This window comes from Paenibacillus tundrae (genome assembly GCF_030812775.1).
GTDB lineage: Bacteria > Bacillota > Bacilli > Paenibacillales > Paenibacillaceae > Paenibacillus > Paenibacillus tundrae_A.
The window spans coordinates 57,672-115,342 of the sequence record NZ_JAUSTI010000016.1 but is presented as its reverse complement, the minus strand read 5'-3'; the positions used below and the strand labels follow the sequence as shown (position 1 = coordinate 115,342).

The window sequence follows — 57,671 nt, the reverse complement described above, 5'->3', positions numbered from 1 at the left end:
TCAGCAACAAGCCAAATCTGTAATAGGCATTGATCTGTCTGAAAATATGTTGCAGCGTGCCGTACAGATGACGGACGATCCCAAAATTGAGTACCGCCTTCAGGCGATTGAAGACATCCATTTTGCACCAGAACAATTTGATGTGGTCATCAGTTCATTAGCTTTGCATTATCTCCAGCGACTCGATGAAGTTTATGCCAAAATCAATACTTGTCTGAAATCCGGTGGGACATTGGTTCTGTCCGTGGAACACCCGATCTTCACTGCTCGCGCTGAGCAGGATTGGCACTATGGGGCACAGGGTGAGATTCAGCACTGGCCAGTTGACCATTATCAGCAAGAGGGCAGACGCGTAGCGCGTTTTCTAGACCAGGATGTGGTGAAATATCACCGAACCGTAGCAACTCATCTGAATGAACTGATTAATGCTGGATTCGTCATTCAGCAGGTCGCTGAATCTAAACCTTCAAGCGATATGGTAGAGCAAGTTCCGGGTATGCGGGATGAGCTTCGTCGCCCGATGTTTCTCATGATTGCAGCAAGCAAGGTATAGCTGGCTTCTAAGGTGATTGGCATGCAGCATGTTCAGAATATCTGGGCATGCTATTTGGGTTTGTTTTGATATCGAAGGCAGCTTGAATGGATGGATTAAGGAAAAATTTAGGTTACTGGGAACCAAACTACATTGGGCTCAGTCTTATTAAGTGAGGTGAACAACAGTTGGACTATCAATTTCTGGCACATGCCCAGACGATCGACAATGACACGTTAAGTCACATGATGGATGACTATGGTAATGATGTGTGGAATTATGTGTACTTTCTGACCAAAAGCACGGAGCTGGCAGATGAAGTGTCACAGGAAGTATTTATAAGAGTGTACTCCGGGATTGCCCACTTTCGCGGGGAAAGCTCATTAAAGACATGGCTACTGACAATCACAAGAAATACGACATTTACATACCGCAAATCGAGATTTTTTCGCAGCAGTTTATGGGGAGAGACCTTATCGATTCAGACAGAACAAGAGTATTCAACAGGCCGGGAAATGATCCCTGATACGTATGCACATCCATCCGCTGAAGCCGAAGTGCTGAGCAAGGAGCATGTACATGAGATCTGGGATATCGTGATGGCTCTGTCGGATAAATTCAGGGAGATTCTGCTGCTGCATCTCAAGTATGAGCTTCATACCAATGAAATTGCAGAAATGCTGCGGATTAGCACAGGTACAGTGAAGTCTAGGTTGTCACGTGGGAAAGCCAAAGTACAAAAGCAATGGGAGGAGCGAAGCGAATCATGAAACATCCGAATGACGATTGGGAAAAAGAAATCCAAAAGGAGCCATTTGCGGAGTCTCCTTTTACAGAGAAACATAAACAGCATGTACTCCGACAGGTGTCTTGGAGTCAGACAACTCCGAAACAGACGGGTGCATTACACCCTCCTGAGCGTATATCACATGGTCGCATGAATCCACGTAAACGTCGTCTTCGTTCAGGTTCGGTTATCGGTGGAGTCGTGGTTGCCGCGTTAGCTGTTGCATTTATTCTCTGGAATGGGCAGATCGTTGAACCTGTGGTTGAGCGATTTTATCCTACAGCGTCGTTACAGTTGTCAGATGATCCTAGCATGAGCTTGCTAACGGACAAGATGAAAAGAACGGTTGCGATAACGATGAGAGACTACCTTGGCAAGCAAATCCAAGTGACTTTAGCGAAGAAGGGTCCAATTACTGGGTGGGTCTACGTCGAGGCAGGGCAGGAGCTAGAAACAGATTATGCTCAGATGTGGCTGGATGGAGAGACGGGAGACTTGGTTGAGCTGAATATGAGAGGTGAGATTCCGGGGGATCGGCTGGAGCATCGATTCGTACGCCAGATCCCAAGATTATTGGCGGATATCGGCAGTGACAGTAGTATGAAGCCTGTACGGGTGCTGCGGAGCGCGATAATGAAAAAAGGTGAAGAAATGCCCACAATGAATACATCGCTAACGTTGCAAAATGATCATTCCTATGGTTCGATCCGGTGGAAGCAGGATCAGGCTGTTTACGTTTCGGGGGATCTGAAGTTAGATACAGAACGAGTAACAACTGAGATGTTGCAGACTGCCCAAGAGGCCATCGAGGCCGTATCTGGTGAGTCAGCGTTATCACTTCAAGAAGTATCCTATTCGCGAGACGATGATCAGTCTGAAGAATCTATTAGTATGACATTTGGCGAGCATTATTTGGTACGAAGTACCCAAGGAAAATCAGGCACTCAGTATGCGGTAGTGGATTATGGTCAGTACATGCCTGAGCTGAAGACCATGGAAGATCACGAGAACTATATTGAGGAATTGTTGGGTGTAGAAGAAGAGATGATCAGACAACATGCAGCACCAATGGTCAAACAAATATTTAATATTGATCTCGATGACTACACATTTTATCGAGATTCTAGCAACCTGGGTATGGCCTCATTCAGATCAGAAGGTAATGGAGACCCAGAAGGTACTACAGATTCAGAAGGTACAACAGGTTCAGAAGCCACTACAGATTTAGAAGAACCATCGGGAACGAAGGATGAAATTCAGATTCGATACACTCACGATGCACGCATTACGATGATCGAGAGAATCCAGCATGAAGAGAACGGCTCAAGGTAATGGGATATGATACAATCTTCTTCATAGTTCATGGGACGAGAAGAAGGAGTTAAGAAGATGAGATATTTGGTGAGTTCATGTCTTGCTGGGGTAGCATGTCGATACAACGGTACAGCAAGTTTGGATGAGAGCATTCGGGAGCTTGTGGAGCAGGATCAAGCCAAAATGGTCTGTCCAGAACTACTGGGTGGTTTCGTTACACCACGAGAGGCCGCAGAGATTATCGGTGGAACAGGTAAGGATGTGCTGAATGGCACAGTTAAGGTTATCGAGAAAGGTGGCAGAGATGTAACGGATCTATACATTAAGGGCGCCTATGAGACGCTCGAGTGGGCGAGGAAACTGGCGGTAAGCTGTGTTGTGCTCAAGGAGTACAGTCCGTCATGTGGTACACAGATGATCTACGATGGTAGCTTTGACAATCACAAGGTAGCTGGAGGAGGGGTTACGTCGGCACTTCTCAGGCAAGAAGGATTCAAAGTAATTTCGGAAAATGAGTTTATGGCATTGCTGTAGTTAATGAAGCGTCTCAATCCAAGCAGCGAACCCATAACCATAACTATACTTACTTTTTATAACTAAGCAACAAGATTGTGCGTACTTTCTATTTTGGAACATTAACACTAGAATAGTACCTAGAGTTCCAAGTCCCAAGATTATAGCTATATCAATTGAACTAAACATTTACACGAAAACGGAGAGGACAGAAATAACATGGAGAAGCGAAGCTAAAAGCTTTCTGTAAGAAAGCTACTTCGAAAGCATACGCTTCGGCTGAAAGCTTTCTACAGAAAGCTACATCGGAAGCATATGCTATCCCCGGATTTTCCCTTTGGAAAAGGGAATCAGAAAAATCTGGGGGTAACAGTGATCGGAAGGTTGTTCTGTCATCGGAGTGGCAAGTGTAAATATTCTTTAGTTCAATATATATGGATTAGGGGATAATGAACAAAGTAGAGAAAAGGATGTGGATTGTTGTGGAACATTCAAACAAAGAAAACATGAAGGAAAACGTATTAAAGGCTTATCATTTTCGTCATGCAACAAAACAATTTGATGCTACACGTGCCATTCCAGCAGAGGATTTCGAATATATTCTAGAGACGGGGCGTTTATCTCCAAGCTCTATTGGATTTGAACCGTGGAAGTTCTTAATCGTGCAGAATCCAGCTCTGCGTCAGCGGTTATCCGAGGTGTCTTCCGGAGCTCAGAAGCAATTAGCTACAGCAAGCCACTTTATGGTTATTCTGGCTCGCACGGATGCAGGTTACAATTCCCCATATGCAGAATACATGCTGAAGGAGATCAAAGGCATGCCTGATGATGTATTCGAGCTAACCAGCGCAGCCTTTGGGAAATTCCAGAATAACCAACGGTTGTTCGAAACACCGCGCACATTGTTTGATTGGGCGTCCAAACAAACGTATATTGCACTTGGGAACATGATGACTGCTGCGGCACTGATTGGAATTGACTCATGTCCGATTGAAGGTTATGACTATGAGAAGGTGCACCAAATTCTGGCGGATGCAGGATTGTTGGAAAATGGAGCATGGAACATTTCGGTGATGGCTGCATTTGGCTATCGCAAGGAAGATCCAGCACGGGAGAAGACAAGAAAGTCATTGGATACCATTACACATTGGATTGAATAATGCTATAAAACGATCTTGATTTAGATAGACTGGATACATAGTCATGTCTGTATCTATGAATGATAACGTACCTATTTCTGCATCATATATGCGCTGTACATCGAGCTTCTGTAGGAACCTGCGAGGGGATACAGAAGCTCGTTTGTGTATAGTGCAAGAAATGTGCGGTTATTACCCAAATTAGCCCCATATCAAATATTCTATTTGCAAATACATAGACATCTATGTATAATAAGCTCATGCCAAAATATAATGCAATTGCAATGATCGCACGAATCAGGGATCACGTTAATAAACGAATCGTGCATGAATTAGAACAGCATGAGGTAACAGGCATTGTCCCTTCGCATGGTGATGTCTTGATGTTTCTCTACCGTGAAGATGCGCTATCCATTAAGATGCTGGCTGAGCGAGTTCAGCGCACACAACCCACGGTGACTGTGCTGGTGAACAAGCTAGAGAAGCTGGGATATGTCGAGCGGAGTAAGACTGCAGAGGATAGCCGTGTAACGATGATTCGCCTGACAGAGCAAGGACGGAAGCTTGAGCCAGTGTTCAACCAGGTGTCCAAACAGATCAATGAGATGATATACTCTGGTCTGTCGGATGAACAGGCAGAGCAATTGGAGCTCCTGTTGTCTAGCATCATCCGCAAGATGTAATCATTTGCGGATGGATGCAACCTATTTTTTTGCATACAAGCATAGATGTCTATGTATATGTGTCCATCCGTGCACGGAAGCTGTAGATGAACAGTGGTTACACGAGATTTCTTTAACTATATGAGTATTTAAGTATGTAAACTAATTTAAATTGGAGGAATTTTGAATGAAACATCTTATCGTATATGCACATCCACACGAAGGTAGTTTGAATAACGCGATCTTGAATACGGCTGTTGAGGCGCTTGAAGCACAAGGGCATGAGGTTGTGGTTCGAGACTTGTACAAACTGGGCTTCCAACCCGTACTTACTGAAGCAGACACGGCTTCAATGCGTGCAGGACAGACGCCAGAAGATATCGCAACAGAGCAGAAATATGTTGCTGATGCCGAAGCCATTACATTTATTTACCCGATCTGGTGGACAGGTCTTCCAGCCATCCTGAAAGGTTACGTTGACCGTGTATTCGCTTATGGATTCGCTTATGTCGCAGGTGAAGCAGGGATCGAGAAATTACTGACTGGCAAAAAAGGACTGATCATCAATACACACGGTACGCCAAGCGAGGTGTACGATCAGATTGGCATGACGGCTGGATTGAAGGTTACTTCTGATGTAGGGATTTTCGACTTTGTTGGCATCGAAGCTGTGGATCACCTGCTGTTCGGAAGCATTGGTTATCTGGAAACTGCAGCTTACGAGGCCATGTTGGAGCAAGTGAAACAGACCGTTAGCACTAAATTTTAATTGTTCGCCAAGCTCCTTATATATCAGGCTGATTCGTGATTAGACGAGTCGGTCTGTTTGTTCAATCATTTGCAAAACAGCAGAAAGGGGGTATAATCGTACCCATGGAACCTATACTCATATTTAAAGCTTTGTCCAACGAGACACGTAGACAAATTTTGTTGTGGCTCAAAAACCCGGAGCAACACTTTTCGCCGCTGGAATTATCCCAGCATCCGGATGGAGGGAAGAATGGCATCTGCGTCGGTACGATTCAGATGAAGGCTGGACTTGCTCAATCGGTCATATCCAGCTACTTACTGACCATGCTCAAAGCCGGATTGCTGCTCTCAGAGCGCAGGGGACAGTGGACATATTATCGCCGCAATGAAGAAATCATTCGTCAGTTTGCCGATTATGTGCAGCATGAGTTATAAGCCGTGCGCGAGGACGGAAGCAAGAATGCAACTGCAACGGGTATTCCGTCCGAAGTATACGGCTAATCAGGAGTGAACTAATCCATTTTTATCGTTTTATTAATCTATATATCTGGATATACAAAAATATAATTCAAAAGGAGTACATTCTCATCATGACTACTGAACACCAAGCATCATCTCATAAAGAACGGATTACAGACGTTAAGTTATCTATATTAGATTTGGCTCCAGTCGTGGTAGGGTCAACCCCTGCCGATGCTCTTCGTAACAGTTTGGATCTGGCGCAGCATGCTGAACGCTGGGGTTACCATCGGTACTGGGTAGCAGAGCATCATAATATGCCAGGCATCGCGTCTTCTGCGACCTCGGTCGTTATTGGATATCTGGCGAGTGGAACATCGACGATTCGCTTAGGTTCTGGTGGCATTATGCTCCCTAACCATGCTCCACTCGTGATTGCCGAGCAGTTTGGCACGTTGGAATCCCTTTATCCGGGGCGGATTGACTTAGGGTTAGGACGTGCACCAGGAAGTGATCGCCGCACATCGCTGGCTCTTCGCAAAGACCTGAACAGTGGGGAGGACTTCCCTGAATTGTTAGCAGAGCTTAGAGCTTACTTTGATGCTTCAGCTACTTCATATCATGCTCCGGTTCGTGCAGTGCCAGGGGAAGGGCTGAATATTCCGATTTACTTGCTTGGTTCCAGTGATTTCAGTGCCAGACTAGCAGGACAACTGGGGTTGCCGTTTGCTTTTGCCAGCCATTTCTCGCCGGATTACACACGAATTGCCCTTGAAACGTACCGGAACAACTTCCAACCATCCGATCTGCTACAAGAACCTCATGTCATTGTGGGTGTGAATGCGGTGGTTGCGGATACGGACGAAGAAGCCGCATGGTTAGGGACCACGATGCAACAGCAATTCCTGAACATTATCCGTGGCACGACTGGACTGGTACAGCCACCAGCTGATATGGAAGGCAAATGGACAGATCGTGAACGAGCGGGTGTAGAACAAACGTTAAAAGCAGCCGTTAATGGTTCTCCTGAAACAGTGCGTGGGCAACTGGAGTCATTTATCGCGCAGACCCAAGCAGATGAACTTATCATCACATCCATGATCTATGATCATCAAGCACGCTTGCATTCATATGAGTTGATCGCACAATTAGCTGGAAAAGCTTAAAGCCATCAATTATGGATATTAGATAAAACAAAGAACAACCTTAACGTTTAAGTTGAGGCGGTTCTGTTAACGTATACTTTAGTTTTTGATCAAAGGCTCGTCTCATCTGAGGCGAGTCTTTTTTGGGATTAATTGCAAAGCACGCTCTGGGGCAGAAGTCTATATTTCGGGTAAAATGAGAATACCGATCATTTATGAAACGACAGATTGGGTCGATACGTATAAATCGGGAGTGTCATACATAAGTTGGCTTGTACGGAGTTTAGCGTACATCAGCAATAGAAGAAAGGAAGACAAGTCTATGGAACAACCGGAACAACCCCGAATTTGGCCGGATCGATTCAAACGATTTTTCTTGAATAATAAGTTTGTCCTATTCCTATTGATTCTGTTACTGGTCGGATTGAACGTTATGGTGATGACGAAGATATCGTTTGTCTTTCATCCCATTGCAGTGTTGATCAAAACCATTGTATTACCTATCATTTTGTCTGGAGTATTGTACTATCTGCTGAATCCATTGGTCGATGTGATGGAAAGGTGGAAAATTAAGCGCGGCTGGTCAATATTGATTCTGTATCTCGCTATAGGTGGCATTCTGACCGTTGTAGTGCTTGCCGTTATTCCTGTATTGCGTAATCAGATTATGGGCTTAATTGCGAACTTCCCAGCATATAGCACAGCGGTGCAAGAGAAGTTTGTGCAGCTTACGGGAAGTGAAATGTTCAACCAGGTTCAAGAAACAATCAATTTTAATTTCGAAGATCTATGGGCTACACTCTCTGCGCGGGCTACGGAAATTCTGAATCACACGTGGACGGGAATTGGAGATTTCTTAGGGGTATTCACGGAGACTGTGCTGTCCATTGTGACAGTTCCGTTCATTCTGTTCTACCTGCTTAAGGACGGCAAGAAGCTTCCGGCGAAAATTCTGTCCTTCTTACCGATCAAGAGTCGTACTGGTGCGATGCATGTGCTTGAGGATATCAACCATCAGATCAGCTCGTTCATTCGTGGACAGATCATCGTCAGCTTCTGCATCGGTGTTCTGCTCTATATTGGTTACATGATCATTGGACTGGACTATGCATTGATTCTGGCTATTATTGCTTCATTCACCAGTGTTGTCCCGTACCTCGGTCCTGCTATCGCCATTACACCAGCGTTGATTGTAGCACTCGTTACCTCACCAATCATGCTACTCAAAATGATTGCTGTCTGGACGATCGTGCAACTGATCGAAGGCAAGTTCATCTCGCCACAGATCATGGGGAAAACACTGAAAATTCACCCAATCACCATTATCTTTGTTATCCTGACCTCAGGTAATCTCTTTGGCTTTTTGGGCATTCTGCTAGCTGTACCGGGTTACGCCGTCCTGAAAGTATGTATTTCCCACATCTTCAATTGGTTCAAGAGCAGTACAGGTCTATATGACCCGAACAAAAACAACCTATTGTAGAGGTAGTTCAAAAAGGACGCTTTTGATTACGAAGGATGACTGACGGCATCTCAGCGTCGAATATAGGATTCAGCTGAAATGTCCGTTGCTCACGTAGGTTTGCCTACGCTCCGCTACTCCATTTCTAACTTTATCCTATCTTCTTGGTACTGAAAACCGTCCTTTTTGAACATCTATTGTAGAGGTAGTTCAAAAAGTCCGCTTTTGATTACGAGGGGTGCCTATAAAACGTTGCCCTTATGAACAAGAACCCCCGCCTGTCGGCTTCCTGCCGATGGACGGGGGTTCTTGTTTGTTCAGCAGGCTAGCTATACCTAGCCATGCTTAATATGCTGGAGCGTTTGCAGGAAGATCTGCTCAATATGTGTATCATCCAGGGAATAATACACCGTCTTGCCCTCTTTGCGGCGCTTCACAATGCGCATATTACGTAGTGACCGCAACTGATGCGAGATGGCCGATTGTCCCATATCAAGCAACACCGTTAGATCATGCACACATAATTCCTTTTGCAACAGAGCATCAATAATACGTAGACGTGTTGGATCACTGAATGCCTTGAACCAATCTGCCATTTCGGAAGAAGTCTCCCGATCTATTAGAGATGTACGGATGGCCTGCACATCTGCCTCGGTACCTGAGCAGGCGACGTCGCATTCGGATACAGCTTTAACCGGTTGTTCCATTACCTATCACCGCCTATATTCAATCAACACTGGATAACTTGTTATACGATATACGCCTATTATATCCAAAAATCGTCTAAAGCGAAATGATTACTATTAGCATATTTTGTTTGGAAAATCAATAACGAATGTTGACACTTGTATTTAGGCATGCATATAATGAGGATAAATGAACATATGAATGATTACTCATACATTATATTAAAAGAATTATTTGAGCTATATAAGTTCAAACAAATTTTTTACACGAGAACGGAGAGGACAGAAATAACATGAAGAAGCGGAGCGTTCGGCTGAAAGCTTTCTGAAAGAAAGCTACGTCGGAAGCATAGGCTATCACCGGATTTTCCCTTTGAAGAAGGGAATCAAAAAAATCTGGGGATAACAGCGATCGGAAGGTTATTCTGACATCGGAGTGGTGAGTGTAAGCATGCTTTAATTGAACTGATATGGCTTCGCAACTGCAAAGGGGAGAATTCACATGGGAACTGGATCAGAACAGGTGAAGAGGGAACTGTTGCTAGATGGGTTAGATTGTGCGAACTGTGCGTTGAAGATTGAGAATGGTGTCAAAAAAATTAGTGGCATTACCGAATGCTCTGTTAATTTTGTAACCAAAACATTATCGTTGCACACAACATCAGATATAGATGACCAAATTGTGGAGGAAGCGAAACGTAAAGTCCTGCGATTAGAGCCGCATATTCGTATCTCGGAAAAAGGCAAACCGTCTATCTCTGGTCGATCTACAGCAGGCGCACTTCAACATCACGGTCATGGTCATGGGCACGATCATGACCATGGGCATTCAACTGCAGGCAGTGGTCACGTTCATGAGCATAGCCACCATAGTCATACTCATAACCACGATCATAACCACGATACCCACGCAGAGTACCAGCATGGTCACGAAGGTCATGCTCATGCAGGTCATTCTCATGAGCATGGAGCTGGGCAGACCAAAGTGCTACTCGCTAGGCTTGCAGCAGGTTCGGTTCTCATGGCGGCTGCAATCTGGTCTCCTTTAGAAGGGTGGGCGCAGCTTGCGTTATTCATCGTTGCGTATTTGATTGCAGGAGGAGATATCGTTCTCCAAGCAGGTAAGAATATTATACGTGGTCAGGTATTCGATGAATACTTCCTGATGTCCGTTGCGACAATTGGAGCTTTTGCCATTGGTGAATATCCAGAAGGGGTCGCAGTAATGCTCTTCTATCAGCTTGGTGAGCTGTTCCAGGGCATGGCGGTTAACCGTTCGCGGAAGTCAATTCAGTCACTGATGGACATTCGTCCAGATTATGCTCACATCCTTACTGGAACAGGGGATGAGACGAAGCGAGTATCTCCTGAAGAGGTTCGAATTGGAGATCGTATCCTTGTAAAAGCAGGAGAGAGAGTTCCGCTGGATGGCATCGTGAGGGCGGGGCATTCGATGGTGGATACGTCAGCTCTAACGGGTGAATCCGTACCGCGGGAATTGGAGCCTGGAAATGATGTACTCAGCGGGTTTGTGAACAAAAATGGATTGCTGACAATTGAAGTGACCAAAACATTTGGGGAATCGGCGGTTTCCAAAATTCTTGATCTTGTGCAGAATGCCAGCAGTCGCAAAGCCAAAACGGAACATTTTATAAGTAAATTCGCTCGGTATTATACACCGGTTGTTGTGATTTTGGCTGCGCTGATTGCATTCGTTCCGCCTCTGTTCCTTAGTGGTGCTACCTTTGCAGATTGGATCTACCGGGCATTGGTCTTCCTGGTGATCTCCTGTCCTTGTGCGCTTGTGGTGTCGATCCCGCTTGGATTCTTCGGCGGTATTGGAGCGGCTTCTCGTAATGGTATCCTGGTGAAAGGCAGCAACTATCTTGAAGCATTGAACGATGTAAAAGTTGTTGTTTTTGATAAAACGGGCACGCTAACCAAAGGTGTGTTTAAAGTCACAGCTATTCGTCCAGAGGATGGGCGTACGGAAGAGGAGCTTATGCGGCTAGCTGCTATTGCAGAAGCTCAGTCCAATCATCCCATTGCAGAATCGATTCGCGCTGCATGGGGACGAGAGATTCCAACCGAAGGCGTGGACGGGTACGATGAGGTTGCCGGGCATGGTATCAAGGTTAGGGTGGATGGAAGCGAAGTACTGGCAGGCAATGCCAAGCTGATGCAGCAGGCGAATATCTCCTATACTGCTCCGCAAACGGTGGGTACTGTCGTTCACATTGCTGAGGCAGGAACGTACGCAGGACACCTGATTATCGCTGATGAAGTGAAAGATGATGCGGCAGATGCAATCCGAGCACTGCGTAAGCTGGGTATTCGCAAAACGGTCATGCTCACTGGGGACGCGAAGGCAGTCGGTGAAGCCGTCGGGCATGATCTTGGTGTGGATGAGGTCTACGCGGAATTGTTACCTCAGCACAAAGTCGAGCAATTGGAGAAGCTGGAAGCAGCCAAGTCACCGAAGGAGAAAATGATCTTTGTCGGTGATGGGATCAATGATACACCGGTACTTGCCAGGGCTGATGTAGGTGTAGCAATGGGGGGACTCGGTTCGGATGCGGCGATTGAGGCTGCAGACGTTGTGATTATGACGGATGAACCGTCCAAGATTGCTGGTGCAATCCGCATTGCCAAGCGAACTCGCGCTATTGTATGGCAAAATATCGGATTTGCCCTTGGTGTCAAAGCCATCTTTCTGTTGCTCGGTGTATTTGGAATTGCGACCATGTGGGAAGCGGTATTCTCGGATGTAGGTGTTACGGTTCTTGCTGTCCTCAATGCTATGCGGGTACTGCGAGTACAGGAAAGCTAAGTTTTCGAAACGCTTCATGGCGGCTCTTCGTATATACGTAGAGCCGTTTTTTTGTTTTAATAGGTCGTGGTCATTTATGATTAGGAAGCTCAACAGAAGAAAGGGGAAAGGCAGTTTTGGCTGGATCGATTTTAGGGATCATTTGTGGGGTGTGTTATTTTATACTGGGTTTCATGATGTTCAAGAAACCACCGAGAGCAATCAATGGAATCTATGGTTATCGTACACCAAGAGCGATGAGTGATCCGGAATTGTGGAAGGAAGCGCAACATTACGCCTCGAATCTGATGATGCAGTTTGGCTTTATCATTCTGGTTTTCGGGATTCTTGGATTTTGGTTTACTGAAGTACAAGCATTGGTATTGAGTCTGGGGTCATTAGCGTTCTATACGATTCGATTGTTTGTGAAGGTTGAAGGGCGTTTGAAGGAGTTACAAAGTAAACCTAAAAAGAAGCAGCAGGATGCATAATATAAATAGGCATAGCACCAACCGGGGACTCGCACAAGCGGGTCTTTTTTGTAACCATTAAGGTAGCTGTTTACGAATAAACATAGATTATGCTGATTTAGAGAAAACTTTATGGATGATTTAACCAGAAATGAAACATTTATTTAGTATAATAGAAGTACAATCGATTATGAGAACAGGGGGAGCTAATATGACGAATCAAGAGAGCCCACAGCGAGAAAGAGAACGCCTTGCTCGTGAAGAATTAAAGAATAATCCAACGGGAACGATGAAGGATGCATATGATCGGGCTACGATTGGCAACCTAGGAGAACTGGTAAGCACCTTAGGATGGAAGGGTATTGCGATAATCATATTGATTATTTTGATGGGGATCGCAGTAAAATCGATTTTCTTTTGATATTTTAAAGTGGAAGTTCATATCAGATTTCGTGCGATTAAAATCTAACGTTGACGTTAACGTTACAATTATATATAATTATGTACATAACATTACAGACATATAAGTGAGGTGAAGGGAATGACTTTGTATAAAATTGATGATGTGGCTAAGGAAAGCGGACTAACCAAGCGTACAATTCGGTATTACGAAGAGATTGGTGTCATGCCTTCACCTCAACGGACGGATGGTGGCACGCGGTTATACACCTGGGAGGATATTACGTATCTGAAGAAGGTCGTTCGCGCCAAGGAGGTACTGGGTTTCTCACTGCAGGAGCTACATGCTTATGTGGCAACATCAGATGCACTGAATGAACAGCGTTTTGACTATCAGCAGACGATTGAAGTGCAGGAGCGCATTGAGAAGCTGAGCAAGATGGAGACCACGCTGAATGAACAACTGGAGTTGATTGAACAGAAACTTCATAGCATTCATGCCGTGCAGAGTGAACTTGAGGAGTTACGAGAACGAGTTCAGACGGGTATTCAGCGGTTGCAGGAACAGAAACAAGAACAAGACTCATCAGATCGAGTCCAAGACGGATAAATAGCAGTGCGAAAGATAATGTGATTTGAAAAGGAATAGGGCGACCTGCCTCACAAAATAAATGGATATATCTGAGAACATAAGCACCGTCCATGTCGGTGTTCTTTTGTTCCGTTTTGATTGCGTTTTTTATGAAAGTGAAATGAAATTTTCATTATTTTCAATACTTTAACTGTTAAATAATGAACCAACCAAGCAACACAACTACACAGACCATCATCAGGAGGAATTAATTATGAAAAGAGAACCATCGCTACCTGACGAATTACCGTCATCACGCGGAGGGCTGTTATCACAGCCGAGAGCTGTATGGGCCGTAGCCTTCGCATGTATTATATCGTTTATGGGGCTCGGACTTGTCGATCCAATCTTACCAGCCATAGCGGATCAACTGCATGCATCCAAAAGTCAGGTTTCCCTGTTATTTACGAGTTACAATGCGGTCACAGGTATTGCCATGCTGATCACCGGTGTTGTATCCAGCCGAATTGGTGTCAAATGGACGCTACTGAGCGGTATATTACTCATTATCATTTTCTCCGCTCTTGGAGGAACCTCAGATACGGTAGGTGCTCTAGTAGGATATCGCGGCGGTTGGGGTCTTGGTAATGCACTATTCATCGCAACAGCATTATCTGCCATTGTTGGTCTGTCCACATCAGGGACAGCCAAAGCGATTATTTTGTACGAGGCAGCGCTGGGACTAGGGATCGCAGTAGGTCCGTTACTCGGTGGTGAGCTTGGCTCCATCTCATGGCGCGGTCCATTCTACGGTGTAGCTGTGTTAATGGCCATTGCATTTATCAGCATTACATTTATGCTGCCTAAGATAGCCAAACCGAAAACAAGAAGTTCCTTGTCTGATCCGTTCAAGGCACTTCGTTATCCATCTCTCAAAACATTAGCGATTACCGCTTTCTTATATAATTTTGGTTTCTTTACTTTAATGGCTTATTCACCATATGTCATGAATCTGGACGAGCATGGTCTAGGATACGTGTTCTTCGGTTGGGGACTGGCGCTGGCGATTACATCTGTATTCGTAGCTCCTAGACTGCAACGCCGATTCGGATCGGTTCCATCCATGAGTGTCATGTTAACCTTGTTCGCTATTGATCTGGTTGTGATGGCAATAGGTACAGTCATGGGTTCCTCTACAACCGTCATTGTGGCCGTTATTGTAGCGGGTATTTTCCTAGGCATTAACAATACGCTCATCACAACTGCTGTCATGGAAGCCGCACCTGTGGAACGTTCCGTAGCATCTGCGGCGTACAGCTTTGTTCGTTTCTTGGGCGGTGCGCTTGCACCGTGGCTTGCAGGTAAATTATCCGAGTGGTATATGCCGGAGACACCGTTTTATTTTGGCGCGATCATGGTGCTGATTGGTGTGGTTGTTCTATTGGTTCGCCGCAGCCATCTGCGTGAGATCGATTCGGCTATTTCACATCATTAATACCTGAGGAGGAAGCAACATGATTGAACGAATACTTGTAGCGGTGGATGGATCAGATCATGCTCATAAGGCGCTGGATTGTCTTGTACTAACAGTTGAATAGCGCTATAGCTGCATGATAAAGAGCTTGTATATGAGCTTTACGGTTGGAGGCATCTGAGATTGTTGCTTAGATGAAATAAGCAATATTAAGCCGATCTACTGGGTTGAGAATATTAAAATAGTGTATAAATAAATAGGGTGATCCCGTGTTCATTTATATGTTCATCTTGTAGTAATAAAGGGATGGAGGATGCAGCAATGAAAAAACAACATCTGTTTATCGGGGGAAAACCTACCGAGTCTATACAATATAAAAAGCTTCAGGCACCTTATTCTGGTGAGACACTTGCGGAGGTTGCTACGGCTTCGGCAGAAGAGACGGAAGCAGCCATTGCTGCGGCAACTCAGGCCGGAGATACAATGCGCCGAATGCCCGCACATCAGCGTGCGAATATCCTATATAAGCTTTCAGCGCTGCTCGAGGAACGCAAGGATGAGGCCGCACGAGTTATTGCTCTGGAAGCGGCGAAGCCAATTACAGCCGCATTAGCCGAGGTAGAACGGACCATTGAGACATACCGTTTTGCAGCAGAAGAAGCGAAACGTCTAACTGGCGAGACCGTACCTATGGATGCAGCTAAGGGCGGAGAAGGACGTGTTGGATTTACGATGCGCCAGCCGCTCGGTGTCATTGGAGCAATTACGCCGTTTAACTTCCCGATGAACCTGGTTGCGCATAAGGTTGGACCGGCGATCGCAGCGGGTAATACCATTGTGCTGAAACCAGCAGAACAGACCCCATTGTCCTCATACTATATCGCTGATCTACTTCAGGAGGCTGGCTTACCAGATGGTGCTCTGAACGTGGTTAGTGGAGATGGCAAGACGATTGGTGATGTGCTCGTGGCTGATCCACGGATTGCCCACATTACTTTTACAGGGAGTCCTGCTGTAGGGAAGAGCATTCGCAGCCAGGCCGGGTTGAAACGAGTGACCCTTGAGCTTGGATCGAATGCTGCGGTTATTGTGGATCGGGATGCGGATCTTGATAAAGTGATCCCTAGAAGTGTGATAGGCGCATTTACTTATCAGGGACAGGTGTGTATCTCTCTCCAACGCATTTATGTACATCGTGAGATCGCAGATGAATTTATTCGTCGTTTTGCTGAGGCGGCTAAGCAAGTCGTCATAGGTGATCCTTTGAATCCGGATACAGTTGTGTCTGCGCTAATATCAGCGAAGGATGTACAACGTACACAAGAATGGATAGCCGAAGCGAAGCAGGCAGGAGCTGAACTGGTGGCTGGGGGCGAAGTAGAAGGTGGGGTTCTGCGTCCTACTGTGCTAGTCAACGTACCCCGCGACGCCAAAGTATCCTGTCAGGAGGTATTTGCTCCGATTGTGGTCATTAATACGATTGATTCAATAGAAGAAGGTATTGAGCATGTGAATGATTCCATCTATGGACTGCAAGCAGGTATATTCACGAATGATATTCAGACCGCTTTGCATGCGGCGGAACACATTGAAGCTGGCGGTGTCATGATTAATGATATTCCTACATTCCGGGTTGATCATATGCCATACGGTGGTGTGAAGCAAAGCGGTATGGGACGTGAAGGTGTGAAATACGCGGTGGAAGAGATGACGGAATTGAAATTTGTAATGTTTAATAAAAATTAAGTATACCCCATAACATGTCTGAACTCAGTAGTTGCAGACCAGGACAGGAGGTGTTTAGAATGGCATATACTATCGCTGACGTATCCGGTATGTCCGGAGTAAGTTTGGATGAGTTAAGTCAATATGTGGATGCTGGGCTGTTGACCCCGGCGTTTGTCGGAAGTGACCCGAACGACGTGTATTATGAGAAGCCGGAACTATTGAAGCTCCAGCAAATACTGTTCTGCAAGGAACTTGGTGTGGAGCAGGAAGAAATCGGCTCAATGCTACAAGAAGATCCGTATGACATGATTCAAATGATGCAGCAGCAACGTATTCAAATGCTAGAAAAGGCACTTCGTTTGCATGGTCTGATACAAACACTCGACAAAACGATATCCCATCTGCAAGGTGAGCAAGAAATTGAAGAGAGCGCACTATACGAGGGATTTGTTGAGCCGAGACAGCGTAATATGTTATTGCAACAACCTTCATCGCGTGCTGATTCGATGCATCGTCCGAAGCTGGATGAGATGGACTCAGACAAGCCTAGGCCTAATCAGTCGCCTGATAACACGCTCCAAAGTGTACAGCTTAAGACGAAAAGAGACTATCTGGACTCCCAGGAGAAGATCGATGGAATCAATCGTGACTTGCATCAGGCCATTGAGGATGGATTATCTGCGGATAGTCCGAAGGTGCAGCAGATTATTAGTAGACACCTGGAATGGGTCAAAGGGTACTACACACCTACAGCCGAGATCTACCGGGAGTTAGGTAATCTGTACGTTGAACATCAGAATTTCCGCCAAATGTATGACGGATATCATCCTAAGCTTGCTGAATTCTTAAGGGATGCGATGATCATTAAGGCGGAACAAGAATTGTCTTAGATGCATAACATGTTGAAGGGCGAGCAGAACATGGGTGTATGAAGTTGGGCAAATGAAAAAGCACAGTCCAGTTGCGGACTGTGCTTTTTCATTTGCCGAATTTTCCGTTTGTATAAGGCAAGTGAGCCTCACAAGCTTAATGCGTAGAGAGGCGCACAAGACCTACTTACAGTTGGTCTACGAGCAGTTGCACTGCTTGCTCCAGGAAGGTTCGGTCTTCGTCGTCAAAACGGTTCTTAATCGGACTGTCGATATCGAGTACTCCGTATAGTTCCCCATTTTTAATAATCGGTACGACGATTTCGCTGTTGGATGCAGCATCACAGGCAATATGGCCTGGAAAAGCATGTACATCGTCAACGACGAGGGTACGTTTTTCTGCAGCGGATGTGCCACATACACCGCGTCCAAGTGGGATACGAATGCAGGCAGGCAGTCCTTGGAATGGACCAAGTACAAGTTCTTTGCCATCATACAGATAGAAGCCGACCCAGTTGGTATCGGTCAAAAATACATTGAGCAGCGCCGCTGCGTTTGCCAGATTGGCAATGGCGCTAGGTTCATCGCGAATCAGAGCGCTTAACTGTCCCAGGACGGCGTTGTGCTGCTCGCTTCGTGTTCCTTCATAAGAAACAGCTTGAAACATGGTTAATCACCCTCCCGAGCAAAAATGGTACTTATTTTCAAGATAGTGTAGTGTATGTCGTTAGTCAAGCGGAGGATTTTGAAAACGAAGGAACTACCCTGCAAATTCCTCCTGTTTCTCTGCTTCTTCACTGGGGTAATTACTTAGCAATCACAGAGGGCGAACCCTGGAAGGAGATTGACTTATGCACGCAGAGGTACAGAATCTTTTTGTACGGATTCATCTTCTATATTTGGCACAGCATCAGGATTTGACTGTTGGTGACGCATTGCCCTGGCTGGAAGAACGGGGATATCGTGTGGGAGAGCGGGAGATTAAGCAGGAGCTTGAACACCTGACCCAAGAGAATTTCCTGACTGCTCACGGAGACCAGTGGAGCCTTACAGGCACAGGCATTGAGGAGTATAAGGAAATTACGACTGTACTCGGCCGAGTCAGCAATGAATTGCTAGCGACAGGCACCGAAGCGTAGGTAAACCTAATCGTGAAGACATGATTGGGACAAGCTCTATAGCTTGAATGTGTCCGATAAGTTGAGCAATATGTAGAGTAAGACCGGGAGCACGATGTGTCCCGGTTTTTTTTGATGTTATAATAAAGGCTGTTCAAAAGGCAAACTCCTATCATCATCGTACTTTTTTGAAATGCATGAATGAGGATTAAACCGTTGCCATCATGCGCAGGTTATGGTTAGATAATTAGTGAATTTTTATGGTCTTTAGAGATGGATCGGATCGGAGAGTATGTTGATGTATAAATGTAAAGGTAGAATTCCTGAGCTTGAGACGGGGCGGCTTCGATTGCGCAAAATGCGACGCCGGGATGCTGCTCAGATGTTCGCATGCTGGTCAGATCGAGAGGTGACCCGTTATATGAATCTTGCGCCAATGGTTGGGGCAACCGAAGCAGCGGATATGATTGGTCTGCTTAACCAGATGGCGGGAGAAGAGGATGCGATCCGTTGGGGAATAGAGCTGAAAGAGACAGGACGCCTTATTGGAAGTTGTGGATTCAATACATGGCAACTTGAAGGCGCATTCCGCGGTGAGATCGGCTATGAGCTAGGACGTGACTACTGGCGGCATGGGTATATGTCGGAGGCATTCTCGGTACTATTGTCCTTTGGATATGAGACGATGGGACTTAATCGTATTGAGGCGCTTGTGGATCCACGTAATGCGCCGTCAGGTGGATTTCTGGAGAATATGGGATTTACAAAAGAGGGATTACTTCGTCAAATTCAACATACGTCTACGGGATACAAAGACATGTTAATGTATTCTCTGCTCTATGATGAATGGCTACGGGCGCGTAATAACAAATAAAAAGATTCAACTAGACATTTTCTAGTTGATATAGAAATGAAGAGAGAAGGGTTCCATTGAATACGACGGGAAATTCCAAACGCAGTCTCATTTTGGCGGGTTTGCTGCTAGCAACCTTTTTGTCCGCCATTGAAGGTACGGTCATTGGGCCGGCAGGGCCGACGATCGTCAGTGAATTGGGCAGTGTGCAACTGCTTAGCTGGATATTTACAGCTTATCTGCTCACAATGGCGGTTAGTACCCCGATTTTTGGTAAAATCAGTGATTTGTATGGGCGGAAGCCTGTATTCTTAATCGGCTGTGCTCTGTTTATACTCGGTTCGTTACTATGCAGTTTCTCGCAGAATATGGAGATGCTCATTGTTTTTCGAGCCATCCAGGGGATTGGCGCAGGTGCGGTAGTGCCTGTGACGTTTACGATTATTGGAGATATCTATCCGATTGAGGAACGGGGCAAAATTCAAGGCTGGATCAGCTCAGTATGGGGAATTTCATCTCTGGCTGGACCGCTGCTCGGCGGTTATTTTGTAGATAATCTAGGTTGGCAATGGATCTTTGGCTTTAATGTGCCGTTTGGTTTGTTAGCTATGTGGTTTGTATTTCGTTATTTGCATGAAAATGTGTCACCACGTACTGCCAAAATTGATGTGATGGGCGCGCTGACCTTCACTGTTGGAATTACAGCACTGCTCTTTGTTTTGTCAGCGGGTGGACAGTATTACGCGTGGAGTTCTCCGTTGATCCTGGGGCTCAGTGCGGTAGCTGTAGCTTTTATCGTATTATTCTTCATGGTTGAAAAAAGAGCCGAAGCTCCGATGGTTCCACTTCACCTCTTCCGCATTCAAGACATTCGTGTGGCGAATATCGCTGGGCTGTTAACCAGCTCACTGATGATCGGTCTTACGAGTTATCTGCCACTGTGGGTGCAGGGTGTGCGTGGGGGAAATGCGACTGAATCCGGATTGTTGCTTGCGCCAATGTCTGTTGGCTGGCTGATCGGCAGTGTGTGGGCAGGTCGACTCTTGATGAAGATTGGATCGCGTATGACGTCACTTATTGGACTGACTGGCATTGTAATCGGTTCAGGCGGATTATTCTTGGTCGGCGGTTCATCGCCGCAGTACGTGTTGTTTGTTCTGACCTTTATCTATGGACTTGGGTTTGGCTTTGCATTCACAATCTTCACCATCATTGCTCAGTCATCTGTAGGATATCGGGAACGGGGTTCATCCACTGCACTACATACGTTCATGCGTACACTAGGACAAACGATTGGTGCTGCAGCTTTTGGTACATGGTTGAATTATCGAATCTCAACATTGTCCAGTGCACAAAATCTTGCGGCTGCTGGTATCTCCGATCGGGATCTGAACGAATTGCTGGCACCTCATACGGAAACGGTTTTGTCCGACGATCAATGGCGGTTGCTGCGAAGTGTGCTTGAGGGCAGTTTGCATTCCTTGTTCATCATTATGTTTGTGATTGCGATTGTATCTTGGGTTGCTACGCTGGCTCTACGTAAACGCCTCATGGTTCCAGAAGACGCAGATGCCCCACAGCAAGTACAAGGCTCCGTGCAAGTGGCTGGTGTGAAAAAGGAGAAAAAATAGTAAAATGGCTATCCATCACTACATGTAAAATATAAATAAAGGCAGCCTAAGGTGGCTGCCTTTTTGCTACTTATTAACTACTTGTTAGATTGCTATTTTTAAGTTTATTCAGCTATTGGCTGATAACCGATCTGCGCCAATCGCCAGTCGCTCTAGTAAGTCAGCGAGCATCGTCTTATCTTCTTCGCTCAAGCCACTGACAGCACGATCAATCTTGTGAGCATAGCCTGGATAGATATCATCCATTGTGCGCTGCCCTTCCTCTGTCAATTCCACAAATATAATCCGTCTGTCCTGAGGACAGTGTTTACGGTGTAAAAGTCCTTTTTGCTCTAACTTATCAATAACATACGTAACATTACCACTCTGTAAGAGAAGCTGTGCCCCAACCTGTTGAATAGGCTGTGCCCCCTTCATATACAGAACTTCAAGTAAACCATATGCTGTAGGATTGAATCCATGCACTTTGCTTCCAGATACAGCGTGTTCATTCACGCTCTTAAATGTCTTGGCCAAGGTGCGGTACAGATGAAGAGAACGTTCTGTTTCAATTTCTTGTAATTCTAGCATGCTGATCCCGCCTTTACAGTTAGTTATATGGGGTAATACGTTGACGTTTGACGATTTCGAATTGTCGCCATGACTGTATTGTAAACCTCTAATTCTACGAAAAACATGCGATATGTCACAAGATCTGCATTTTTAGCATTTAAAATTTAATCATTAATCAACTTCAATAAAATACATATGTAGGTGATCCAATCTCCGATTTATAACGTAACAGAAAGAGAAGAAGGAGCTAGGAGTGCAATATTGAATAATGGCATTCCTCATAATGAGATGAAGGCGGTAAGATACTTTAAATTTAAAGTTTTTGCTACGATACCGTTTGAGTAAACGCCTTCACGTTTAATGAGGAGCAGGCACAAATCCCTGTATTCTAATTATTCCTAGGGGAAAACTCATAATATGCCTTGTCCCACCAACGCAACAAGCGAAAGGGGGTGAAGCAACTTGAAGGTAAAGCTACCCAGATCGATTGTACGTCTTGCCAGTATACCACTGGCTGTCATTACAGGAGCCTTGGTAATAAGTTTGGGTTCATCGCATGTTTATGCGGGTGATGCTCAGGCCGCTTCAGAAAAATCCTCCAATGGATTGTCGCTGAATTTGTTCTCACGTGATTCGGAAGGTGGGTTGAACCTGACTCCATCCGTATCGGTATCAACACCATTACTGGATGTTGAGGTTCCATTGATCAAAGCGGATGCTTCGGCAGGCAAGCTGAGTGTATCTGAGCTTAAGGTAGATACACCGCTTGGATCGGCTGGAACATCAGAGATTGGTATCGATGCCAATAAGGGAACCGTAGAACTGCCGTCTGTGCAGGCGGATACACCGATAATTCGGGCAGATGTATCGAGCAGTCAGGTCAACCTGAACGAAGGAATAGCTTCCTTGCCTAGCGTTACCGCAGAGGTACCCGAGGTCTTTCAAGCAGAGACGTCTGCTGTGAAAACAGACCTTCGGCAGGGCAAGGTTGAACTACCTTCCGTAAAGGTAGATGTACCTGAAGTGACTTCGGTGAATGTCTCTTCCTCTGGTGTAGATCTGCGTAAAGGTAAAGTTCAGCTTCCATCGGTGGAAGCATCAGTTCCAGCCGTAGGTGTATCCTCAGAAGTTGATCCTGGTAAAGGATCGGTGGACATTCCCTCGGTGAAGCCGGAACGCCCTGCGAGTACATCAGAACACCCGGTGGATGTGGAAACACCGAAAGCTCTAATTCCGAATACTATTGAATCTTCTGATATGGCATCATCCCCGGACAACACAGAAGGACAAGATGTAGTACAGGTTACAGGCAAGGTGACTGAAGTTACCCCTGAATCGGCTCTCCGTCCAGAAGGTATTGTCCCGCAGGCATTATCAGTGGAAAGAGCCGATCTGATTCAACATTCTGATGTGAATGTAGGATTGCCAGATAACGAGCAGTTTCTTATTGATCAACCATCTGTGAAACCGATTGTTACTGAGCAAGTACAGAGTAAGGCAGATGCAAGTGTGAATAAAGCAGACACACGTGTAGTGTCTCCCTTGCAGCCACGTGCAGAGCAATCAACAAGCTGGAATGTGGCAGTAACTTCTCCAGCAGTTAGTGCTTATACGGGTACAAGCTCAAGCTCGTCTGGTGCAAATGGAGGTGGAGCAACCGCTCCAACTGCTGCACTTCCGGGAGCAATAAAGAACCAAGTCTTGTCAGATGATGATGTTGGCTTTCGAATAGAACAGCTCGATGGATTCAGTCAATGGTCACAAGCGCCGCCAGGGCGGCCGCCGCAATATACCTCTTTCTCTCAATAACACTGGCGTTAATTCAACCAAAAATGAGAAGGAGTGTATATTATCATGAAAAAAGTGAATCGTTGGGTAAAATTGTCGGTATTGTCGGGTACGTTGGTTGCTGGATTGCTGGGAGCTACGCAGGCAACTTATGCAGACAGTTATAGTAATAACAGCAATGGTAATCTGGATCTAAATGCAGGTTTGCGTCTAGAGTTAGGATCTCTACTGTCAGGACAACGTGATACAAGTTACGGCAATCAAGGCAGCTATGGAGGTTCATCAAGTGCAACCGGAGCATTGAACTTGGATCTGGGGCTGAATGCTGGCGTATCGTCTGAGAGTACAAGCCGTTACAATAGTCATTCTTCCGATTATACAAGTGAGCGCACTAGCTCAGGCAAGTTAGGTCTTGGCCTGAATGCCAATGTCTCGGGAGAAGGTACAACGATGAGCGATTATTCACGAAACGGCGATGAGCGTAATGTGAACAGTAGCTATGCGAGTGAAAGCCGTGGTGCACTGGATCTGGGTCTGAACGCAAAAGCGGAAGGTGAGAGTGCCACATGGGCTCAATCTGAACGCACCAACAGCGTGAAAGATCGTGAACGTACTACGAGCAGCAGCTATGCAAGCGAAAGCCGTGGCGCGTTGGATCTTGGTCTGAACGTAAATGCGAAAGGCGAGAGTGCGACGTGGGCTCAATCTGAACGCAATAACAGCATGAATGACCGTGAACGTACGACGAGCAGCAGCTATGCGAGTGAAAGCCGTGGTGCACTGGATCTGGGTCTGAACGCAAAAGCGGAAGGCGAGAGTGCAACAATGGCTCAATCTGAACGCAACAATAGCGTGAATGACCGTGAACGTACGACGAGCAGTAGCTATGCAAGCGAAAGCCGTGGTGCGTTGGATCTGGGTCTGAACGCAAAAGCGGAAGGCGAGAGTGCAACAATGGCTCAATCCGAACGCAACAACAGCGTGAATGACCGTGAACGTACGACGAGCAGCAGCTATGCAAGCGAAACCCGTGGTGCGTTGGATCTGGGTCTGAACGCAAAAGCGGAAGGCGAGATTGCAACAATGGCTCAATCTGAACGCAACAACAGCGTGAATGACCGTGAACGTACCACGAACAGCCGCTATGCAAGCGAAAGCCGTGGTGCACTGGATCTGGGTCTAAACGCTAACGCAGAAGGTGAAAGTGAAACGATGACTGTGGTGGAGAACAATCGGTAATATGAGATTTTCACTCTAATAGGAAGAAGCAGGGGCTCCGGAACCCCTGCTTCTTTTTTTCTATAATGAAATGCCTAAAATGATCAAACATTTAACTCCATAACTGAATTACAATAATAAGAAAGAAGCAACCGAGCACCGAATTAGGATAGGAGTGAGTAGTATGGAGACAGCAAATGAAAGCATGATATCTCTTCAAGAGTCTGTGTTGGACGTACATATTAGTGAAGCTGGTTATGTGGCAGGGCAGTCTACGATCCGAAACATCCATATTCATGTGTCACCTGGTGAGCTGGTGGGTATCATCGGCCCGAACGGAGCGGGTAAAAGTACCACGATTAAGACGATGTTAGGTCTACTTGAACATGCCAATTATGAGGTGAGGATTGGGAGAAAGGGGCGTTACGCGTATATTCCGGAACAGCCTGTTTTTTACGAGTATATGACGCTGTGGGAACATCTTGATCTGGCTGCTGCTGCATATGAAATGGAAGAGGATATATTCATTACTAGAGCAGAAGAGCTGCTGGTTCGATTCGGCATGGATCATGTTCGAGATGATCTGCCCGCCAGTTTCTCCAAAGGCATGCGTCAAAAAATGATGCTGATGATCGGATTTCTCTCCTCCCCGGATGTATATATTGTAGACGAGCCTTTCATTGGTTTAGATCCGCGTGCGACGAAGGATTTCCTGAAGCTACTGGATGAGGAACGCTTGCGGGGTGCAGGGGTTCTGATGTCGACACATGTGTTAGATACGGCGGAGCGGATATGTGATCGTTTTATCCTCATCCATGCAGGACACTCGGCTGCAGAAGGAACGCTAGATGAGATTCGGGCTGTAGCAGAGCTGCCAGAAGCATCGTTATTTGACTGTTTTGACATACTGACTTCCTGATACCAAGGATGGAGAGGAGCTGATAGAGGTGGATGGAGCAGCCAAATCTAGGCGGTATACACCTTTAAGATTATATCGACGTAGGCACAAAGAGCATCTCAGAGAACAATGGAAGAACCTAAAGCTTGTGATAGATTGGACTGTTTGGCTATACCTGCTGATTCCGGGTTTACTCTATCTGATTGGATGGTATGTCAGTCTGTGGAGCAAACCGTTGCCGCTCTGGGCTTCTAATACACCCCTGACATTATTAACACTGATCATCGAAATCGTGATGTTGACGGGTGGTGTGCTTCTTTTTGTGGAAGAGGCCGATGTATTATTTCTGAAATCGCAGAAGCGTTGGATGCAAACCCTAATGCGTCAGGGGATGTACCGAGCGTGTACACTCCATATAGGCAAAATGTTGATCGTTACTGCTCTAACCGCACCGTTATGGTACCGGGTATATGGCATGTCCATTTCTGAGATCCTGCTTCTATGCATCTGGTTCGGTACAGTTGCTTCGTTTCAAGCCATTGCATTACATATGATCAAAGTTCGTTATAACGGATGGCGACGCGGGATACGGATCATTCCTCTAGCGGTAGCAATGGGTATCATTTTTATCACAGTCACCTCATCTATTTACGCACAGATTAGTGCTCTATTCATCGCGTTGGGATGTACAATCTTTCTGATCATTCTGCTCGGTCGTATCCGACTACAGCTGCAAGGAACGTTTGAAGGGGATGTGCGTGAAGACTTACGAGCGAAGGTGAAATTAACAGCTATCTTAATCAGCCAGGCGGTAAATAAACCGAAGGCTCCGCGTACCAAAACGATGATATTTCGTAAACCGCGCAAACTATTGCGAAGTCGTACCATTGCCAACCGTACTGCCGAAACGGCATACAAAGCCTTTTTTCGCGAATCATCGACATTAAAATTGTACTTTCAGATGGGCAGTCTATCGATTGCCGCAGTTGCTCTGCCTCCTTTTCCCGTGAATGTCATCGTGTGTGGGTTGTTGATTATTATGCTGACAGTCATGTTTTATCGTTCATGGGATCACTTTGCTACTTCGGATTATGTACAACTGGTCTCATATGATTCAGATGCATTGCATCGGGCAGGGTTGATGATGGTACGGATGCTCTTTGTGCCGATTGGCATTCTGATGGGTGTAGCGCTTGGGTTAACCTGGCTCGGCTGGATGGCAAGTATACTTACCGCGGTGGGTGTTGTGGCAAGTGGGCTATTCGTTTTATCTGTGGCAGGGTGGATACGACTGACTCGCAGTAACTAAGTCATCTCTTCCTTACAAGAACCGCATATCAGGCTGAATATCTGACCATGCTATAGGAGATATATCTCATTAGTGGAAGATAAGACAAGCCCAAACGTAAGGAGGAAAAAGATGATGATGAGTGATGGTGAAATTCAAGTACAGTTTGCAGACCCCAATGCGTTGCTTGCCGCACAAGCAACACTGAATGAGCTTGGTTATAAGCCTTATCAGTCTGGGCCACTCGAACTGTACATTCCTACGGATCGTCAAGATCCTCAGTCGGCTGTAGAGATTGTACAATCTCATGGGGGAAGCGCCGTATTTGCTTCTGCAGCAGATGCTGCTAACGCATTTCAGGAATTCTCCATTCCAGCACATATGGTGAATGAGGATTGGAGTGAAGGGTACGCAACTGGATTACAGGAGAGTCCTTCTGGACAGACTCAGCATAACCGAGATAACGATCCTACATTTGATGATTCAGTAGATGGTTTCTCAGGCAGTGTGAAGGCGTAAAACGGTTCTTTGATGGTTATCAAAACTTCAATGTATTCCAAAAGAAACTAGAAATATGAAGTCACAGGTAACAGTCTTCCGACAAACGATTAGAAGCTAAAAAAGACCTCCAAATCACCTATTGGGATTTCGAGGTCTTTAGGTTGTTTATTTTTACGTGTAGCTCATTCGTGCAATTGATTAGATAGATCCCTCAAGTTTAGCTTATCGTCATCCTCAAATCACTGTTAACTAGTTATACACGAGCGTGTTTGTATTCAGCCGCATGCATACCAGCCGTGTAGCCTGTAGAGAAGGCAGCCGTGATATTATAACCGCCGGTGTAACCATGAATGTCCAGAACCTCACCGCAAAAGAATAGTCCAGGCAGTAGCTTGGATTCCATCGTTTTAGGGTATATCTCCTTTAAGTGGACTCCGCCGCCCGTCACAAAGGCCTCTTTGAGCGAGCGAGTTCCGTCTACACGGAAGGTAAAAGATTTCATTAGACCGCATAGTGTACTAAGTGTACCTTTAGGAAAATGGTGATAGGTAAGGTCGTCGCTGATCTCAGCACGTCTCATCAGTAAAGGGATCATGCGTTCAGGAACCCATGTTTTCAAGATGTTTTTGACGGCTTTGCGGGATTCTTGTTCCAGTACCTGCTGAACCTTATTTTCCAAAGCACCAGGAGATAGATCTGGGAATAGATCAATGCTCATCATGACTTGCGGATTCCCCGATTTCATCTGAACTTTACGAATGAACTGACTGCAACGTAGCGCAATAGGGCCGGATACACCAAAATGGGTGAAAATCATATCCCCTCGATGGGAAATGACAGACTTCCCTTTGGCATCGAGAACGGAAAGTCCTACGTCTCGTAGTGATAATCCCTGTAACTCTTTGGATTGAATCCAACTCTCACCAGAGACGATGGGCACTTCTGTTGGATATAGCTCGGTGATCGTATGCCCAGCAGATTCAGCCCATGGATAACCATCACCGGTTGATCCAGTTTGAGGTACAGACTTACCTCCAGTGGCGATAACGACCGAGCGTCCAGGCACAGTCTCCCCAGAAGCTAGCTTTACACCCTGAACTTGTTGACCATTATGAATAAGCTCTTTCACGGGTTCTTTGGTGCGAATTTTTACACCGAGGGAGACGATTTTACCTACTAATGCATCAACAACCGTTTTGGCTTTGTCTGTCACAGGAAACATTCTCCCATTATCCTCTTCTTTGAGGGCAATTCCTAGATTCTCGAAAAAACGCATAATGCCCTGATTGTCCAAATTTTGAAAAGAACTATATAAAAAGCGCCCATTGCCGGGGATATGCCGGATCAATTCATCTGTTTCCTTCGCATTGGTCACATTACAGCGACCCCCACCAGAGATACCCAGCTTGCGCCCCAGTTGGTCGCCTTTATCCAGCAGAAGCACAGAAGCTCCATGCTCAGCAGCGGCAACGGAGGCCATAAGACCAGCAGACCCGCCACCGATTACGATTACATCATACATACAATAATTACCTTCTTTTTATATTGATTTTGTAAAATCCATTTGCCATCTATCTACAGTGGAATTGCATATAGCCAGATATAGATTTAGATGACCTAGTTTATCTATATCTTGTGCCTAGAATGTTAAACATCGAATCATGCAGGATTATGCCTAAATGGTTCAGTTTTTTGACCATTCATAGTGTATTTCAAGTTCTATTATGCAGTTTTAAGGGATATATTGTAATATACTGTCGCCTATGTTTTAATCAGAAATAATGAGGGAATGTACAGGCGAGGAGGGAGATGGCATAGTGGTTGCTTTGAAAGACATTCTTTTACAAATGCTGCTGGCAGGTGCAGCAGTATTCCTAATTCCCTTATTTTATCTTGGGATCATCAAGCAAACGATGGCCAAGCTCGAACGTACCGGAATGATGCAGATCGGTCTTGCAATTACCAGCGCGTTAAGCATGCTGCTCTGTTTGCTCTTTGCTCTACATGCCAATATTGGAAATATTCCAATCTCCTTAAGTATTGTACCTCTTACACTTGCCATATTATACTGCAAACCCGCAATTGGCTTGACGTTATCCATTCTTCATTTATTATACTACTGCCTCTTTGCGCATTCCTATAATCTGTACGGATTTCTAGTTCAAACAGGTATTCTTCTCTATCCTATTGTATGGTTGTCAGCAGGACGATTCAAGCATTATACACGTACTCGCAAAATGACGATGGTCATCTCCATAACTGCAACAGGGCTAGTTGTAGCCAGTGTACTGTGCATTCTGCTGATGGACAGCAATCCTTCGTTAACCCTTTTTCCAAGTATATTGATTACACTAGGTTATACGCTAGGCGCCATTATGGTAGCAGCCTGCAGCGTCCTTTGGATTGAACATATGAAGCATTACCGTGGTCTCGAGCATCACTTATCAGAAGTCCATCATCAGTACATATCGGAAACGGAACAACTTCATCAGATTCTCAACGCTGTGCCCTTATCCATTGCTACTGTAGATAAACAAGGAAATGTGAAATTCGTCAACGATACGATGGAACAGACCGCAAAGGAACAGCTCCCGTGTACAACAACGCCAGATTTAATCGGCCACCCAGCCAGTCAATTTGTAGAACAAGCTCAGGCTGACAAAATGGAAAGAAGTATTCACAAAGCCCTTGTTCATGGTGAAGTCGATGGATTAACCGTACGTTACGGTTCCCATGTATTTCAATCAAGAACGGTACCCATCTATGCATTCTCGACCGACCAGTCTAGAGAGGTCACTGGAGCAATGTTAATTATTCAGGATATTACTGAACTAGAGATGCTACGAAGTGAGCTCGACAATGTAGACCGTTTGAGTTTAGTGGGGCAGATGGCGGCGAGCATTACGCACGAAGTTCGAAATCCGATGGCAGTTGTACGTGGCTTCCTTCAATTAATGCAGGAGAAGAGTCCCGATACGCTGGATCACTATTATCGCATTGTGCTGGAGGAGCTGGACCGGGCGAACAGCATTATTAATGACTTTCTGTCGCTTGCTCAAGATCGCATTGCCGAGAAAGAGGAATATCAGCTCCATGATATTATCCATGAACTCAGTCCATTATTGTGGGCAGATGCGAACCTGAGAGGTCAGAGCATCGAGCTTATGTTAGCGCATAATGTACCGAAGTTACATTTGAATTCCAAAGAAATTAAGCAGGTTGTGCTTAATCTGGCTCGCAATGGGATGGAAGCGATGTGTGAGAAGGGGGTATTAACCCTAGAAACCCGTGTTGTGGATGATAAAGTAGAGCTCTGTGTACGGGATACGGGCTTAGGCATACCACAAGCAGCTCAGGAAAAGCTATTTGAACCGTTCTACACGACAAAAGCAAAAGGCACGGGGTTAGGGTTATCGATGTGTCTGAGTATTGTTGAACGGCATAACGGAACAATTACTGTTGAATCGGAAGAAGGCAAAGGAACGACCTTCAAAGTCGCCTTTGAGCAATAAGATTTCAGCATATTTTGCCAAGAGGAAAGACATACTACAGATGGAGCAAGCCTTCCCGCAGGTCGTGTCTGAACCTTGCTTTCATTGCTTAGCGATGTATAATAGGAATAGCACATCATGGAAACCGTTTTTGTATTGACGGGGAACATGTGAATGTGATTCTATGGTCTTTAATTTTCTCGACAATAATAGAATAATCATTTTTAAGGAGTGAAACGAATGTCTATGTCATTTGATCAATACATGAAAGATATGGTTCAACCGATGCGGGATGAACTGACTCGCCTGGGTATTCAAGAACTGCGTACACCTGAGGAAGTCGAAGCAAGTCTGCCAGATGCCAAAGGTACAGCGCTGGTCGTAATCAACTCGGTATGTGGATGTGCTGCAGGTCAGTGCCGTCCAGGAGTTGCTCAAGCATTGCAAAATGATCTTACACCAGATCACTTGTATACCGTTTTTGCTGGACAAGATAAAGAAGCTACAGCTAAAGCTCGTGAGTTCTTTGCACCTTATCCGCCGTCTTCTCCATCCATCGCACTGATGAAAGACGGAGAACTCGTTCACTTCATCGAGCGTCACCAAGTGGAAGATCGTTCCGCGGAGGAAATTGCTGCTGAGCTTACCAGCGTGTTTGATCGTTACTGCCGTTAATCAGCTCATAAAGCGCCCCGCCCTTCGGATGACCGATGCCGGGGCGTTTCATTTTGAGTAGATAAGGTTATTGAACCATTCGAACCTTTCAAGTGGAACATCAAATTTCATTCTTTAGAAACGGGGTGTGATGAACGATGAGTTTGCAACAACAGATCATCGCTGAATTGAAGGTTAAACCAAGTATTAATCTGGAAGAGGAAGTACGCACACGTGTGGATTTCCTGAAAACGTATGTGAAAAATTCCGGCACCAAAGGATTGTTAATTGCAATTAGTGGCGGTATCGATAGTGCTGTAGCGGCAGCGCTTTGCAAAAAAGCAACGGACGAGCTGACAGCGGAGAATAATCAAGAGTACAAAACACTCGGCGTATTCCAGCCTTATGGTGAACAACAGGACATCGCTGACAGCTATGCGGTAGCCAAAGCGTTTGACCTGAAACATGTGGTGGAAACCAATATCGAGGATGCGGTTAATGAGATCGCACTTGAGGTAGAGCAAGGCTTCAAATCCATGGGCAGCCCACGTCATATGACGCACCAAGGCAAAGGCAACGTAAAAGCAAGAACACGTATGGTCATGCAATATGCGCTTGCTTTTGAAGAGAGTTTACTTGTAGTGGGTACAGACCATGCTTCGGAAGCGATCACAGGCTTCTATACCAAATGGGGCGATGGCGCGGTAGATATTACACCACTTAGCACCTTGAACAAACGCCAAGTACGTCAACTCGCTGCGCATCTGGGTGTTCCACAAGAGATTCTGGACAAGGCACCATCCGCAGGACTGTGGGAAGGCCAGACCGATGAGACGGAGCTGGGCATCTCTTATGAAGCGAACAGTGATTACCTGGAAGGCAAGCAGATTGATCCTGCTGCACAGGAGAAGCTTGAGGCGTTCTATACACGCACACATCACAAACGTAATGCCATCCCTGGCATCTAATAGAAGTGTAAGTTCATCAAGTTTAAAGATTAAAGTTTAAGTAACGCTCTAACTATAAGATGTGTTACGTTACTTCATGATGTTAATCATTAAGCTTGTAAATCTACGTCCGAATTAAAGAAGACTCTGTTTCCACCATATGCGTGGCTACAGAGTCTTTTTGTGGTGTTTGCTATTTTATTAAGACATCCAACTGTCATGAAATTCGGTTATTTTGAAAGATTCCATTCATCAATCTGTCGAAGAGTTTCGGATATCGCTTGTTCAAGCTGCGGCGTTGTTTCTTGGAATGGATGTACGGTGTTGAAGGTATGGTTTCCTCCCGGAATCTGCAGCCACGGAATATCCGGACGGGTTTGTACCAGTGTGGATGAGCCATCACGAAGGCGTGCGCTGTCCTCTGATCCTTGAATGAGGGCGACGGGGAGTGTGGATTGCGTCAGACGTTCAATGATGTTATACCTTGACTTGTGTTGATCAAGGTCTTCCAGAATAGACACGTCCAGAGGCATCTGTTGTCCGGTTCTTCCGTTCGTAACGTAGCTACGGCCGTGAGTACGCATTTCTTCTTTTTGCTCAGCAGTGAATAAGTCTAGATTGGTTACGCCGTTCCAGGAGCATACACCTGCGATCTGTTCAGGGTGATCCAACGCGTAGACAAGACTTACACCAGCACCACGGCTGTGTCCAACCAGATATACGGGCAGATTGCCAAGCTCAGGCTGCGTAGAGACATATTCAAGCACGAGGGCAAGATCGCTGAGTTCCTGGCTATAGGTGTTTACGGCGAACTTCTCAAGCTCGGTAAATTGCTGCAAATCTTCCCCTACACCATTATGAGAGAAGTTAAAGGTCAGCACATGATAGTTTTCACTCAATTGAGAAGCAGCATAAGGGAACATACCCCAGTCTTTGAAGCCTTTATATCCATGGACGACGATGAGGATACCTTGAGCCGATTGACGGGCAAGAAATGTATTCCCACGAATAACGGAATTATCGCCCGTGGGTAGTTCAAACGCTGTAGACATGTAGCATTCCTCCTACGTATATTTCGTGACTTATCCTACACTGAACCATTCATTCGCCTAACGATGTGGAACTAAATGGAACGCGAACGCATTTGTTCTCCAAATGCTCGTTGGTAAGTATTTTAACATACGGAATATATTCGGATATACTCGCATCTAGGTTCTCCTCCTGCTACAATAGAATACGTGTTCGGATGTACCTTGCCTTATTGAGTTAATCTCTGGATGGAGAGAGATAGAATGGGGTTTCTGTTCATGTAGTTTAATTAGAGTAACGAAGCGAAGTGAATATTAGGGCAACCTTTTATTGTATAAAAGATTAAGCGGGTGAATCTTGATGATCGTCGGAATCGGAAATGATGTGCTGGAAATTGCACGTATGCATAAGCTAATGTCTGGGCGACATGCCGAGTCATTCATGGATAGAATTCTGACCCCGGCTGAACGGGAAATTGCAAACCGGCGGGGGAAACGATTGATTGAATTTGTGTCAGGACGATTCGCTGCCAAAGAGGCAATATCCAAAGCATTTGGCTGTGGTATTGGCGGTACGATGGGCTTTACTGACATTGAAGTATTGCCTGATGGCAAAGGAAAACCGGTAGCAACTTTATCTGCTCAGGCTTGGGAGCATCTTGGTCTGCCTGCAGAGGATCGATATATGATTCATCTGAGCATCACGCATCAGACAGAGCTCGCTGCGGCATTTGCTGTGGTTGAGCGCATGGATTAAGAGAAGTAGTGTGAGAAGAGTAGTTAGGGAATCAGGAGAGGACGGGAACATGGGTTTAATTGAACAAAAGCAACATTTCAGTGTAAATCTGCTGGACTGGTATATGATTAATAGACGGGATTTACCGTGGCGTCGCCACAACAATCCTTATTTTACGTGGGTATCCGAGATTATGCTTCAACAGACACGGGTGGATACCGTGATTCCATATTTTAACCGATTTATTGGCAATTTTCCGACGGTACAAGCCTTGGCTGAAGCACCCGAAGAAGATGTCCTTAAGAACTGGGAGGGTCTGGGCTATTATTCTCGTGCGCGTAACCTACAGGCGGCGGCAAGGCAGGTTATGGAGCTGCACGGGGGAGAGATTCCCCAAGATAAACAGGCTGTGTTTGCGTTAAAAGGGGTTGGCCCCTACACGGCAGGGGCCATTCTTAGCATTGCCTTCAACCAACCGCAGCCTGCGGTGGATGGCAATGTTATGCGGGTACTGTCCCGATATTTCCTCATTGATGAGGATATTATGAAGGGCAGCACCCGTGTCCTTATGGAAGAGCTCGCAGGAGAGCTCATTCCAGAAGGGAGAGCGCGTGATTTCAACCAGGCGCTCATGGAGCTTGGCGCGCTGGTGTGTACACCCAAAGCGCCACATTGCCTAACATGCCCAGTGATGGAGCAATGTTCAGGCCGCATTGCCGGCAGGGAGCTTACGCTGCCGGTCAAAACCAAGGCGAAGCCGCCGCGCCCTGAGCAGCGGCTGGTCGCCATTGTGGAAGGCCGCGGCGCACATCGCGGCCGTGTGCTCGTGCGTCAGCGCCCCGAGAGCGGCCTATTGGCCCGCATGTGGGAGCTGCCGCACGTACTAGCGGAGCCGCCTGCCAAAGCTAGCAAGAAGGCGGCGCCGCTAGCGGATGAGCCGGCGATGGCGCTGCTCGCCGGCAGTCTCTGGGCGGAGGGCTTCGCTGCCCGCCCGGAAGGGCTGGCTACTCATGCGGAGCATGTGTTCAGCCATATTGTTTGGCAACTGCAGGTGTACAAGTGTACCGAGCAGAGCCAGAGCAGTGAGCTTCCGCTGATTGCGGCGGAAGCGAGAGCCGCCTACGATGCACAGGCGGCAACCACGGATGCTGCTACCACAGCGCCTGATGGACAATCAGCATCCGCCTTCTCAACATCAGATCAAGCGGAGCGGAAGCTGACAGATGATGCAGACGTACTAGGAGATGCCCCTCAGATCCATATTGGTAAAGGCGATCAGCTAACGTATCGCTGGATAGGACCAGAAGATATGGACAAGATGGCATTCCCGAATATCTTCTTGAAGCTGCTCAGCAGTTATTTTGCTGGCATATATGATGATATTAACGAGTAATGAAGAGTAAATGGGGCTACACCTTACTTTTTGACGTAATAGATAAAGTGCAGTGCACATCCAAGCGGACGGAAACATTCATGTGCCCGGGAGAAGGGATTTTTCATACATGGATGGTGGAAGAGGCGGTCAGGTATGTACCGGAAGAATAACAATGGCTTATTCCATATTCAAGGTTATCTGTCCGTTTGGATTGTGTAAGAGTTTAGTCGAGCAGGCGTGATACCGAATTACTACCTAATGTACTACGGAATGTACTATGGTATGCACTTCCGAGAGAACTCTCAAAAGTATGAACAAAAGAACTACCAGGAGTACTACCAGAAGTACTACCAATAGTGGCTAACGAATCCGAAAGAGCTTATTATGGCGATAAACCTAAAATATAAGTTTTAACGAATCTGAATGATGCTATTTAAGCTGAAACGGTTAAAAAGGGCGAAGCCAAGTCCATATTTGGAATAATAGCGTGATTAGGGTTCCTTAGATTTTCTATGGTATGAAATATAGAGAGATAGCGTGTCCTCAGTTCGTTAGATTAAACACTGTTAGATAGAGCACTAGAGAATAATCTGTGACCCGCGCGCAGTTTGTGTCATGATGCAGGGGACAAAGCTATCGGGAAGCCTTCGTAGAGGATTAATACACGGGTTTCGCACCTTAGTTAATCACATGAAAGCTATTATATAGAATTTCAGCCAGCGAAGTTGTTAACCTTCGGCATGTTGACGAGCATCATCATCCGGTTAGATGATCTCGCTACCGCCAGAGATGAGCAACATACCTGTGCTTCTCCTAAACCATGACCACCCGTGCAGCGGGTGGTTTTTCGTTTCCTTTCATTTTCTTACGTTTCAGGTATTCAACTGGCTAAGCCCTAATAAAAAAGAGCCTGGCTCGGTCACAAGACCAAGTCAGGCTCTTCTTCTATGGATGAAACAAATTTAGTGAAACAAACTTATTTCGCAGCAGCGTAACGTTTGTTTACTTCATCCCAGTTGATTACATTCCAGAAAGCGCCAATGTAGTCAGGGCGTTTGTTTTGGTATTTCAGGTAGTAAGCGTGCTCCCATACGTCCAGACCCAATACTGGAGTCAGACCTTCGAAGAGTGGGCTGTCTTGGTTAGGCGTGCTAGTGATGGACAATTTGCCATCTTTGCCTACAACGAGCCAAGCCCAACCGGAACCGAAACGAGTTGTAGCTGCTTTAGCAAAATCTTCTTTGAATTTGTCAAAGCCACCCAGTTCGCTGTCGATTGCAGCTGCGATGTCGCCAGTTGGAGCGCCGCCGCCGTTAGGTCCAATGATTTCCCAGAACAAGCTATGGTTAGCATGTCCGCCACCATTGTTGCGAACCGCTGTGCGGATGCTTTCAGGTACGCTATCCAGGTTAGCAATCAGATCTTCCAAGCTTTTTTCTTGCAGTTCAGGAGCGCTTTCCAGAGCTGCGTTCAAGTTAGTTACGTAAGTATTGTGATGGCGATCGTGGTGGATTTCCATCGTTTGTGCATCGATATGTGGTTCCAGTGCGTCGTTAGCGTAAGGAAGTGCCGGTAGTTGAAAAGCCATAGTGAAAAACCTCCTGATATTTTATGATTTTTGGTAATTCAGCATTTTGCATCGTTCGATTCGAATCCTTCCAGTGCATGACATGGAATAAGAAACGTGCCTACCCATATCTTGCAGAAGTGGCTCGTCCGAAATAAATGCAAATTGCTCAGGTACATATGTATTAATACCCTTGCCACTAATATTAAACCGCATTCGGGCTAATTAAGCAACATTTTTGTTTATTAAGTCCCCTGAGTCGTTGATCTATTAATGGGTCAGAGATAACAAACATATTTTACCCTTTTTGAATATATTTATGTGAAAATTCCTTAGAATTAAAAGAAAATTGATTAGATTATGATGAAAACGGTTACAATTAAGCGCTTTCAAAAGAAAATGCGTGTTTTATGGCGTAAAGTATGGTTTAATTGACGGAGAAGAGGTATTTTCTCGTTTTTTGTCATTATACGAACTTTGGGTTTTTGGTAAAAAGGGTAACCCTTTTATGTAAAAACCTCATCAAGCTAACGAAAAGGGAGATTTAAGACATGCACGTTCGTTCCTTTCAGTTGAGTGATGCAAGCCAAATGACGGAGCTTCTCCAGGTTGCGCTATCGGAAGAGTGTTATGAGAACACGATGGGCCCGTTTGCCCGTCAATTGTCATGGGATTCTGACCTGATCATGGTTGCAGAAGAAGAGGGAGACCTCGTCGGAGCCTTGATCGGTACGATTGATCAAAACCAGGGATGTATCTACCGTATTGCGGTTCATCCGGACTATCGTCGCCGCGGAGTCGGCAAAAAACTTGTCGAAGCTATGGAACAGCGGTTCCAGCAGCGTAAAGTCAGCCAAATATGGGTTGCGGGAGATGAGCACAACAAAGTAGCCATGCCTCTTTACGAAGCAATGGGTTACGGTGCAAATCAGATTTTGAGCGCTTTCCAGAAACTGAGTATTTTGTCCAAAGCGTAACGGATGTTTGACGTAAAGTTCGTATCTAAGGCCCAGTAATAGTTGTGCTTTCTAATCAACGCGGACTTTTATGAACAACCTCTGAAACTAAAGAAAAAAAGAAGATCATCATTTCATATTAGGCATATCCGACAGCGTAACCACGCATGAGGATATGCCTTTCTATTTGTATGATATATATCGGCTTGATATTCCTTATCGTTTACGTCATCTGGCATTGGTGAGCATAACCAATTGTTTCACTCCTCCAAATGAAGTAGACTTAAAGAGGATGTGTAGAAAGATTGCTTTTGGGATACGAAGCTTTTAGAACATATATTGTCGAAGGAAAACGATTATTCTTAATAAAACGAGGTGTCCTTTTGAATCCCAACAACCCTTCCACGAAGCATGTGTCTTACGAAGATCGAACCGAATTGGCTACAGCGAATTCATCCAGTACATCCTGGGCAGCTGAGCTATGGGACTGGGCCAAAACAATCATTATCGCTTTTGTCGTTATGATGTTGTTGAATCTATTTGTGTTTAACCTATCGATGGTCAAAGGGCAGTCCATGCAGCCTACGCTGGTCGAGCATGACCGATTGTTTGTGAATAAGATTGTATATGATTTTGGTTCACCTTCTCGCTTTGATGTAATTGTCCTGCGTGACCCAAGTGAGGGTCAGGAAAAGAAAGATTCTCTCGTGAAACGGATCGTTGGGCTTCCCGGAGATACGGTTGAAGTGCGTGAACACCACCTGTATGTGAATGGTGAGCGGCAGACCGAGACGTATACGGATATCGAGGTACAAGATCCCGATTTTGGGCCGATTACGCTGGAGGCGGATCATTATTTTGTCATGGGAGATAACCGACATGAGGGTAAAAGTAAAGATAGCCGTGTATTCGGAAGCATCACTTCTGGCGAGATTGTAGGTAAGGCTGAATTCATCTTCTGGCCATTTTCCGAAATGAAGAAGCTGTAAAATGTTGTTGTAACAACAACTTCACTCGACGTTTTGCGTTTAACTATAATAAAGCTCGGGGCGAGTATGCCTGAGTTGCATATGCATATAGACGCCTGTCCTCCTTGAATGAGGCGGGCGTTCAATCGTTAAGGGAATAAGAGCAGGGAATAGAAAAGAGGGAGAGAATCATGACAAGCGTACAGACCGGGGCGGCACAGGCAGGTTCCGTATGGGAACAGTTAAAACAAGAGATTAAGGCGGCTGCCCCCGGGCTGGGCATTGATGATATTGGATTTGCTTCTGCAGAGCCGTTTGTATCACTTAAGTCGTTGCTAGAGCAGTCTCGGGACAAGGGCTACGCTTCGGGATTCGAAGAGCCGGATATTGAGAAAAGGGTAAGGCCAGCGCTACAGGATGGTGAGCCTGCTTCTCTCATAGCCATTGCCGTGGCTTACCCGTCGAAGATGGTCAACCCACCGAAGTCGGAGCCAGGCGCATATCGTGGAATTTTGGCACGTTCAGCTTGGGGCAGAGATTATCATTATGTGCTGCGTGAAGCGATGGACAAGCTAGTGAATTTCATCCGTGAACGTGTACCAGAAGCTATGATCGAGAGCATGGTCGATACGGGAGCGCTCGTTGATCGGGCGGTATCCCAGCGTGCGGGGATTGGATTCAGCGGCAAAAACTGTGCCATTATATCTTCTAAATTTGGATCGTGGATCTATCTGGGTGAGCTGGTGACCAACATTCCATTTCAGCCGGATACACCCGTTACCGAGGATTGCGGAGAATGTACGAAATGTATTGATGCCTGCCCAACCGGAGCGTTGGTGGGACCAGGACAACTTAATGCACAGCGATGTATTTCTTTTGTAACCCAAACCAAAGGGTTTGTAGATGAAGAGTTTATGTTGAAAATAGGCAACCGGTTATACGGCTGTGATACATGTCAGATTGTCTGTCCGAAGAATCGAGGCAAAAATTGGGATCATCATCCCGACCTTCAGCCTGATCCGGAGATTGTTAAGCCTTTGTTGCTGCCACTCCTAGACATTGGTAACCGTGAATTTAAAGAACGTTTTGGCCAAAGCTCTGCCGCATGGCGGGGAAAGAAACCAATTCAACGTAATGCAGTGATTGCCTTAGGTAATTTCAAGGATAAAAGTGCTGTACCAAAACTCACGGAAGTATTGAAGCGAGACCCGCGTCCTGAACTGCGGGGAACCGCAGCTTGGGCGCTGAGCAGAATTGGAGGAGAAGACGCAATGAGAGTAATTGGGGAAGCTGCCGCTAACGAACAAGATGGGAACGTGCTAAGCATGCTGCAGAAGGCCAAGGAACGACTGAGTTCGTCCGAGACCTTACCCGATCAACCACAGGCTGGGCAAGCAAGAGAGAAGCAGCCGGTGGAACAATCAGTGAAACAACCAGTGGAACAACAACAGTTTGAGGCACTACACGAGTTACAGAAGAGTTTGCAATCGGAAATGGCATCTGATCAGGGGGGTGAGCTACCTCTGCAGCCGGCTAAACCGGAAGCAGCAGCTTGGAAACCTTTAGCAGTCACAGGGCTGCAGGGTACACCTGTGTATTATGATGAACTGCTGACACCAATAGGAACATTGACGCTATGTGCCACAGACGAAGGGTTATGCCACGTTGATTTTGGAACATTTCATGTGCGCGAGGCACATCTGCAACAATGGGCTCGAACTTGGATCGGTGAATATCGTTATGAGAAGAATGAAGAAAAGCTGAGTGAGGCTGCCAAGCAGGTTCAGCAGTATTTTGCCGGAGAACGAAAAAACTTCGAATTAAAGCTAAATTTGCATGGAACACCGTTTCAGCTACAAGTATGGCATGTTCTATCCGATATATCTTATGGAGAGACCTCATCACACCAACAGGTTGCGGAAACGATCGGAAGACCGAAGGCGGTTCGTGCAGTTTCGGATGCTATCAGTAAAAATCCGATGCCGATCATTATTCCCTGTCACCGCAACAGTGACAAAGACGGTACCCTGTTGGGTTATGTAGGCGGTCTGCAAACCAAGGAGCAATTGCTCACATTGGAGCAGCAATCGTAAGAGCGGGGGACGTGCATGAAGTATGTAAACGTGGAGAGTGTGGAGGCGGGGGAGCTTCTGGGGAAGACCGTATATTCAGCTAACGGAACTGTTTTGCTGTCTGCCGGCGTCCAGCTTACCGTATTTATGGTTAATACGCTCAAGCGTATTGGCGTAACCATGCTGTACATCCAGGATGAAGCGTTTAAAGATGTGGAGACAGAAGACATTCTGGATGAAGCCACGAAAAGAGCAGTGATTAATGAAATGAGCGTTACGCTAGAAGCGGTTCGTTCCGGAAAGGACTGGAGTCCGAAGAAGGTAGCGCTTAGCATTGATAAACTGTTGAACGATGTATTGAACGGGCGTGAGTTGCTTGTTCAACTTACGGATATTCGCACGAAGGACAATGCACAGTATGTTCATGCGATGAATGTATGCTTGTTGTCGTCAGTGATCGGATTGAATATGGGACTTAACTACAATCAATTGAAGGATCTCGCTGTAGGCGCACTTTTGCACGATATCGGCAAAGTCGGTGAGCCTCCGGGTGGTGGCTCTGCTGCCAATTCTTCGCTCCATCATACATGGCGGGGATTCGAAGTGATTAAGAACAAGCGGGAGTTCAGCCTGCTCGTCGCTCACACGGCTCTGCAGCATCATGAACATGTCGATGGTACAGGATTACCCAGGGGAATCAAAGGCAGCGACATTCATGTCTTTGCCAAAATTGTTAGCACGGCGAACATCTATGATAATCTGATCAACGGACTGTCTGGAAGTAGCATGTTGCCACACGAAGCTTGTGAAGAGATGATGGCGATGTCAGGCACGAGACTGGATCGGGATATCCTGATTGAGTTTAACAAAAGTGTATCTATATATCCGAATGGGACGGCTGTACGACTTTCAACCAAAGAGTCAGGCGTTATTGTAAGGCAGCATCGCGGACTGCCAGGCCGACCTGTTGTCCGAATTGCTCGGGGGAGCACACGCTACTCACTCGATGTTATTGAAATTGATCTAGCGGAGCATACCACCGTTTTTATTGAAACGGTCATGACGTAGAATTCGGATAACTAATGCAAGCGAAAGCTGGAAAATCCGTTTGCTCCATGCGTGCGGAAATGCTATGATAATTTTCAGGAAATCCGGTCCGTGACACGTGTATGAACAGGCATTAGGATGTTATGTATATGCGCGGATCATCATGCTTTTTAGATTGCATAAAGAGGTGTCTAAGAGATGGAAATTGTAATACCGATTATTACATTGATTGTTGGTCTGGTCGGGGGCTTCTTCATCGGGGTGTTCTACTTGCGTAAACAGCTTGAGAAAATGCAAAGCGATCCAGACGCACTTCAGAAGATGGCGAAGCAAATGGGCTATAACCTGAATGGCAAGCAGATGCAGCGTGCTCAGCAGATGATGAAGAATCAGCAGCCTGGCGGTAAAATGCCTCAGCCGCAACAACATCCTGCGCGTAAAAATTCGGGCCGCCGAAGATAATAGCAGTGTATTTTTACTGCTTTACACCATGTGGTTCGAAAGGAGGCGTTCGGCAGTGGCTGGCGTGAAAGATTATTTGAATTCCAAAGTATCCGACAATCGGGAGAAGATCGAGTACCATGTGGAACAGATCTTGAAATTGATTGGCGAGGATAGTACGCGGGAAGGGTTGCTTGAAACGCCTGCACGCGTAACCCGGATGTATGAAGAGATTTTTGGTGGGTATGAGGTAGATCCACGTGATGTGCTGGGGGTAACCTTTGACGAGAATCATGAAGAGTTAGTTATCGTTAAGGATATCGTCTACTATAGCCAGTGTGAGCACCATATGGCGCCGTTCTTTGGTAAGGTACACATTGGGTATGTGCCAAGCGGCAAGATCGTTGGTCTAAGCAAAATGGCCCGTTTGGTGGAAGCGGTAACGCGTCGCCTCCAGGTTCAAGAACGTATTACATCACAGATCGCTGATATTTTGACAGAGGCAGTTGAGCCTCACGGCGTTATGGTCGTTGTGGAAGGCGAGCACTTGTGCATGTGTTCCCGCGGCGTGAAGAAACCGGGCAGCAAGACGGTAACGTCTGCCGTACGTGGTTCCTTCCGTGAGAATCCAGCACAGCGTGCTGAGTTCCTGTCACTTGTTAAAGATTGAGGCTGAGCTTGGCTTAATAGACAAGCTGCATACTCTCACCTGCGTTCTAACCTGTTGCTTCGCATGTGGACGAACTAGAATGTCTGTATGCGGGGCAGCACAGTGATAGAGCAAGCATCTGAGGTTGTACCATAATAAGCCGTGTTCCCTCAGGAACCCGGCTTATTTATATGAAATTATTTTATAATTGTGGTGGGAGTTATGGTTGGTTCGAGAATGTATAATGACTTGTAGGCTCTCATTCATCTATATATAACGGAGGCTGTCTTCTATGAGTGTACCTTCAACACCAGAGGATCGATTTGGAAAATCAATGGAGCAGAGTTCGTCGGAACATCGTCCTACCAGCCGTCTTCAGATCTGGGAGACACCGCTTATGGGATCAAATAGAAGTGTGCTTGAGGCTTTTGCTTGGGAAGAAGTGATGTGTCGACTTGTAGGACAGGGGCATGAGCCGGTGGCTCATATTTGGCGGCATACGGATGCATTTGTTGCTGGTTTGCGTGATCGCAAACTGCCCCATGCAGTAGAGGCTATGGAACGTATCCGAAATGAGGGGATTTCCGTCTGTGTTCGACCTTCTGGCGGTGCGGCAGTCCCACTCAACCCAGGTGTGGTCAACTTGTCGCTAATCTTGCCTAACCCTAAGCACGCGATCAATATTCATGATGACTTCCGCCATATGGCTGCCTTGATTGCCCGTTCACTGAATCCATGGTCCAATCAGGCTCAGACGGGAGAAGTCGAAGGCGCATTTTGCCCAGGGGACTATGATGTTAGTGTTGGGGGATTGAAATTTTGTGGAATCGCTCAGCGAAGACAGGCTAAGGCTTACATTATTACTGCGTTTGTGATCGTGGAAGGCAAGGGTGATGTGCTTGCTGCAGAAGTACGACGATTCTACGAGCAAGCGGCCAATGGGGTGAAATCAGGCTATCCGGATGTACATTCAGGGACGATGGCGAGTCTCCAAGAGCTAACAGGTGTACCTTCTGCAGCGGCATATACAGCATCCTTGGTGCGGACACTACGTGACCATTATCCTTTGGCAGATACGAGCCGAGTATTGACTGTGAATCGGGACACGGTTGAACAGACGATGCAGCAGATGAAATTACGATATGATTAGATTGATATAGATTATTTAGAATGGAATACACTGACTTGGAATTGGTTAATAGAGATGATATGATGTGATTTCGGAAGGAGAGTGACAGAATGGAAACATTGAGATATACATTTGAGTACGAGGTTGTTTCTTCGGGCGAAAAGTCCGAATTCAGTCAAATGGCTACAAGCAAAGAAGAAGCTGCGGCATTAATTATTGCGCGTATTGCTGATCTGGAATTTACGGGTGAGGAAGACATCAAGCTGGGCGATCTGATCGCGATCAGCAAACAGGTTGGCGACAACTATGTTGCCTGTGAAGGTTGCGCTTCTTAAAGTAATGGAGCTGCAAATAGATAGTTATATCTAGTTATAATCAAATGCAAAAAGATATCTTTCAGTCATTCGGCTGGGGATATCTTTTTTATATCCATATGAGAAGCATTCGACTTAAAGAGGTCTGAAGTGTCAAAAGCTTACCATGCCGACAAGAAAGGTGCGTCATATGATATAACAAAATTCCCTATCTGACAGTCTCGCGTTTCAAAACTCTTTGCTACTCTTCATAGTGGAAAAGCCTTGCGAAAGGCGGGCATTTCCAAGTTATTCGGGTTTTCCAGTCTTTCCATTTTTTAAAACGTGTTCTCTTTGGAGATTTAAGCTGCGAAAGTCGAGTAACTAAGTTTTTAAGATGCCTTTCGTCAAAACAGAGGGGAAGGAACCATCTTCTATTGATGAAAACAATTCACTCTACTTCTCGATAAGATTCCTCAAATGAGGAGCTCGAGATAAAACTTTCCACCTAGATTATTTTACCGTCACGATGGGGCATCTCGAGCTTTAAAAAAATTCTTATTTTAGACCTTTACTCATTAGAATTTCTCAGTCACTTGGCGATATTTACAATTCCACAGATCATAAAATCATCAATCTAAAATCTTCCGCTTCTCGTTTTGGTATTCTTCGTCTGTTAAAAAACCGTGTTCATTTAATCTGGCTAGTTTTTCTAACTTGATTACAGGATCAAGCTCACTTCTTGATGGCTGGGAGTTAAGCATAATCAAAACTTGATGAGGTAATGTGCGTTTCATAACTCTGAATCCTTGTACCGACGCTACGGCAATCCCTTCATCATTAGGCAGGCAGTATCCTCCAGGATTACAAGTACCATTGTCCCTCACTAGAATCTGACCTAATAAACCAACAGCTACCCACTCGGGACGCTTCAAACGGGGAATATATCCTTCTGTTGGGTTCCAATCAGGGTTAACTTTTCTTTGTTTTTCTGCGTAAGCAGGAGAGACGAGATTTCCTTCTTCGTCTAATCTAGCAGGGATAGTCACTTCCTCCTGATAAACTCTTCCCCAATCATCCGTCACATACTTACCTCTCCAATACATTTCCGAACCGTTTCCAAGAACACTTGGTGTAGCACTAGACACACCTAAAATATATAAGTCGTGACTGCTTGCCTTACGTATTTTTTCACTAGAATCATCAAATGTGACAAAGTATCCTACATCTATAGAGGTGCCGTCTACCGATTCAAACATCTCAGCGTAATCTGCACCTCCAGGAACAAAGGCCCCATCGACAAACATATTGCCACTAGAAGCTATCCATTTTGCTCCAATCCCGCGTGTTGTCGGAGACGTACCATTTCCAATAAACCACGAGAAAGCCTCTTCTGACGTTCCGTAACGTCCCATGATATGAGAGCCTGTGTGTGCTGCAAGTGTAATGGTATTAAGCCCTTCGGTATGGGAGGCATCTCCATTCGCTATCGTTGCTTGACCCTCGGCATGAGAGCCACTACCTACCGCTTGTGTTCGAGTAAATCCGGTAATTGGTAATGAAACAGCTTCTCCTTCCGCATGAGAGGCAAAACCGCTAGCAATACTTGCGAATCCCTCTGCGTGAGCAGCTTGGCTGCTAGCAATTGAGGCATTACCTTCCGCATGTGCGAATGAACCATTTGCTTGGGTTACGATGCCTTCAGTATGGGAAGCAATTCCAATGGCACTTGTACCTAATCCCTCGGCGTGAGAACTATCTCCACTTGCAATGTTTGGCGAATCGCCTGTCGATAAACCACCGCCCTCTACATGTGCAGCTCTCCCAGTTGCTGTATTACCTATACCTTCTGCATGTGAGCTATTTCCAGCTGCAGTTGTATTGTTTCCCTCAGCATGGGCATTTGCACCATTAATAGTAGTTTGCGTATTCAAGCCTTCGGTGTGAGAGTTTTCTCCAACGGCTAATGTACCATTTCCCTCAGCATGCGTGAAACTCCCATTTGCCTCTGTCCCAACACCTTCAGCATGAGAACTCGTACCGTTGGTAATAGTAGATGTTCCTTCAGCATGTGAGTTGTCACCATTCGCTGTTGTCAGAGATCCTTCCGCATGAGAACTCGCACCACTTGCAATGGTTGTATTTCCCTCAGCATGGGCATTGACACCCGTAACTGTAGTCTGCGTATTGAAACCTTCGGTGTGAGAGTTTTCTCCAACGGCTAATGTACCATTTCCCTCAGCATGCGTGAAACTCCCATTTGCCTCTGTCCCAACACCTTCAGCATGAGAACTCGTACCGTTGGTAACGGTGGATGATCCTTCTGCATGCGAGTTGTCACCATTCGCTGTTGTCAGAGATCCTTCCGCATGAGAAGAGTCCCCGTTTGCCGTGGTATTTTGTCCTTCCGAGTGAGAGCCGAAATTCCCACTTGCCGTGGTGCTAAACCCCTCGGCATGAGAGAATGCCCCACTTGCTACAGATCCGAGGAACGAAGTCACATCAGACGTTCCACCTTCCGCATGAGAAGCAAAACCACTTGCTAATGTCCCTATCCCCTCCGCATGGCTACTCGCTCCACTTGCTAAGTTAGGTGCAGAATTACCTATAGAGTCTTCAGCACCGCCTTCCGCGTGAGAAGCTCTTCCTGTAGCGCTATTACCAACCCCCTCAACATGAGAAGCTTCTCCGCTTGCATTACTCGATATCCCTTCTGCATGTGCAGCCACATTACTTGCAGTAGTAAGCTGCCCTTCACTATGAGAATTCGTACCATTCGCTGTAGTGGCGTTTCCTTCAGCGTGAGCATATAAACCACTTGCTACAGAGAGATACCCTTCGGCATGTGACGCAATCCCACTTGCTATCGTAGAGGTACCTTCAGCATGCGCGGTATCTGCAGAAGCACTGGTAAGAAATCCTTCTGAATGCGAAGCTGCACCACCTGCAGACGTTGTATTTCCTTCGGCATGTGCGGTATCACCATTGGTAACCGTCTGATAACCTTCCGCGTGGGAAGCAGAACCATTGGCAGTTGTGTTTGATCCTTCCGCCTCCGAGCATGGTCCGACTGCATTTTGGTTACATTCATCCCCCATAATAGTTCACTCCTTGTTAAATCAGTGGAGTTATGAACGAATCGCAATATTTTATATGTCGTTCAAAAACTCTTCAAGTTGTATTAGGATATGCTATAAGGACTTTAATGGTATGGACGACGCAAGAGGTCTTGTTATTTCCTGGAAATATCCATTTTTAAAATTGATTGACTTACATTCGGTAGCGGTTCAAAATTACTGTGACTTAGTCATTCAAGTGCGAACACTAACGGGTGGATTCTGGTTAAGTGAAAGTATAGTACTCCGCTTAGAAGGATGTAATAAAGAAAAACAAAAGGAAAAAGTAGGCCAGATTATCAGTACAGGGTATATTGTTATGAAATGCCTAACGACACGTGTAGGCGATCGTTATAATCGATATTTTGCTAGAATATTGATTTTCTTCCCTAGACGTTGATATGTATACCATCCCTAATTTTCCGCAAATTGAAGCTAAAAGTCGCATTAGATTAAACTGCCGAATTCAGGCTTACTGTTTGGATAGAGCATTGTTTGAGACCAGAAGCAGCGTTAGGTTATAAGTACATATACGAAGGATCGCAGCTTTTTTCTACAGTCAGATGTTTTCAAACGAATTGATTAAAACTGGAGAAAATGAGGGAAAAATGTTAACCAAGTTTGCGCAAGAGACGTTTCTTTAAAGGTAAGATTGATAGATAGAATGAGGAGATAAACATCCATGTGGATAAATAAATTTCAAGGGATTTCAACGGATTGCACATTTAGCAATCCTGCAGCAAAAGAGGAGATGGAGAGAGCCGAAAATTCACTTAACGTAATTCTGCCCCAAGAACTTAAAGAAATTATGTTAGAAACGAATGGGGTAAAGGAAAAATTCGATTTCTTAATTTGGCCATTAGAACGCATTATTAATGAAAATAAGCATTACAGAAATGGATATCTAGAAGAATACTATATGCCGTTTGAAAATTTAGTCTTCTTCGCAGGTACGGGCATTGGTCATTTATTTGCTTTCCCAGTAGCACAAGATGGAATATGTAGAGAAGATGTCTTTGTTTGGAATGATATAAATGACAGTCGAATCTGGGTTGCCCCTTCAGTCACGACGTACGCGGAGTGGTGGTTAAATGGACTCATTGAGATTTAACGAAAACTAACACATGAATGAACAATCGTATCAACGTTTAGTTTATTAAGAGAGTGCAGAAACGAACCTTACTTTTTCACTTTTAGGCTTGTTCTACTTCATTCTCGTAGGATTCTTGTAATTTCAATCATCCATTTATATCCATTTTTATTCTATTTATGATATAATGGATAGATAAGATAAACAGACATGCATCTCATGAGATGCATAGCACGAAGGTCAAATAAAAAGGTGGAATTTCCATGCCGAAAGATAGTAAAGGCCGGATGGAGAGGGTCATCCGTATAGCTGAAGCAAGTTTAAATATTGAAGGACAGGAGCTCCAAGCCGGGGCTAAGAAGCTTATTGAACTCAAACTGTCTGGACAAATTAGTAAAAAAGATTTCTTGAGAATGGCAAAAGACTTAGCTAAACAGTAAACATATGTTCAGTCCAATCCAATAAGACCTACAATATATAAAGATAGAAAGGATGTTTCCATTTGAATCGTATGTCCATTTCAGAATTGAATGAAATCTTAGTAAAAGCTACATTATCAGCTAGACAAGAGGCCAAAAATAATGGTGTACCTATTGTGTATGAAGAAAATGAAAAAATGATCAAAGAATATCCAGATGGCAGAAAGACAGAGATCATTTATGATGAACAAGGAAATAAAAAGGAAATTGAATACCATGAGTAAACCCATCATGACTGTTTTTGCTGGCACGAATGGAGCGGGAAAAAGTACCCTAACAAAGAACTTTAACGATCAGTTGGGTCAGATTATTGATCCGGATGCCATTGCTAAAGTGATTAATCCTCAGCATCCGGAATCTGTATCCCCATCAGCTGGGAGGGAAGCTATCAAACGTGTGCGCGAATGTATACAGAGCGGACAGAGCTTCTCTATTGAAACGACACTGGCTGGTAAAAATGCAATACGACAAATGGAACAAGCTAAAGAAGCCGGATTCGAGATAAACTTATACTATGTTGGCCTTAAGAGTGTAGAGTACCATATCGAGCGAGTAGAAATGCGAGTGAAGAATGGTGGACATTATATTACTGAGGAGGATATCCGAAGACGATATGGCCGATCGATTGGTAACCTACCTGAAGCATTGAAATTATCCGTTCGCTCGTTCATTTTTGATAACAGCTCCAAATTCAGATTGATCATGGAAGTAGAGCAGGGCAAAGTTCAAACGATTTCTAAAGACATTCCCCTGTGGTTTACAGGTGTATTCTTAAGGGAGTCAGGTAAAGAACGGACAATTACGCTTATAGACAGAATACAGCCGAAGGCCAAGAGATAGATAAATCAAAAACATCGGATTTAGAGCGATGATATAAAACGATAAAGGTATTTTGGCACACATGAGTTGTAAATTTTTTGGTATCCGGTTAATGAAATGCGAATAAGGTCAATGAGCAACTGTTACAATTGGCCTTGAGACCCACTCAAGAAAATATATTGAAGGAGTGATAGGTACAGATGACTGATGCACATAAGTCATTAAGTGACAGTCAGTTAGAGGAACAAATTAAGAGAAAAGAAGATGAGTTAAGAGTACTCTATCGTGAGAGGTATAAAAGAGCTCAGGGACATTTCAAGAGTCATCAACGCCCTTATGTTAACATAACTGATAAAAGTATACGATCTAGTATCTCAGCATCTGTGGCTAACTATTTTGTTTATCACATAGGAAATGCAGGAAGAGCAGAAACATTAGATTGTTATGCAGCTGCAAGCGAGTATCTTGCAATTCCCAAGTATGGTGATCGTTATGTGGATACCGAAGTAACATTGAACGATATTACCTTACATATGCGAAACTTAAAACAAAAATGGAAAGAGGGTTGGCGGGGGTAATTATATTTACGCTACCCAAGATGACCCCATATAAGCATGGGAATCATGTATGAAAACACGTCAAAGTGATAATACAAAAGCTATGACCATTTTTTCTCTCTTTGACTTGTAAGCCGATACCTAGATCAGGTTATCGGCTTTTTTTATAGCTGAAAAATGAAACAGAAGTGCAAACTACACCGAAAATCATAATCTTTCCATGTAACAAACTTAATCCACTTCTCTTTCAATACAAGAAAAAAAGAGCATACTTTTTGCTAATGTACTAATCCTTCTTTGTCTTTCCTTCCGAGTAAGTATCCGACAAGATACATCAATGCAACTATCCACGTAGCACCAATACAAACGTATATGGCCATAATCGTTATCGTTCGAGTAACTACATAAAAAGCTAGTAAGCCGGTTAGAAACGTTAGTAGGAAATTTTATGTACATTCTTTTCACACCTTTCAGCGGACGTATATAGATCAAAAAGAACTGAGCTTGCGGGGCTTGTTGTGCATGGTAGTTGGGAGATGCCGTAATCGCTCAATTCACAAGCGGTTCAACAATCGTTGCACTTTGATTCTAAGGAATTAGTCTGAGAGGAACCCGTTCGAATAGGTAATTTGCTTGACTAGCTTAACTAAGCATATTTTCATCATTTGAAGCAAAGCTTCCCTTCATTAATAGAAAAAAACTGAATTGAAACGGGTAAAGGAATCATTCAAGGTGCTCAATTACAATGTCTCCATGGAGAAATTGGAAAATAAAACCAAAGAAGCGCTGTGAGGCGCTTCTGTTATATTGTAAATAATTCTGATCAACCTTCCCCAAATCAACTACTTAAACAACTGAGAGACGATCTTCCTGAGTAGATGTACAAACCAGAATACGAACGACTCAACAATATCAAGGGTTTGTTTGGAGATTTAAGCTACGAAAGTTGACATATTTATATATGTTGTCTCTTGCTGATGGAGTCGTTCTTAGAGCGGGAAGACTTCAAGAATCATAAGGGTCTTTAATAAGGCGGCCAGAGTAGCTTTCTTGCCGTCTCGTATCGCTCAGCTACTGCAGGCCAGTAGACGACCTTCCACCAATCTTCGATATATTTTTTGCGTTCATTCTGGTGCTTAAGATAATATGCATGCTCCCACACATCCAGAGGAAGGAGAGGGACAATGTCAGATTGAGATAAGTTCTGATGCTTTTCTGCTTGCAAAATTTCAAGACGGTGTGCCCGTGGACTCCAGACCAGCATAGCCCAGCCACTGCCTTCTACTTTATTGGCCGCTTCTGTGAATTGGTTCTTGAATGCTTCATAACTGCCAAAATCACGTTTGATCTGTTCAGCAAGCATACCGGATGGTTTGCCGCCACCCTGAGGGCTCATGATCGTCCAGAAAATAGTATGCAGGTAATGACCTGCTCCGTTAAAGGCAAGCTCCCGTTCCCAGTGTTTTACGAGTTCAAAATTGTTCTTTTTCCTGGATTCTGCTAATTTTTTCTCAGCGGTATTTAATCCGTCTACATAGGATTGATGGTGCTTATCATGGTGAATACGCATGGTCAGCTCATCGATATGTGGCTCCAATGCGTTGTAGGCATAAGGCAGTGGTGGTAACGTATGTCCGCCAATCGGTACAGGTCGCTCCTGAACAGGAGGTGTTGCAGTTACAGAAGTGCTGGTGCTATCGCTTGGTTGAGTGGAGGCTGAGTGTATTGCAGGAGAGTTTTGGGTCTGAGTAGCAGATGCAGAAGCATTAGAGGTTTCGTTAGCCGATGTAGCCGCAGGCTTCTCTACGCTTTCTCGTTGGGATGATTGAAGGAGACTGTCCAGTGTAAAAGGGGCATCTGTTGTAGCGTCTCTCAAGAGTCCAGGTTGGCAAAGTGTATCTAACACACCAAGGAAATACTCTGATTCCCGGATGAAATGTAGAATGACGGTTTTGGCAGAGGGGACAGCCTGCACAGCAGCACTTTGTTCCAATAAAATATAGAGTTGCCGGATAAACTCTCTGGATTGTGTGATGCTCGCAGACACGAGCTGTTCTACGCTTCTAAGAATATAGGGGGCGGGAGAGTGAGTCCCAGGTAACACTTGTTTTATAAGCTGGTTAGCTGTGTGTTCAATGTTTGCAAATGCTACCTCCCATTCCTCCAGTAGTTTGACATATTCAGGCTCTAAGTTAGGTACAAGTGTACGAATAACAAGGGTGTGCTCTTTCTCTTGCTCTTTCCAGAAACGAATTTCTTCTAGTATACGCAGAGGTAAGAGCGGCCCATATCCTTTCCATTGCATAACCAAGCATCCTCCCATCAGTGGTATTATTCCGAATCCATTTGAACCTTTTTAACAGCGAATTTAGGCTGAAACAGTCCAGATCTCTTTATCCTCGAACATGTCGTGCATAGCCATCGCATCAATATATTCATAAATGATGTTGTCCTATGTATATAAAAAAAGAGCCCTATAAGGGCTCTTACGTAGTTCGTATTCAGAAGCTATATCTTCAGGACATAAATGTTAATATCTATCCAGATCGTCACTGGTGGTCTTCGTTACATGGCTCAGGAAAGTGGATACACGGCGCAGGTATTCTTTGGGATGCTCACGGAAAATTAACTCATGATGGGCTCCGTCCACGATCCATTCCTCTGAATTTGCATTGGTCTGATTGGCGGCGAGCAACTCCGCGATTGGATAAGGCGCCTTCTCATCTTCCGTACCGTGAATGAAGAAAATCGGGAAAGCATAATCCTCTTTTTTGACCTCTTGATACGGAATTTGCTGTAATCCAGTGCCGTTCAGAACCGGGAACAACAGCTTCATAATCTCAAGTGTAGGTTGGCGTGGAAGATTGATCTGATTATGAATGTTGTGATACAACGTATCTGGTTCAAGTAAGAAGGTACTGTCCAGAATCATCGCATCGACATCCTCGGTGAGAAGGCCTGTCTGTAATGCTGTGCCGGCACCCATGGAGAATCCCCATACGACGAGCTCCTCAGCCCCTCGTTGCTTCGCCGTTTGAATGGCACCCAGCAACTGTTGTGATTCTGCTTTTCCACCTGTAGCGACTGCTTTATTCACCTGAGAGGCGAAACCATAATCGAACATAATGACGTTAAATCCAAGTTGGTGCGCATAATGGGCAAGGTCATACATCGGAACCCAGGTTTCCTCACGGTTGGCACCATAGCCATGACTGAAGATAATCGTTTTGTTCACATCTTTGTCGGCAGGAATATACCAGCCTTGCATCGTTCGGCTTCCATCTGCCGCAGGGAACGTAATGTCTTCATACTTCATATTCCTCGCTTGCATCGGATTAGAGAAGACAGGGGCTACCGTTGGGTTGGATAAAACCCAGGCAATGTAACCGTGTAGTGCAATGAAACAAAAGAGTAGAAAGAATACCACGGAGAGCAGCAACGCTACGATAATATGCTTGAACCGAATTAGCCTTGGCGATAACGAAGTAGGCAGATCGGACACTTTCGTTTGCAGCGGGGCTTCGCTCTGGGATGTCGAATACATGATTGCCCCTCCTTATAAATTCAGATGAAATTGAGGATAACAACGAGAACCATCCAACCCATATACATAGTTCCTAAGTCGCAGGAACGAATGATACAAATGCACAATATATCTTTATCGTATGTTCCTATATAACCAAAGTCAATTGATTGGCAGCATTTGTTACGCAATTGTTATATAGTTCTGAGAGAATCTGGTTAACATTTCCTAAGTGTACAAATCGCGGGAGATTTAGTCTTATAAAAAGGAGAATTTTGCCCCTTTTTAGTTTACAGATGAGATCGTTTCTCATATAATTTATGTAACCAAGTTTCATGTGATGAAACATGAGGAGGCTTAGTGTCATGGAAGACCGCAAGTTGACCGTCAGGGCTGTGGAACGAGCCTTGGATATATTATTGTGCTTCACAACTCGGAGTGATCTGGGGCTTACCGAGATTGCCAGTCAGATTGGTCTGCACAAAAGCACGGTTCACCGGCTGATGGCAACCTTAGAGGAACGTGGATTTGTTATCCGGGATGCAGCTACTGAGAAGTATCGACTTGGTATCCGGATCTGGGAGCTTTCCGCGCACATGTCCCGTAGCGATGATCCTGCCATTCTTCTTCTACCTGCGATGGAGCGTCTGAGAGATCGACTCGGGGAGACGGTTAGCTTGTATTTGCGAGATGGTAGTGAACGGATTCGAATTCAAGCTGTTCAGAGCGATCAAGCTATACGGCGTGTAGCTCCTGTTGGTGTGCGCCTTCCTTTATCCGTAGGTGCGTCCAGTAAGGTGCTGATGGCTTTTGCTACGGAAGAGGATCGTGAGGAGCTGATGAATGGGCCGGAATGGCCTGTCTTTATCGATCCTAAGGTCTATCTAGCGCAGATGAGGGATATTCTGGAGCATGGTTATGCAACGAGTTATGAAGAGCGCGAGCCCGGAGCTGCGGCGGTATCTGTACCGATTATGGATCGCAAAGGCCAAATCGCTGCCGCATTGTCTGTATCAGGGCCTGTCAGCCGTCTATCACAAGAGACGTTACATGAGTATGCACCAGTGCTCAAGGAAGCGGCTGCTCAGATGGGCTTGATGTTATCTTAATGAGGTTATTCAACAATAACGCTCTTATGGACATACATGTCATGATGAATCTGCCGATTCTGGAACATAAAGGTTGTTTTTCGTCCTCGGTTGAGCTATCCTGTTATGGACAGCCCAAGCGGGGCTTGATGAATTGAATAGGACATTGCGGTGTACTTGCCGCAACTTGTTAACGTTACTAGGGGAGTCCGAATTGTCCGGACTGAGACGGAATCGCATGAGATTCTGGACCCTTTGCACCTGATCTGGATCATACCAGCGTAGGGAAGTAATCGGCCAATCAACCACGAACATCAATGGGATGTAACCTATGGCCGAACTCGATTAGAGTTCGGTAATCGGCACATCTATTGGTGATGGACATAGCCGGTTCCCTTGGGAACCGGCTTTTTTATATACAGTGAGCAGAGACAGAGTCTGGCTTTAGGGATACTTTCGATGAGAGAACTGAGGCTGGAATCAGTTATGGAATCTATTCGAATGAGCTCGGTGAATGAATCGTTCTCTGCCGTATGTTGTCTTACTGTATATTGTCTCTCTAGGGAAGGTTGTCATTGCTCCTTGTATGGATCGTCTCCAGGTTAGATGCGCCCGCCATGGAAACGAAGTGATGCAGTCGTGAATACCAATGAGGAGGAGACAAAGACGATGAGTACAGGACAACCGATGATGGGACAAGGGAATACAGAAGCGCAGATGGCAAAAGAAACAGGTGCGGCTGGAGGGGTTAAACCTTTTCCCGGCAGCCGTAAAGTATACATTCAGGGCTCACGTCCGGACATTGCTGTACCTGAGCGTGAAATAGCCCTTCATGACACGAGTACTCCCCAAGGGGTGGAGCATAATGAGCCGCTGCGTGTGTACGATACGAGCGGCCCGATGACCGATCCTGACTTTCACGCAGATATCCGGGCAGGGCTACCCGCATTGCGCACGCGCTGGATTACGGAGCGTGAGGATGTGGAGGCTTATGCAGGACGTACGGTGAAACCGGAAGATAACGGGCTGAAGGCGGGGAGCAGAAGAAGCGGGGCTGAAGCCTACCCAGGTCTGCGTGGCAAGCCGCTGCGTGCTCAGGCTGGGCGATGTGTAACGCAGATGCACTATGCACGCCAGGGCATCATTACGCCAGAGATGGAGTTTGCCGCGATTCGTGAGGGAGTAGAGCCGGAGTTTGTGCGACAAGAGCTGGCCAGTGGCCGAGCGATTCTACCGTCCAACATCAATCATCCTGAAAGTGAGCCCATGTTGATTGGTCGACATTTTCATGTGAAGATCAACGCGAATATCGGGAATTCTGCTGTCTCTTCCTCCATCGAAGCAGAAGTGGAGAAAATGACCTGGGCTGTACGCTGGGGCTCGGATACCGTTATGGATCTCTCTACCGGCAAGGATATCCATACCACGCGGGAATGGATCATTCGTAATTCTCCAGTACCGATCGGTACTGTGCCACTCTATCAGGCGCTGGAGAAGGTCAATGGCGAAGCGGAAGCACTAACATGGGAATTGTACCGAGACACACTCATCGAGCAGGCAGAGCAGGGCGTAGACTATTTCACCATCCATGCAGGTGTCTTACTGCGCTATATCCCGATGACAGTCAAACGCATGACGGGCATTGTGTCCCGGGGTGGATCTATTATGGCAGCATGGTGTCTGGCACATCATCAAGAGAACTTTTTGTATACGCATTTTGAAGAGATCTGTGAAATTATGAAAAGGTATGATGTGGCATTCTCGCTTGGGGATGGATTGCGTCCGGGGAGTATCTATGATGCTAATGACGAAGCTCAGATGGCAGAGCTGGCTACACTGGGCGAGTTAACGCAGATTGCGTGGAAGCATGATGTACAGGTGATGATTGAAGGGCCGGGGCATGTGCCGATGCATAAGATCAAGGAGAATGTGGATCTACAGATGGAAATCTGTAAAGAGGCTCCGTTCTATACGTTGGGACCCCTGACAACTGACATTGCTCCGGGTTATGATCACATTACTTCAGCCAT

General features: G+C 45.6%; 54 protein-coding genes and 1 riboswitch (2 of these 55 cut by a window edge). Of the genes, 45 read left to right on the top strand and 9 right to left on the bottom strand.

Annotated elements, in window-relative coordinates; translation table 11 throughout:
- The 10 genes from J2T19_RS22810 to J2T19_RS22765 all read left to right on the top strand — a co-directional run.
- Positions 1-553, top strand: the 3' portion of a protein-coding gene (locus J2T19_RS22810) for a class I SAM-dependent methyltransferase (protein WP_307219889.1). The gene continues 182 nt to the left of window position 1, outside the view; only the last 553 of its 735 coding nucleotides appear in the window; its start codon lies beyond the left edge, outside the window; the stop codon is at positions 551-553.
- 167 nt (positions 554-720) lie between these two features.
- On the top strand, positions 721-1,302 hold the full coding sequence (locus tag J2T19_RS22805) for an RNA polymerase sigma factor (protein WP_307219886.1): 582 nt from the start codon (positions 721-723) through the stop codon (positions 1,300-1,302).
- Complete coding sequence (locus J2T19_RS22800) at positions 1,299-2,651, top strand: hypothetical protein (protein ID WP_307219884.1); 1,353 nt, start codon at positions 1,299-1,301, stop codon at positions 2,649-2,651. The genes J2T19_RS22805 and J2T19_RS22800 overlap by 4 nt, the downstream gene beginning before the upstream one ends.
- A gap of 57 nt (positions 2,652-2,708) precedes the next feature.
- Positions 2,709-3,167 carry a 2-thiouracil desulfurase family protein gene (locus J2T19_RS22795; protein WP_307219882.1) on the top strand — a complete coding sequence of 153 codons (459 nt, stop codon included), beginning with the start codon at positions 2,709-2,711 and terminating at the stop codon, positions 3,165-3,167.
- 485 nt (positions 3,168-3,652) lie between these two features.
- The gene (locus J2T19_RS22790; protein WP_307219907.1) at positions 3,653-4,306 is read left to right on the top strand and encodes an NAD(P)H-dependent oxidoreductase; all 654 of its coding nucleotides are present in this window, start codon (positions 3,653-3,655) and stop codon (positions 4,304-4,306) included.
- 239 nt (positions 4,307-4,545) lie between these two features.
- Complete coding sequence (locus J2T19_RS22785; protein ID WP_307219881.1) at positions 4,546-4,968, top strand: MarR family winged helix-turn-helix transcriptional regulator; 423 nt, start codon at positions 4,546-4,548, stop codon at positions 4,966-4,968.
- Between the two features lie 166 nt (positions 4,969-5,134).
- The gene (locus J2T19_RS22780; protein ID WP_307219879.1) at positions 5,135-5,716 is read left to right on the top strand and encodes an NAD(P)H-dependent oxidoreductase; all 582 of its coding nucleotides are present in this window, start codon (positions 5,135-5,137) and stop codon (positions 5,714-5,716) included.
- Positions 5,717-5,820: 104 nt separating this feature from the next.
- Positions 5,821-6,132: an ArsR/SmtB family transcription factor gene (locus tag J2T19_RS22775; protein ID WP_056697254.1), complete on the top strand. Its 312-nt coding sequence runs from the start codon at positions 5,821-5,823 to the stop codon at positions 6,130-6,132.
- Between the two features lie 155 nt (positions 6,133-6,287).
- Positions 6,288-7,322: an LLM class flavin-dependent oxidoreductase gene (locus J2T19_RS22770; RefSeq protein ID WP_307219875.1), complete on the top strand. Its 1,035-nt coding sequence runs from the start codon at positions 6,288-6,290 to the stop codon at positions 7,320-7,322.
- Between the two features lie 301 nt (positions 7,323-7,623).
- Positions 7,624-8,784: an AI-2E family transporter gene (locus J2T19_RS22765; protein ID WP_307219873.1), complete on the top strand. Its 1,161-nt coding sequence runs from the start codon at positions 7,624-7,626 to the stop codon at positions 8,782-8,784.
- A gap of 314 nt (positions 8,785-9,098) precedes the next feature.
- Here J2T19_RS22765 and J2T19_RS22760 read toward each other — a convergent pair whose 3' ends face one another.
- On the bottom strand, positions 9,099-9,470 hold the full coding sequence (locus J2T19_RS22760; protein WP_307219871.1) for an ArsR/SmtB family transcription factor: 372 nt from the start codon (positions 9,468-9,470) through the stop codon (positions 9,099-9,101).
- A gap of 481 nt (positions 9,471-9,951) precedes the next feature.
- Between J2T19_RS22760 and J2T19_RS22755 the strand changes: the two genes are divergently transcribed.
- The 7 genes from J2T19_RS22755 (at position 9,952) to J2T19_RS22725 (ending at position 17,790) form a co-directional block, all read left to right on the top strand.
- On the top strand, positions 9,952-12,279 hold the full coding sequence (locus tag J2T19_RS22755; protein WP_307219869.1) for a heavy metal translocating P-type ATPase: 2,328 nt from the start codon (positions 9,952-9,954) through the stop codon (positions 12,277-12,279).
- A gap of 173 nt (positions 12,280-12,452) precedes the next feature.
- Entirely contained in the window at positions 12,453-12,749 is a 297-nt protein-coding gene (locus tag J2T19_RS22750) for an SdpI family protein (RefSeq protein WP_307219867.1), read from the top strand.
- Positions 12,750-12,939: 190 nt separating this feature from the next.
- Positions 12,940-13,149 carry a DUF6366 family protein gene (locus tag J2T19_RS22745; RefSeq protein ID WP_307219864.1) on the top strand — a complete coding sequence of 70 codons (210 nt, stop codon included), beginning with the start codon at positions 12,940-12,942 and terminating at the stop codon, positions 13,147-13,149.
- Positions 13,150-13,269: 120 nt separating this feature from the next.
- On the top strand, positions 13,270-13,737 hold the full coding sequence (locus J2T19_RS22740; protein WP_307219861.1) for a MerR family transcriptional regulator: 468 nt from the start codon (positions 13,270-13,272) through the stop codon (positions 13,735-13,737).
- Between the two features lie 235 nt (positions 13,738-13,972).
- Entirely contained in the window at positions 13,973-15,193 is a 1,221-nt protein-coding gene (locus tag J2T19_RS22735) for an MFS transporter (protein ID WP_307219859.1), read from the top strand.
- A gap of 300 nt (positions 15,194-15,493) precedes the next feature.
- Complete coding sequence (locus J2T19_RS22730) at positions 15,494-16,918, top strand: aldehyde dehydrogenase family protein (protein WP_307219857.1); 1,425 nt, start codon at positions 15,494-15,496, stop codon at positions 16,916-16,918.
- Between the two features lie 59 nt (positions 16,919-16,977).
- Positions 16,978-17,790 (top strand): MerR family transcriptional regulator, encoded by an 813-nt coding sequence (locus tag J2T19_RS22725; protein WP_307219855.1) that lies wholly within the window; start codon positions 16,978-16,980, stop codon positions 17,788-17,790.
- Positions 17,791-17,956: 166 nt separating this feature from the next.
- On the opposite strand, the gene msrC is transcribed toward J2T19_RS22725, so the two are convergent.
- A complete protein-coding gene (gene msrC, locus J2T19_RS22720; protein ID WP_307219853.1) occupies positions 17,957-18,436 on the bottom strand; it encodes a free L-methionine (R)-S-oxide reductase MsrC in 480 nt (159 codons plus the stop codon).
- A gap of 184 nt (positions 18,437-18,620) precedes the next feature.
- On the opposite strand from msrC, the gene J2T19_RS22715 reads away from it, so the two are divergent.
- The 3 genes from J2T19_RS22715 to J2T19_RS22705 all read left to right on the top strand — a co-directional run bounded on the left by J2T19_RS22715 (position 18,621) and on the right by J2T19_RS22705 (position 21,371).
- Positions 18,621-18,908, top strand: a complete 288-nt coding sequence (locus J2T19_RS22715) for a hypothetical protein (RefSeq protein ID WP_145052233.1) — start codon at positions 18,621-18,623, stop codon at positions 18,906-18,908.
- A gap of 271 nt (positions 18,909-19,179) precedes the next feature.
- A complete protein-coding gene (locus J2T19_RS22710; RefSeq protein WP_370874929.1) occupies positions 19,180-19,761 on the top strand; it encodes a GNAT family N-acetyltransferase in 582 nt (193 codons plus the stop codon).
- A 56-nt stretch (positions 19,762-19,817) separates the two neighbouring features.
- A complete protein-coding gene (locus J2T19_RS22705) occupies positions 19,818-21,371 on the top strand; it encodes an MDR family MFS transporter (RefSeq protein WP_145052239.1) in 1,554 nt (517 codons plus the stop codon).
- 108 nt (positions 21,372-21,479) lie between these two features.
- Here the strand turns inward: J2T19_RS22705 and J2T19_RS22700 are convergent, their stop codons facing one another.
- Complete coding sequence (locus J2T19_RS22700; protein ID WP_056697214.1) at positions 21,480-21,941, bottom strand: MarR family winged helix-turn-helix transcriptional regulator; 462 nt, start codon at positions 21,939-21,941, stop codon at positions 21,480-21,482.
- Positions 21,942-22,385: 444 nt separating this feature from the next.
- Between J2T19_RS22700 and J2T19_RS22695 the strand changes: the two genes are divergently transcribed.
- The 5 genes from J2T19_RS22695 (at position 22,386) to J2T19_RS22675 (ending at position 27,634) form a co-directional block, all read left to right on the top strand.
- Entirely contained in the window at positions 22,386-23,732 is a 1,347-nt protein-coding gene (locus J2T19_RS22695; RefSeq protein WP_307219845.1) for a hypothetical protein, read from the top strand.
- Positions 23,733-23,777: 45 nt separating this feature from the next.
- Complete coding sequence (locus J2T19_RS22690) at positions 23,778-24,950, top strand: hypothetical protein (protein WP_307219843.1); 1,173 nt, start codon at positions 23,778-23,780, stop codon at positions 24,948-24,950.
- Between the two features lie 163 nt (positions 24,951-25,113).
- Entirely contained in the window at positions 25,114-25,848 is a 735-nt protein-coding gene (locus J2T19_RS22685; RefSeq protein WP_307219841.1) for an ABC transporter ATP-binding protein, read from the top strand.
- Positions 25,849-25,876: 28 nt separating this feature from the next.
- A complete protein-coding gene (locus J2T19_RS22680; RefSeq protein ID WP_307219839.1) occupies positions 25,877-27,136 on the top strand; it encodes an ABC transporter permease in 1,260 nt (419 codons plus the stop codon).
- A 111-nt stretch (positions 27,137-27,247) separates the two neighbouring features.
- On the top strand, positions 27,248-27,634 hold the full coding sequence (locus tag J2T19_RS22675; RefSeq protein ID WP_145052254.1) for a hypothetical protein: 387 nt from the start codon (positions 27,248-27,250) through the stop codon (positions 27,632-27,634).
- A 235-nt stretch (positions 27,635-27,869) separates the two neighbouring features.
- Here the strand turns inward: J2T19_RS22675 and J2T19_RS22670 are convergent, their stop codons facing one another.
- Entirely contained in the window at positions 27,870-29,138 is a 1,269-nt protein-coding gene (locus tag J2T19_RS22670) for a BaiN/RdsA family NAD(P)/FAD-dependent oxidoreductase (RefSeq protein ID WP_307219837.1), read from the bottom strand.
- 295 nt (positions 29,139-29,433) lie between these two features.
- Here J2T19_RS22670 and J2T19_RS22665 point away from each other — a divergent pair, with 295 nt between their 5' ends.
- From J2T19_RS22665 to nadE, 3 genes are all read left to right on the top strand, one after another.
- Positions 29,434-31,128, top strand: a complete 1,695-nt coding sequence (locus tag J2T19_RS22665; RefSeq protein ID WP_307219835.1) for a two-component system sensor histidine kinase NtrB — start codon at positions 29,434-29,436, stop codon at positions 31,126-31,128.
- A 219-nt stretch (positions 31,129-31,347) separates the two neighbouring features.
- Positions 31,348-31,782: a BrxA/BrxB family bacilliredoxin gene (locus J2T19_RS22660; RefSeq protein WP_056697197.1), complete on the top strand. Its 435-nt coding sequence runs from the start codon at positions 31,348-31,350 to the stop codon at positions 31,780-31,782.
- Positions 31,783-31,919: 137 nt separating this feature from the next.
- Positions 31,920-32,729 carry an NAD(+) synthase gene (gene nadE, locus J2T19_RS22655; protein ID WP_145052263.1) on the top strand — a complete coding sequence of 270 codons (810 nt, stop codon included), beginning with the start codon at positions 31,920-31,922 and terminating at the stop codon, positions 32,727-32,729.
- A gap of 209 nt (positions 32,730-32,938) precedes the next feature.
- Here nadE and J2T19_RS22650 read toward each other — a convergent pair whose 3' ends face one another.
- Positions 32,939-33,760 carry an alpha/beta hydrolase family protein gene (locus tag J2T19_RS22650; protein WP_307219830.1) on the bottom strand — a complete coding sequence of 274 codons (822 nt, stop codon included), beginning with the start codon at positions 33,758-33,760 and terminating at the stop codon, positions 32,939-32,941.
- A 337-nt stretch (positions 33,761-34,097) separates the two neighbouring features.
- Between J2T19_RS22650 and acpS the strand changes: the two genes are divergently transcribed.
- Positions 34,098-34,493, top strand: a complete 396-nt coding sequence (acpS, locus tag J2T19_RS22645; protein ID WP_307219828.1) for a holo-ACP synthase — start codon at positions 34,098-34,100, stop codon at positions 34,491-34,493.
- A 49-nt stretch (positions 34,494-34,542) separates the two neighbouring features.
- Positions 34,543-35,865 carry an A/G-specific adenine glycosylase gene (mutY, locus tag J2T19_RS22640; protein ID WP_307219826.1) on the top strand — a complete coding sequence of 441 codons (1,323 nt, stop codon included), beginning with the start codon at positions 34,543-34,545 and terminating at the stop codon, positions 35,863-35,865.
- Positions 35,866-36,823: 958 nt separating this feature from the next.
- Here mutY and J2T19_RS22635 read toward each other — a convergent pair.
- A complete protein-coding gene (locus tag J2T19_RS22635) occupies positions 36,824-37,435 on the bottom strand; it encodes a superoxide dismutase (protein WP_056697187.1) in 612 nt (203 codons plus the stop codon).
- A gap of 530 nt (positions 37,436-37,965) precedes the next feature.
- On the opposite strand from J2T19_RS22635, the gene J2T19_RS22630 reads away from it, so the two are divergent.
- The 8 genes from J2T19_RS22630 to J2T19_RS22595 all read left to right on the top strand — a co-directional run bounded on the left by J2T19_RS22630 (position 37,966) and on the right by J2T19_RS22595 (position 45,011).
- Positions 37,966-38,391, top strand: coding sequence for a GNAT family N-acetyltransferase (locus J2T19_RS22630; protein WP_145052272.1), 426 nt, complete (start codon positions 37,966-37,968; stop codon positions 38,389-38,391).
- Between the two features lie 392 nt (positions 38,392-38,783).
- Positions 38,784-39,359: a signal peptidase I gene (gene lepB / locus J2T19_RS22625; RefSeq protein WP_370874933.1), complete on the top strand. Its 576-nt coding sequence runs from the start codon at positions 38,784-38,786 to the stop codon at positions 39,357-39,359.
- A 170-nt stretch (positions 39,360-39,529) separates the two neighbouring features.
- Complete coding sequence (gene queG, locus J2T19_RS22620) at positions 39,530-41,431, top strand: tRNA epoxyqueuosine(34) reductase QueG (RefSeq protein ID WP_307219819.1); 1,902 nt, start codon at positions 39,530-39,532, stop codon at positions 41,429-41,431.
- A 15-nt stretch (positions 41,432-41,446) separates the two neighbouring features.
- The gene (locus J2T19_RS22615) at positions 41,447-42,478 is read left to right on the top strand and encodes an HD-GYP domain-containing protein (protein ID WP_307219817.1); all 1,032 of its coding nucleotides are present in this window, start codon (positions 41,447-41,449) and stop codon (positions 42,476-42,478) included.
- Between the two features lie 177 nt (positions 42,479-42,655).
- Complete coding sequence (locus J2T19_RS22610; protein ID WP_145052283.1) at positions 42,656-42,919, top strand: YneF family protein; 264 nt, start codon at positions 42,656-42,658, stop codon at positions 42,917-42,919.
- Between the two features lie 55 nt (positions 42,920-42,974).
- Positions 42,975-43,568 (top strand): GTP cyclohydrolase I FolE, encoded by a 594-nt coding sequence (folE, locus tag J2T19_RS22605; protein ID WP_036668229.1) that lies wholly within the window; start codon positions 42,975-42,977, stop codon positions 43,566-43,568.
- A gap of 271 nt (positions 43,569-43,839) precedes the next feature.
- Complete coding sequence (locus tag J2T19_RS22600) at positions 43,840-44,697, top strand: lipoate--protein ligase family protein (RefSeq protein WP_307219814.1); 858 nt, start codon at positions 43,840-43,842, stop codon at positions 44,695-44,697.
- Positions 44,698-44,786: 89 nt separating this feature from the next.
- Complete coding sequence (locus tag J2T19_RS22595; protein WP_056697180.1) at positions 44,787-45,011, top strand: hypothetical protein; 225 nt, start codon at positions 44,787-44,789, stop codon at positions 45,009-45,011.
- Positions 45,012-45,601: 590 nt separating this feature from the next.
- On the opposite strand, the gene J2T19_RS22590 is transcribed toward J2T19_RS22595, so the two are convergent.
- Positions 45,602-48,067, bottom strand: a complete 2,466-nt coding sequence (locus J2T19_RS22590) for a peptidase G2 autoproteolytic cleavage domain-containing protein (protein WP_307219811.1) — start codon at positions 48,065-48,067, stop codon at positions 45,602-45,604.
- Positions 48,068-48,767: 700 nt separating this feature from the next.
- Here J2T19_RS22590 and J2T19_RS22585 point away from each other — a divergent pair.
- From J2T19_RS22585 to J2T19_RS22565, 5 genes are all read left to right on the top strand, one after another.
- Complete coding sequence (locus tag J2T19_RS22585) at positions 48,768-49,196, top strand: SMI1/KNR4 family protein (RefSeq protein ID WP_307219808.1); 429 nt, start codon at positions 48,768-48,770, stop codon at positions 49,194-49,196.
- Positions 49,197-49,438: 242 nt separating this feature from the next.
- Positions 49,439-49,615, top strand: coding sequence for a hypothetical protein (locus J2T19_RS22580; protein WP_307219806.1), 177 nt, complete (start codon positions 49,439-49,441; stop codon positions 49,613-49,615).
- 71 nt (positions 49,616-49,686) lie between these two features.
- The gene (locus J2T19_RS22575; RefSeq protein WP_307219906.1) at positions 49,687-49,878 is read left to right on the top strand and encodes a hypothetical protein; all 192 of its coding nucleotides are present in this window, start codon (positions 49,687-49,689) and stop codon (positions 49,876-49,878) included.
- The gene (locus J2T19_RS22570) at positions 49,871-50,494 is read left to right on the top strand and encodes an ATPase (RefSeq protein WP_307219804.1); all 624 of its coding nucleotides are present in this window, start codon (positions 49,871-49,873) and stop codon (positions 50,492-50,494) included. Before J2T19_RS22575 ends, J2T19_RS22570 begins: the two co-directional genes overlap by 8 nt.
- Positions 50,495-50,673: 179 nt before the next feature.
- A complete protein-coding gene (locus J2T19_RS22565) occupies positions 50,674-51,051 on the top strand; it encodes a hypothetical protein (protein WP_307219802.1) in 378 nt (125 codons plus the stop codon).
- A 1,003-nt stretch (positions 51,052-52,054) separates the two neighbouring features.
- On the opposite strand, the gene J2T19_RS22560 is transcribed toward J2T19_RS22565, so the two are convergent.
- Entirely contained in the window at positions 52,055-53,335 is a 1,281-nt protein-coding gene (locus J2T19_RS22560; RefSeq protein WP_307219800.1) for a Fe-Mn family superoxide dismutase, read from the bottom strand.
- 225 nt (positions 53,336-53,560) lie between these two features.
- Positions 53,561-54,574 (bottom strand): alpha/beta hydrolase, encoded by a 1,014-nt coding sequence (locus J2T19_RS22555; protein WP_307219799.1) that lies wholly within the window; start codon positions 54,572-54,574, stop codon positions 53,561-53,563.
- Positions 54,575-54,918: 344 nt separating this feature from the next.
- On the opposite strand from J2T19_RS22555, the gene J2T19_RS22550 reads away from it, so the two are divergent.
- Both J2T19_RS22550 and thiC read left to right on the top strand, forming a co-directional pair.
- Positions 54,919-55,662 (top strand): IclR family transcriptional regulator, encoded by a 744-nt coding sequence (locus tag J2T19_RS22550; RefSeq protein ID WP_307219797.1) that lies wholly within the window; start codon positions 54,919-54,921, stop codon positions 55,660-55,662.
- A 170-nt stretch (positions 55,663-55,832) separates the two neighbouring features.
- Positions 55,833-55,946: riboswitch (TPP riboswitch) on the top strand.
- Between the two features lie 412 nt (positions 55,947-56,358).
- On the top strand, positions 56,359-57,671 hold the 5' portion of the coding sequence (gene thiC / locus J2T19_RS22545) for a phosphomethylpyrimidine synthase ThiC (protein ID WP_307219903.1). Its footprint extends 445 nt past the window's final position; only the first 1,313 of its 1,758 coding nucleotides appear in the window; the start codon lies at positions 56,359-56,361; its stop codon lies off the right edge, out of view.

What these genes read in the sequence shown, in the direction of transcription:
- J2T19_RS22740 (WP_307219861.1), top strand. Translation starts at nt 13,270, where the DNA reads ATGACTTTGTATAAAATTGATGATGTGGCTAAGGAAAGCGGACTAACC.
- J2T19_RS22710 (WP_370874929.1), top strand. Translation starts at nt 19,180, where the DNA reads ATGTTGATGTATAAATGTAAAGGTAGAATTCCTGAGCTTGAGACGGGG.
- J2T19_RS22730 (WP_307219857.1), top strand. Translation starts at nt 15,494, where the DNA reads ATGAAAAAACAACATCTGTTTATCGGGGGAAAACCTACCGAGTCTATA.
- J2T19_RS22600 (WP_307219814.1), top strand. Translation starts at nt 43,840, where the DNA reads ATGAGTGTACCTTCAACACCAGAGGATCGATTTGGAAAATCAATGGAG.
- mutY (WP_307219826.1), top strand. Translation starts at nt 34,543, where the DNA reads ATGGGTTTAATTGAACAAAAGCAACATTTCAGTGTAAATCTGCTGGAC.
- J2T19_RS22635 (WP_056697187.1), bottom strand. Translation starts at nt 37,435, where the DNA reads ATGGCTTTTCAACTACCGGCACTTCCTTACGCTAACGACGCACTGGAA.
- J2T19_RS22580 (WP_307219806.1), top strand. Translation starts at nt 49,439, where the DNA reads ATGCCGAAAGATAGTAAAGGCCGGATGGAGAGGGTCATCCGTATAGCT.
- J2T19_RS22570 (WP_307219804.1), top strand. Translation starts at nt 49,871, where the DNA reads ATGAGTAAACCCATCATGACTGTTTTTGCTGGCACGAATGGAGCGGGA.
- J2T19_RS22775 (WP_056697254.1), top strand. Translation starts at nt 5,821, where the DNA reads ATGGAACCTATACTCATATTTAAAGCTTTGTCCAACGAGACACGTAGA.
- J2T19_RS22785 (WP_307219881.1), top strand. Translation starts at nt 4,546, where the DNA reads ATGCCAAAATATAATGCAATTGCAATGATCGCACGAATCAGGGATCAC.
- J2T19_RS22700 (WP_056697214.1), bottom strand. Translation starts at nt 21,941, where the DNA reads ATGCTAGAATTACAAGAAATTGAAACAGAACGTTCTCTTCATCTGTAC.
- J2T19_RS22795 (WP_307219882.1), top strand. Translation starts at nt 2,709, where the DNA reads ATGAGATATTTGGTGAGTTCATGTCTTGCTGGGGTAGCATGTCGATAC.
- J2T19_RS22555 (WP_307219799.1), bottom strand. Translation starts at nt 54,574, where the DNA reads ATGTATTCGACATCCCAGAGCGAAGCCCCGCTGCAAACGAAAGTGTCC.
- J2T19_RS22675 (WP_145052254.1), top strand. Translation starts at nt 27,248, where the DNA reads ATGATGATGAGTGATGGTGAAATTCAAGTACAGTTTGCAGACCCCAAT.
- J2T19_RS22610 (WP_145052283.1), top strand. Translation starts at nt 42,656, where the DNA reads ATGGAAATTGTAATACCGATTATTACATTGATTGTTGGTCTGGTCGGG.
- J2T19_RS22560 (WP_307219800.1), bottom strand. Translation starts at nt 53,335, where the DNA reads ATGCAATGGAAAGGATATGGGCCGCTCTTACCTCTGCGTATACTAGAA.
- acpS (WP_307219828.1), top strand. Translation starts at nt 34,098, where the DNA reads ATGATCGTCGGAATCGGAAATGATGTGCTGGAAATTGCACGTATGCAT.
- J2T19_RS22770 (WP_307219875.1), top strand. Translation starts at nt 6,288, where the DNA reads ATGACTACTGAACACCAAGCATCATCTCATAAAGAACGGATTACAGAC.
- J2T19_RS22790 (WP_307219907.1), top strand. Translation starts at nt 3,653, where the DNA reads ATGAAGGAAAACGTATTAAAGGCTTATCATTTTCGTCATGCAACAAAA.
- J2T19_RS22630 (WP_145052272.1), top strand. Translation starts at nt 37,966, where the DNA reads ATGCACGTTCGTTCCTTTCAGTTGAGTGATGCAAGCCAAATGACGGAG.
- J2T19_RS22575 (WP_307219906.1), top strand. Translation starts at nt 49,687, where the DNA reads ATGTCCATTTCAGAATTGAATGAAATCTTAGTAAAAGCTACATTATCA.
- J2T19_RS22690 (WP_307219843.1), top strand. Translation starts at nt 23,778, where the DNA reads ATGAAAAAAGTGAATCGTTGGGTAAAATTGTCGGTATTGTCGGGTACG.
- J2T19_RS22685 (WP_307219841.1), top strand. Translation starts at nt 25,114, where the DNA reads ATGGAGACAGCAAATGAAAGCATGATATCTCTTCAAGAGTCTGTGTTG.
- J2T19_RS22615 (WP_307219817.1), top strand. Translation starts at nt 41,447, where the DNA reads ATGAAGTATGTAAACGTGGAGAGTGTGGAGGCGGGGGAGCTTCTGGGG.
- msrC (WP_307219853.1), bottom strand. Translation starts at nt 18,436, where the DNA reads ATGTTTCAAGCTGTTTCTTATGAAGGAACACGAAGCGAGCAGCACAAC.
- J2T19_RS22725 (WP_307219855.1), top strand. Translation starts at nt 16,978, where the DNA reads ATGGCATATACTATCGCTGACGTATCCGGTATGTCCGGAGTAAGTTTG.
- J2T19_RS22590 (WP_307219811.1), bottom strand. Translation starts at nt 48,067, where the DNA reads ATGGGGGATGAATGTAACCAAAATGCAGTCGGACCATGCTCGGAGGCG.
- J2T19_RS22780 (WP_307219879.1), top strand. Translation starts at nt 5,135, where the DNA reads ATGAAACATCTTATCGTATATGCACATCCACACGAAGGTAGTTTGAAT.
- J2T19_RS22755 (WP_307219869.1), top strand. Translation starts at nt 9,952, where the DNA reads ATGGGAACTGGATCAGAACAGGTGAAGAGGGAACTGTTGCTAGATGGG.
- J2T19_RS22760 (WP_307219871.1), bottom strand. Translation starts at nt 9,470, where the DNA reads ATGGAACAACCGGTTAAAGCTGTATCCGAATGCGACGTCGCCTGCTCA.
- J2T19_RS22660 (WP_056697197.1), top strand. Translation starts at nt 31,348, where the DNA reads ATGTCTATGTCATTTGATCAATACATGAAAGATATGGTTCAACCGATG.
- J2T19_RS22750 (WP_307219867.1), top strand. Translation starts at nt 12,453, where the DNA reads ATGATGTTCAAGAAACCACCGAGAGCAATCAATGGAATCTATGGTTAT.
- J2T19_RS22765 (WP_307219873.1), top strand. Translation starts at nt 7,624, where the DNA reads ATGGAACAACCGGAACAACCCCGAATTTGGCCGGATCGATTCAAACGA.
- J2T19_RS22565 (WP_307219802.1), top strand. Translation starts at nt 50,674, where the DNA reads ATGACTGATGCACATAAGTCATTAAGTGACAGTCAGTTAGAGGAACAA.
- J2T19_RS22745 (WP_307219864.1), top strand. Translation starts at nt 12,940, where the DNA reads ATGACGAATCAAGAGAGCCCACAGCGAGAAAGAGAACGCCTTGCTCGT.
- J2T19_RS22670 (WP_307219837.1), bottom strand. Translation starts at nt 29,138, where the DNA reads ATGTATGATGTAATCGTAATCGGTGGCGGGTCTGCTGGTCTTATGGCC.
- J2T19_RS22585 (WP_307219808.1), top strand. Translation starts at nt 48,768, where the DNA reads ATGTGGATAAATAAATTTCAAGGGATTTCAACGGATTGCACATTTAGC.
- queG (WP_307219819.1), top strand. Translation starts at nt 39,530, where the DNA reads ATGACAAGCGTACAGACCGGGGCGGCACAGGCAGGTTCCGTATGGGAA.
- J2T19_RS22550 (WP_307219797.1), top strand. Translation starts at nt 54,919, where the DNA reads ATGGAAGACCGCAAGTTGACCGTCAGGGCTGTGGAACGAGCCTTGGAT.
- J2T19_RS22800 (WP_307219884.1), top strand. Translation starts at nt 1,299, where the DNA reads ATGAAACATCCGAATGACGATTGGGAAAAAGAAATCCAAAAGGAGCCA.
- J2T19_RS22715 (WP_145052233.1), top strand. Translation starts at nt 18,621, where the DNA reads ATGCACGCAGAGGTACAGAATCTTTTTGTACGGATTCATCTTCTATAT.
- J2T19_RS22650 (WP_307219830.1), bottom strand. Translation starts at nt 33,760, where the DNA reads ATGTCTACAGCGTTTGAACTACCCACGGGCGATAATTCCGTTATTCGT.
- J2T19_RS22735 (WP_307219859.1), top strand. Translation starts at nt 13,973, where the DNA reads ATGAAAAGAGAACCATCGCTACCTGACGAATTACCGTCATCACGCGGA.
- nadE (WP_145052263.1), top strand. Translation starts at nt 31,920, where the DNA reads ATGAGTTTGCAACAACAGATCATCGCTGAATTGAAGGTTAAACCAAGT.
- J2T19_RS22595 (WP_056697180.1), top strand. Translation starts at nt 44,787, where the DNA reads ATGGAAACATTGAGATATACATTTGAGTACGAGGTTGTTTCTTCGGGC.